Origin of the sequence: Bacillus sp. CCB-MMP212 (assembly GCF_022748145.1) — a bacterium.
GTDB classification, from domain to species: Bacteria; Bacillota; Bacilli; order Bacillales; family Bacillaceae_G; genus Bacillus_A; species Bacillus_A cereus.
Map to the genome: position 1 here is coordinate 1 of NZ_JALDQE010000003.1, position 56773 is coordinate 56773.

The window sequence follows — 56773 nt, forward strand, 5'->3', positions numbered from 1 at the left end:
TATGCGCCCGTAGCTCAATTGGATAGAGCGTTTGACTACGGATCAAGAGGTTAGGGGTTCGACTCCTCTCGGGCGCGCTTTTATTAACGGGAAGTGGCTCAGCTTGGTAGAGCACCTGGTTTGGGACCAGGGGGTCGCAGGTTCAAATCCTGTCTTCCCGATATTCCAAAAAACATGGGGCCTTAGCTCAGCTGGGAGAGCGCCTGCCTTGCACGCAGGAGGTCAGCGGTTCGATCCCGCTAGGCTCCACTTTATTTAATATATGTCTCGGAGGTATACCCAAGTTCGGCTGAAGGGATCGGTCTTGAAAACCGACAGGCGGTGAGAATCGCGCGGGGGTTCGAATCCCTCTACCTCCTCCATTTTTAAAAATGGTTTAGACATATAATAATAAAATATTTATTTTTTCCTTCATGGAGGTATACCCAAGTTCGGCTGAAGGGATCGGTCTTGAAAACCGACAGGCGGCGAGAGTCGCGCGGGGGTTCGAATCCCTCTACCTCCTCCATTTTTTAATTTAATATTGTCGCGGGGTGGAGCAGCACGGTAGCTCGTCGGGCTCATAACCCGAAGGTCGCAGGTTCAAATCCTGTCCCCGCAACCAAATGGTCCCGTGGTGTAGTGGTTAACATGCCTGCCTGTCACGCAGGAGATCGCCGGTTCGACCCCGGTCGGGACCGCCATTTATGTTGGCTCGGTAGCTCAGTCGGTAGAGCAGAGGACTGAAAATCCTCGTGTCGGCGGTTCGATTCCGTCCCGAGCCACCATTTTTTTATGCCGGCTTAGCTCAATTGGTAGAGCAACTGACTTGTAATCAGTAGGTTGGGGGTTCAAGTCCTCTAGCCGGCATCATTTAGGGGCATAGTTTAAAGGTAGAACTGAGGTCTCCAAAACCTCCAGTGTGGGTTCGATTCCTACTGCCCCTGTAAAGTATATGGGCCTATAGCTCAGCTGGTTAGAGCGCACGCCTGATAAGCGTGAGGTCGATGGTTCGAGTCCATTTAGGCCCACCATATATTATTCCGCAGTAGCTCAGTGGTAGAGCTATCGGCTGTTAACCGATCGGTCGTAGGTTCGAGTCCTACCTGCGGAGCCATGGCCCGTTGGTCAAGTGGTTAAGACACCGCCCTTTCACGGCGGTAACACGGGTTCGAATCCCGTACGGGTCATACAAAAAAGAGTCAGCATTATGCTGGCTCTTTTTTATTTTGTTGATCCTTTTTATCATTTTACTTTCCAGAAATAAATAAAGGAATTTTGGAAAAGCTATGGTATGTATAAAAAGGAGGAAATAAATAATGACACGAGTTAGAGACTTAATGAGTACCCATATTGTACATTGTACACCGCTAGACAATGTATATGAGGCAGCTGTAAAAATGAAGGAAGAATCGGTTGGGTTAATTCCTGTTGTTGAAAATGAGCAAGTTGTTGGGCTTGTTACTGATCGAGATTTAGTTGTTCGAGGGATTGCTGAAAAACATCCTGGATCTAATAAAATTACAAATGTAATGACAACAAATATTATCTCAGTTTCTCCAAATGATTCTATTGAAAAAGCTACAGAGCTAATGGCACAGTATCAAATTAGACGGTTACCAGTAGTTGATAGTGGTCAGCTTATTGGCATGTTAGCACTAGGAGATTTAGCTATAAGGGAATCGGCAGATGATCAAGCTGGATTTGCCTTGAGCGAAATCTCAGAGCGTACAGAGTAAATTGAAACTTTAATTAACCGAGATTTTAATGGTCACTCATAAAGAGCTAAATTATATATAAAGTTCAGATGCATTATTCTAGTATATATGGATTAAACTAATATGTTAGCGTGATGTATCTGAGACATTATATAATAAGGATATGGTTAATAATTTCCACAGTTTTTTTAAATTTGTTATTCTTCATTTTTAATAAGAGAAAAGATGATATACTGATAGATATAAGTATTATGAGAGATTTTGAATATAACAATATTAATTTTTAGTGGTACGATAATAAATTAATATTTCCTACATAGATGAAAAGGGAAGGGGAATTATATGAAGGCTGTACAGGGCGATCCAAATTGGAATTTGGTTACAGATACATATATAGAACCAAATAATTTTGCTGAATTATTTTCTTTGCTTGTACCTTGTCACCCAAAAGGTGAGGGGAAAGAACGAACTATATTAGTATGGAAAGAGAAAGAATTTTATAAAGAAGAAAATTTAGCGGCATTTATCGTATATGGCATGAATAAAGTAAAGAATTTACCGCAGTTTCATAAAGATGAAATTCCAACTTTAGTGCGTATTCTTCGCTTATGCCAAGAGATTGGTTGGTATGAAGAGGCAAATGCTTTTATGATAGCACAAGGATTAGCTGAGTTTGTTCATACTTCATTGGAATATGAAACATGGGATCTTTTGACGCAATCAGTTGCTTTAAACTATTTAATTATTAAATATCGTATAGGTGAATTGACAGATAGGGATATTGAAATTTGGGATAGAGTTAAATTTAATGAGAAATGTATAACCGATTGTAAACATTTATTATCTCATAAAGAAGTATTGGAATTTACATTCTTTTATATGTGCAAGAGAGCGAAATCATTATCAAAAGAGCAATTAAATAGTGATATGATGAGTTTAGCAATGTATTGTAATACTTTCGTATATGATTTATATACACATGATTTATTACGGAAATATCGTAAGTGTACAGATTTCCTATCATATTATGGACCTAGTCAGGCAGTTTTAGCATGTCAAAGAGCTGTATTATCTCAAATTTCCGATCGCTTAGACCCATTAAAGACAACACATGTAGATGATTATTTATATGTAATGAAAGAAATGATGGAGCATATGACGATAGGAGTAATGGATCGATACGGTCATTTTATTGGAAAGCTACTATCTTATGTGCCATTTTTCGAGATGATACAAGTTCCACAGCATGCATATTATTGTGAAGAATTACTGTATATTTGTAAGGGCATTGAATATAAAGAAGAAACACTACGCAATTATATATTTATACAATTACATGATTGTTTACCATCATTCTTTAGGCTATTTCTTAAAAATAAGCGTTACGCAACGATTCATGATATTCTTTTCTATTGGTGCGATGACGAACAACGAATGAGCTTAGAGAAAAAATATAATCTGAGCTTTATTTATGAAAAATATGCTTGTGGATAAACAATATTTTCGATATGAAAAATTAATATAAATTAAAAAGGATCTCCAGTTTATGTGAGATCCTTTTTTGTTAGTAAAACAAGGAGAAAGTGATTAAAACAAGAAACAACATTCCATATAGGAGAAGTTGTGCAGTATAACTTCCTTGTATACCAAAAAAAGTATTGGCTTTCTTATACAAATGCAATATGTATTTTATTGGAGCATCTTTGAAAGATAGGTACACAGTGTCTCCTCTTTCTAAGCTTCTTGTTCTTGTTTTTGGTTATAAGGGACATTAATATATCTAGCTACAAATAATAAAACAGCCATAAAGAATACTGGAAATACAGTAGATAAATAAAAGCCATTACTAATTATATTTGTTATGAGAGCACTCAAAAGAAATATAGCGTTATAAATATGGGCAATTTTTTGTTTTAGTTGCACTTGAAATGATTCCATCATAATTTCTAATGCAACAAAAGCAATAATAATAGATAAAAATACAATGTTTGTATTGTAAATGATTAAACAACAGATTAAACCTAAAAAGGCTGCGTATTCAATTATAAGAGGTATATTGCGTGGCATACAATTTACCTAACTAAATATGGCAGTGGATTTACTGCATTTGTTTTTTCAAAATTCCATTCTCCATTATGTAATTCAAAATGAAGATGTTGCCCGTATGAATGACCTGTGTTGCCCATATGACCTACTAATTGTCCAGCTTGTACTTGATCACCAGTTTGTACAGTGCGATCCTTCATATGAGCATAAACAGTTGTATATAATTTCCCATTGATTTGATGCACAATGAACACAACATTGCCATAGCTAGCTGAATAATAAGATTTCACAACTTTACCTGCAGCAGCAGCTTGGATAGAGACGTTCCCTGGAGCAGCAATATCTATACCATAATGCATTTGTTCCCAGCGTATATCAAAGGTTGAGCTAATTCTTCCTTGAGCAGGGAATTTGAAAGTAGCTGGAATAGATGAAGGCTGATCTGTTTTAGTCTGTGGTTGATTTTGTACTACATAGTGTTTTGCTACATATCCGTATCCTGTGCCAAAACGAATTTTATACCAAGTTCCTACAGTTTCTACTACTTGTACTTGTGTACCGTTTTGTAATGAACCGAGTAGAGCGCTACTTGTACTAGTGTTGCTACGTACATTCAGATTAGGTGTTGCAACAGTATATTTTGTATTATTTTGAACGGTGATTCCTTTTACTAAGGGTTGTGAACCATTAGAGATGAATGCTTTTTGTACGTAACCCGTTTGGCCATTATGTGATATTTTATACCATTCGCCTTGATCTTCTTGAACGGTAATAAACTTGCCATTTGGTAATACATCTAAAATGGAAGATTCTAAATTAGGTTCAGAGCGAACGTTTAATGCATTAGCATTGACGATGTATTGATCATTAGATTGAAGTTTGTTTTTTAGTAAAATAGCATCTTTTTGTACATAACCTACTTTATTATGAACAGATACTTTATACCAACCATTAGTTGTTTCAAGGATGTTCACTTTTGTATTAAAGCGAATTGTATCAATTGATGTGCTCTTTACGTTATCTTCTGTATGTAATGCTACTTGATCGACTTTGACATACCCAGTTTTAACATTAGATAATTGTTCAGCGTTTGCTTTTTGTACATTTGTTTCACCCATAGAAGGAAGTAAAGAAGCAATCGCTACAGTAGTTGCTGTTAAAGCAGTAGCTTTCATATTCATGGAATAGAGACCTCCTCTAGTTGTATAGTTGTAATTTTATTATAGTATAAAGATATAATATAGTGGGTGTATTCACATAAATGTAATATGAAATCAATATAAAAATAAATTTTTTGAGGATAATGATTCCTTTTTAAACAATTAATTGGAGTTTTATTTTCTAAAATAGAATGTATATATTGTATAACTTTAATTTTTGTTGATAATTAAGAAAATTAAAATAGTTGATGATGTCTTATTAGGGTGTTATACTGACAGTGATAATTTTATAGTTTGCTAGGAGAGCTGGTGTTGCCAGCTGAGAGTGGGCCGTAAGCCTTTGATCCTTTTTATTACCTGATCTAGATTATGCTAGCGTAGGGAAGCAATTCGGACACTAACAATGAGTCCCCGTTTCTTTGCGTATAGAAACGGGGCTTTTTTATTTGGAAATTTCATATTGAAACCACTAGGGGTGCTTGATTTGCTGAGAGAGGAATAATCCTTAACCCTTATAACACCTGATCTAGGTAATACTAGCGAAGGGAAGTGGAACATCGAATAAATGTATAATTTTATTTGCTGTAACCACTTCTTATATATAGAAGTGGTTTTTTATTTAGATACATATATTGAAAGGGGATAGAGAAATGAAATTTTGCGATAGATTATTAGAAACTGTGCAACCGGTTTGGGAGATGAGTCATAATCATCCGTTTGTAGTGGGTATGGGAGATGGCACGTTAGAAAAAGATAAATTTCAGTATTATATTATTCAAGATTATTTATATCTGCTAGATTATGCAAAATTATATGCGATTGGTGTTGTAAAAGCAACGAATCCACAAGTAATGGGAAAGTTCGCTGAACAAATTGATGGAATATTAAATGGCGAAATGACAATCCATAAACAATATGCAAAAAGACTTGGAATTTCTATAGAGGAGATAGAGTCTGCAAAACCATCTGCTAAAAATTTAGCTTATACAAATTACATGATGTCTGTATCTCAAAATGGCACACTTGCAGAATTAATAGCAGCGCTTCTTCCATGTATGTGGAGCTACTGGGAAATTGGAAAGCGTTTAAATGATATTCCTGGAGCAAGAAATCATGAGTTTTTTGGTGAGTGGATTCAAGGATATAGTTCGGAAGAATACGGTAATCTTTGTATTTGGTTAATAGATTTATTAAATGAAATGGCAGTTGGAAAGTCTGAGAAAGAACTAGATAGATTAGAGGAGATTTTCTTATATTCCAGTCGATTTGAATATTTATTCTGGGATATGTCCTATCGTAAGGAGATGTGGGGATTTGAGGAGCAAGAACATACTACAGTTTCATAATGTTTCTTTTCATTACGATGAGAAACCAATCATCCATGAATTAAATGCTTCTATACATGAGAAAGAGTTTGTCAGTATTATCGGACCGAGTGGATGTGGGAAAAGTACTTTATTTCGCCTTATTACAGGCCTAGAGAAGGTAAGTACTGGAAAGATAGAACTGACAGAAACAAAGCACCATCCTGTAGGATATATGCCGCAAAAAGATATGCTTTTGCCGTGGAGAACAATTATTGAGAATGCTGCTCTGCCGCTAGAGTGCCAAGGTGTACAGAAGAAAGAAGCACAAGTAAAGGCAAAGGAACTGTTATATAAATTTGGTTTACAAGGATATGAGACAAAACATCCGAAAGATTTATCTGGTGGTATGAGGCAACGCGTATCTTTTATCCGAACTTTGTTAACGGGCGGGGAGATATTGTTATTAGATGAACCGTTTAGCGCGTTAGATGCTTTAACGAAGGCCTCTTTGCAAGAATGGCTGTTTGAACAATGGCAAGAGTGGGAAAAAACAATTTTATTCATTACTCATGATGTTGAAGAAGCGTTATTTCTTTCGAACCGAGTTTTAGTAGTGGAACAGCAGCCGATAACGACTTTGACTGAGCGGATTGTACCACTTGATCATAACAGAACACGAAAAGATTTATATAAACCGGAAGTATTAGCGCTGAAAGATGAGCTTCTTAGTATGTTACAAAGGCAGGTACTTGTGTGATGAACCGATTGAAAGAATTAGTTCCTGCTATTACACTTTCTAGTATTTTACTAGCTGTGTGGGAAATAGGAGCAAGAATTGTAGATGAGATGTACATTTTACCGTCACCGTCTGCGATTGTAATGAAGATATGGAAACTAAAAGACATATTATTTACGGTTCATTTACCTGCAACGTTATACGTCGTTTTAATAGGTGTTGTTATTTCTATCGTATTAGGTGTAGGGCTAGCGATGTTAATGAATGCGAGTACATGGATGGAAAGAGCATTTTATCCATTATTAGTTGCTTCACAAACGATTCCGATTACTGCGCTTGCTCCGCTATTTGTTTTATGGTTTGGATACACAATTTGGAGTAAGGTTGTTGTCACAGTTTTAATTACGTTTTTCCCGATTGCGGTCAATACGTATGATGGACTGCGTAGTACAAAAAAAGAATGGGAGGAGCTCTTAGTTACATATGGAGCAACGAAAAGAGATATTTTTCTTAAATTAAAGTTGCCGTCTGCTCTTCCTTATTTTTTCTCAGCTTTAAAAATTGCAGTTCCGCTTAGTGTTATCGGAGCAGCAATTGGAGAATGGCTCGGTGCACAAGCTGGACTTGGATATTTCAGTAAGAGAATGATGACGCAGTTAGATGGAGCTGGCGTATTTGCACCCATTGTATTGTTATCATTATTAGCTATTTTCTTCGTCGTACTTATTTCCATATTAGAAAAGAAATTCATTAGTTGGAGGAAGCATTCATGAAATTTTTAAAGCGCATCTTTGTGTTTACATTATTAATTGCAATGATTACAGGATGTTCAAGTAATTCAGCATCAGAAAAAAGTAAAAAAGAGAAAGAAATAACAGTCATGTTAGATTGGTATCCAAATGCGGTACATAGCTTTATTTATGCAGCAATTGAAAAAGGATACTTTAAAGAAGAAGGTGTAAAGGTAAATATTAAATTCCCTTCTAATCCGACTGATCCATTAACATTGGCAGCAGCAGGGAAGGTGACAGTTGGCTTGTATTATCAGCCAGATGTTGTTATGGCAAGAGCAAATGAGCAAATTCCAGTGAAATCAATTGGGGCTGTCGTACGTTCACCATTAAATCATGTCGTATCGCTGAAATCAGCGGGTATTCAATCACCGAAAGATTTAGAAGGAAAAACAGTAGGATATTCTGGAACACCTTTAAGTGAGATGTATTTAAAAACGATGGTAAAAGAAGCTGGTGGTAATCCTGATACAGTGAAAGTAGTTGATGTTGGATTTGATTTAGTACCAGCCTTAATTACGAAAAAAGTGGATGCGGTAACAGGGGCATACATTAATCATGAAGTACCGGTTATGCGTCATGAAGGCCATGAACCAGCTTACTTTAATCCAGCTGATTACGGAGTACCGAACTATCATGAACTTGTGTTTGTAACAGGTGATAAAACGTTGAAAAAAGATAAAGAAGCGTTGCAAGCTTTCTTACGTGGTACGAAAAAAGGCTATGATTTCATGAAGAAAAACCCAGATGAAGCATTGAATATTTTATTAAATCATCAAGAAAAAGAAAACTTCCCACTTGTGCCAGAAGTTGAAAAGGAAAGTATGAAAATTTTATTAGAGAAGATGGAAACGAAAGATGAGCCATTTTTATCAGATTCAAAAGAATCTTGGGAGAAACAAAATAAATGGCTGAAGGACAAAGGAATGACGAAAGAAACCGTTCCAGCCGATGAACTATTCGAAAATATTTTAAAGTAGGCGAATGAATATGAAAAATGAGCTCCACGTAATCTCAAATGGCCATATGCCATTCGAAGAGTTAGTGAATGTAGCGATGCAAATTGAGAGTGAGATTGATTATTTGCATATTCGTGAGCGTGAGAAGAGTACGAAGGAGTTATATGAAGGTGTGGAAAGTCTTTTAATGGAAGGCTTTCCGGCTTCTAAAATTGTCATAAATGATCGAATTGATATTGCAATTTTATTAAATATTCCTCGTGTTCAACTAGGGTATCGAAGCACAGATGTAAAGTCAGTGAAAGAAAAGTTTTCGTATTTGCATGTCGGTTATTCTGTGCATTCGCTAGATGAAGCGATAGTAGCATTTAAAAATGGAGCGGATTCACTCGTTTATGGTCATGTATTTCCGACAGATTGTAAAAAAGGTGTGCCAGCGAGAGGGCTTGAAGAAATTTCTGACATTGCAAGGTGTTTATCTATACCGATTACAGCAATTGGAGGAATTACTCCAGAAAACGCAGTGGATGTCCTTACTAACGGTGTAAGCGGTATAGCAGTTATGTCCGGAATTGTAAGTAGTAGTGACCCGTATAGCAAAGTGAAATCTTATAAGGAATCAATAAGAAAGTGGGCGGAAAAACATGTGTGAGAAGTATGATGTAGCGATTATTGGTGGTGGTGTAATTGGTAGTTCAGTTGCACATTTTCTAGCAGAAAGAGGACATAAAGTAGCGATTGTAGAGAAGCAAAGAATTGCATCGGAAGCTTCAAAAGCAGCTGCTGGTCTACTTGGTGTTCAGGCAGAATGGGATGCGTATGATCCGCTATTTGAACTTGCTAGAGAAAGCCGAGCTATATTTCCACAACTTGCAGCAGTTTTACGTGAAAAGACGGGTATTGATATTGGATATGAAGAAAAAGGAATTTATCGTATTGCTCAAAATGAAGATGAGAAGGAAAGAATTCTTCACATTATGGATTGGCAGCAAAAAACAGGTGAAGATTCCTATTTTCTAACGGGAGACCATGTGCGGGAAAAAGAGCCGTATCTATCCGAATCTATTATAGGAGCAGTATATTATCCGAAAGACGGTCATGTTATTGCACCAGAGCTTACGAAAGCATTCGCACATTCTGCGGCAATGTCAGGTGCTGATATATATGAACAGACAGAAGTGTTTGATATTCGTATTGAAAATAATAAAGTGACTGGAGTTATTACAAGTGAAGGTATTGTCACATGTGAGAAAGTCGTTATTGCAGGAGGTTCATGGAGCACGAAGTTACTCAGTTATTTTCACCACGATTGGGGGACATATCCAGTTAAAGGAGAAGTGGTTGCGGTAAGAAGTAGAAAACAACTTTTAAAAGCACCTATTTTTCAAGAAAGATTTTACATTACTCCAAAGCGCGGTGGACGTTACGTAATTGGGGCAACAATGAAGCACCATACGTTCAATAAAACTGTGCAGCTAGAAAGTATAACTTCTATATTAGAGCGTGCTTATACAATATTGCCAGCTTTAAAAGAAGCAGAATGGGAAAGCACGTGGGCAGGATTAAGACCACAATCGAACCATGAAGCTCCTTATATGGGAGAGCATGAAGAAATAAAAGGTTTATATGCTTGCACGGGCCATTATCGAAACGGTATTTTATTAAGTCCTATTTCTGGCCAATATATGGCTGATTTAATAGAAGGAAAGCAAGAGAATTATTTGCTAGATTCATTGCTTTCTAGAAGAGTTTAGAAAGGGGATGGAAGTTTGGATTTAAAAATTAATGGTAACCAAATTGAAGTGCCAGCGAGTGTAAAAACAGTAGCTGAGCTACTTACACATTTAGAACTAGATAACAGAATTGTTGTAGTAGAGCGTAATAAAGATATTTTACAAAAAGATGATCATACAGATACATCTGTTTTTGATGGAGACCAAATTGAGATTGTAACTTTCGTAGGAGGCGGTTGATTATGTTAAACATTGGACCATTTTCATTTCATTCTAGACTGTTATTAGGAACAGGTAAATTCCCTGATTTTGACGTACAGCAAAAGGCAATTGATGTTTCTGAAGCTGAAATTTTAACGTTTGCAGTACGTCGTATGGATATCTTTGATGCAAAGCAACCTAATTTATTAGAGAAACTTGATGTGAAAAAATATACGTTATTACCAAATACAGCAGGGGCAAAAAACGCTGAAGAGGCTGTTCGTATTGCAAAATTAGCAAAAGCTTCTGGGCTTTGTGACATGATAAAGGTAGAAGTTATTGGTGATGATAGAACGTTATTACCGGATCCGGTAGAAACGTTAAAGGCATCTGAAATGTTACTGGAAGAAGGATTTATCGTACTTCCGTACACATCTGATGATGTTGTATTAGCACGTAAATTACAAGAGCTTGGCGTGCATGCGATTATGCCAGGAGCATCTCCAATCGGATCAGGACTTGGTATTGTAAATCCATTAAATTTGGGCTTCATTATTGAACAAGCGACAGTACCAGTTATCGTTGATGCTGGTATTGGTAGCCCAGCTGATGCGGCATTTGCAATGGAATTAGGAGCAGATGGCGTGTTATTAAATACAGCTGTATCAGGAGCAAAAGATCCTATTAAAATGGCGCAGGCAATGAAACTAAGTATTGAAGCAGGACGTTTAGGATTTGAAGCAGGTCGTATTGCACGTAAGCGCTGTGCAACTGCAAGTAGTCCTTTAGAAGGAATGAGCGTAGTTGAATAATCGATATTCTCGCCAAGAACTATTTTCTCCAATTGGAGCAGAAGGGCAGCAAAAGATAAGAGAAAAGCATGTACTTATTATCGGTGCAGGTGCATTAGGTAGTGCAAATGCAGAGATGTTTGTAAGAGCGGGTGTTGGCAAGATAACAATTGTTGACCGTGATTATGTAGATTGGAGTAATTTACAAAGACAACAATTGTATGCAGAGAGCGACGTAAAGAATAATCTCCCAAAAGCTATAGCGGCTAAAAAACGTTTAGAAGAGATTAATAGCGATGTAACAATAGAAGCTCTCGTTCAAGACGTAACAGCTGAAGAGCTAGAAGAACTTGTTACAAACGTTGATGTAATGATTGATGCGACTGATAATTTTGAAACACGCTTTATTGTGAATGATATAGCACAAAAATATTCTATTCCATGGATTTACGGTGCATGTGTAGGTAGTTACGGTCTTTCTTATACAATCATTCCTAGTAAAACACCATGTTTATCATGTTTATTGCAGTCGATTCCGCTTGGCGGGGCAACATGTGATACAGCGGGTATTATATCACCTGCTGTATCTCTTGTCGTTTCTCATCAAGTAACAGAAGCTCTTAAACTGTTAGTAGAAGATTACGAATCACTTCGAGATGGGCTTGTATCGTTTGATATGTGGAAGAATGAGTATTCATGTATGAATGTGCAAAAGCTTCGCCAGCATAATTGTTCTTCATGCGGAGAGAATGCATTATATCCGTATTTAAATAAAGAGAACACATCAAAAACAGCAGTTTTATGCGGGCGAAATACAGTTCAAATTAGACCACCTCATAAAGAAGAAATGAATTTTGAACAATATAAAGAGTTGCTGGAAGGTCGCGTGAATGATTTAAATGTAAATCCATATTTACTATCATTTTCTGTTGAAGACAAGAGGTTAGTCGCCTTTAAAGATGGCCGTGTGCTCGTACATGGAACGAAAGATATAAGCGAAGCAAAAACGATTTATCATCGCTATTTTGGATAGAAAAGGATGAGTGGGATGAAAGTGAATAAAGCTTTAACAATTGCAGGGTCTGATAGCGGCGGCGGTGCTGGAATTCAGGCAGATTTAAAAACATTCCAAGAGCTTGGTGTATACGGAATGACGGCTATTACGGCAATTACTGCTCAAAACACGCTTGGCGTTCAAGGGGTATATCCTGTTCCGTTAGAAGGTATTACAGAACAGCTGAATTCAATTGGTACGGATTTAACACCAGATGCAGTGAAACTAGGAATGTTATTTAGTAGTGAAATAATTCAAATTGTTGCAGAACAAATTGAAAAATTTGGCTGGAATAATATTGTGCTAGATCCCGTTATGATCGCAAAAGGCGGTGCATCATTATTACAGCAAGAAGCAGTTCATGCATTAAAAGAATATTTATTACCAGTAGCAACCGTTATAACACCGAATGTTCCAGAAGCAGAAGTGTTAACTGGGATGGAGATTCATAACGTTGAAGATAGTAAGGAAGCTGCAAAAGTATTGCACGAATTAGGTGCTAAATATGTGCTTATGAAGGGCGGACATGCAGAATATCAAGGTAATGAAGTAATTGATTTCCTCTTTGATGGAGAAGAATTTATTGAGTTTAGAAGCGAGCGAATTCCTTCAAAGCAAACGCACGGAAGTGGGTGCACATTTGCTTCAGCGGTTACAGCAGGACTTGCGAAAGGATACTCAATTGAAGATGCTGTTCAAGAAGCAAAACGATTTATTAGTATAGCAATTGAAGAGCCATTGAATATTGGTAGTGGTCATGGACCAACGAATCATTTTGCGTATAAAGTGAATAGAACGCGTGTATAGATAAGTGAAAAGCCAGTTTTATAACTGGCTTTTTTCTGTTTACTTTTTCAAAATACAGGAGTAATATATCAGCCAGAATATATTTTTTTGTAAACGCTGAGTCCAATTATATGGAGCGGAGGAACCAATTTGTGCAGTGTCACTAGGGGTGAATCTTTCAAATTTGAAAGTAGGGCTACTCTCAAAGCCCGAATCCGACAGCTAACTTCGTAAGCGTCTTGAGAGAGGACGGTGCCATGATGGATACATCACTTCATCGATCTGATTAGTATAGGGGAATATCAATCTATGTTTGATTTCTTTTATACTAAGGAGGATGAGGTACATGGAACTAACACTTATTTGTGTTGGAGAAGAAAGTAAGGTAAATAGTTTAAGAGATCTAGTTGCATTTCAACATGAGTTAGTTATTTTTACAGCAAATGAAGAGGTAGCGGCTGAAGTTAGGAATTGTGGGTTTGATTGGACTTATAGTTGTAGTAAGGAGCAGGATTTTACTAGTATTTGTGAGTGTATTAAGAAGGTCATTTTACTAGGGGATGAGCTTCCAATCGTTAGTTTCTTCACAGAACACATTCGTTTTTCTTTTCAAGCACCTATTACTGTTGTTACAAGGAATAAACGATATCCAGCGAGGCTCTATAAAACAATTGGAGCTAAGTTTGTCGTGTTTACAAATTGTGATAATATTTCTTTTTTATTTTTTGAATAGGGCGGGGGAAGAAATGATGAAGGTACTATTACTTGGAGATATAGCAAATCGTTGGGCAGTATCGGTAGAGCGAGTTCAAGAATTGGTCCAGATTGATCCCCTTTTTCCAGGGCCATATATTATATTACCATCAAAAGATGCTTTGTATTTAGAGATGGATATTACCGAGTATGAGCAGCTACATGCAGAATTGACACAAGTTTATATTCGTGGGAGAAATTTACGTGCATTTTTACGAGGAGAATAAAGGGTGAATAAAAAAGAGCGAATGCTGAGTGCAACAAGCTATGCACTTCATGTCATTCGCTCATTTTATTTCATATTTAAAAGGTCATTTTTAAGAAAAGAAAAGAGAAATAAAGAAAATAGATGAAATAATAGTAATAATCTTCAATGTAAGCGTTTAAATGAATGTAAATATTATTATTTTCAGCAATTTCCCCCTTTACAAGTGAAATATAGAGGAGTATATTTACTCTCATAAATCATTCATAAAATTTCCAAAAAAACCTAAAATCGCTGAGTTCCAGAAATGGAGCGGGGGAACCAATTTTGTGCATCGTCACTTGGGGTGAATCTTTCAGTTTTGAAAGTAGGGCTACTCTTTAGGCCCGAATCCGACAGCTAACCTCGTAAGCGTTTAGAGAGGAGGTTTACTTTTTGTTGTTCATTTTTTGAACACTGAGTAGAGCTCAGTGTTCTTTTTTAATATTTAAATGGTAAATTTTAACAAAAAGAGAGGGATAGTTATGTTAGATGTTGTAATGGTCGGGATTTTTATTTTATTAGTTGCATCGATGGCAAGTCTTGCAAGTTGGTCAGATAAAGTTGTGAAAGAAGGAAAGCAATCATGATGATTGTCTTATCGGTTATTGTCGCAGCAATTACAGTGTATTTAGTGTATGCATTATTAAATCCAGAGAAGTTTTAATTAGGGGGAATTATTCATTATGATTTGGGTTGCAGTCATTATTACAATGCTCTTGTTTATTTTAGTAGCAAAGCCAACGGGGATTTATTTAGAAAAAGCTTTTCAAGGTAGCAAAACGTTAGATAAAGTATTCGGGCCTTTTGAAAAACTTATTTTTAAAATTACGGGTGTAAAAGCATACAATCAAACGTGGAAACAGTACGCATTATCATTAGTTTTATTAAATGGATTTATGATCGTTGTCGTATACTTCATTTTCAGATTACAAGGTGTGCTGCCACTAAATCCAGCGCATATTGAAGGGATGGAGCCTACGCTCGCTTTTAATACAGCAATTAGTTTTATGGCTGATACAAACTTACAGCATTATAGCGGTGAAAATGGTTTATCTTATTTATCACAATTAATCGGAATTACATTTTTAATGTTTGCGGCACCAGCAACGACATTAGCGCTCGTTATGGCTTTTATAAGAGGACTTGCTGGAAAAGAACTTGGTAACTTTTTCGTTGATTTTACGAGAGCGTTAACGAGAGTGTTTCTTCCTATCGCATTTATTGTGGCACTAGTTTTTGTCGCACTTGGCGTACCACAAACGTTAGATGGGGCGGTTACAGCACAAACGATTGAAGGTGCAAAGCAAAGTATTTTACGTGGACCTGTTGCATCATTCGTTTCCATTAAGGAACTTGGAAATAACGGCGGTGGATTTTTCGGAGCAAACTCTACGCATCCTTTCGAAAATCCAGGACAAATGAGTAATATTTTGCAAATGATGCTTATGATGTTATTACCAACAGCACTTCCATTTACGTACGGACGAATGGTCGGAAATAAAAAACAAGGCCGCATTCTTTTCGTGTCACTATTTATGGTATTTTTACTAGGGTTTATAACGATTACGACATCTGAACTAAACGGGAACCCGGCATTAAATGGAATGGGTATCGAACATGTACAAGGAAGTACAGAAGGGAAAGAAGTACGATTTGGAACAGTATTTTCTTCACTATACGCAACAGTAACGACAGCTGCTGAAACAGGCGCTGTTAATACGATGCATGATACGTTAACACCAATTGGTGGTCTAGTTCCCCTCGTAAATATGATGTTAAATACAGTGTATGGCGGAGTTGGAGCAGGCTTTGTAAACATTATTATGTATGCAATTATCGCGGTGTTTATATCTGGGTTAATGGTTGGACGGACACCAGAGTTTTTAGGTAAAAAGATTGAAGGTAAGGAAATGAAATTAATCGCAGTCACGATTTTATTTCATCCATTGCTCATTTTAGGATTTTCGGCATTAGCTCTTTCAACAAATTTAGGAACGGATGCTATTTCTCATTCCGGTTTCCACGGTTTAACACAAGTTGTATATGAATATACATCGTCAGCTGCGAATAACGGATCTGGATTTGAAGGATTAGGAGATAATACACCGTTTTGGAATATTACGACTGGTTTAGTTATGTTTTTAGGACGCTACTTCAGTTTAATTACGATGCTAGCTGTGGCAGCTTCGTTGAAAGAAAAAACGGTAGTGCCAGAAACAGTCGGAACGTTCCGCACAGATAATAGTTTATTTGGTGGTATCTTCATCGGAACAATTGTAATTGTCGGTGCATTAACATTTTTCCCGATGTTAGTACTCGGACCAATTGCAGAATTTCTTACATTGAAGTAATGGAGGGTAAATGATGAGACCGGTAGTAGTAAAAGAAAAACAATTAAATAAGTCACAAATACATGCTGTAGAAGATGAAGTTAGACAAGCGAAAACGATGGATCGTGATATCGTAACACATGCGATGAAACAATCCGTTGCGAAATTGAATCCGAAAGTCATGATAAAGAATCCGATTATGTTCGTTGTGGAAATTGGATTTATCATTACGTTCATTTTATCTTTTCTTCCAAGCAGTTCTAGTAGTATACCAGGATGGTTTAATATAACAGTTTCTCTCATTCTATTATTTACAGTTTTATTTGCGAATTTTGCAGAAGCATTAGCAGAAGGCCGTGGTAAAGCACAAGCCGATTCTTTAAAGCAGTCGAAGAAAGATGTGTTTGCAAATGTTGTAAAAGAAAATGGAGACATTGTCCAAGTTTCAGCAACTGATCTTAGAAAAGGTGATGTTGTTATCGTAAAACAAGGAGAAATGATTCCGAATGATGGTGAAGTAATCAAAGGATTAGCGTCTGTAGATGAATCTGCAATTACAGGAGAATCAGCTCCTGTAATAAAAGAAGCGGGTGGTGATTTTTGTTCCGTAACGGGTGGAACGATGGTGGTAAGTGATGAAATTACAATTGTTATTACGAGTAATCCTGGTGAATCATTTATCGACAAAATGATTTCTTTAGTAGAAGGAGCTGCTCGTCAAAAAACGCCGAATGAGATTGCTTTAAATACAGTATTAACGAGCTTAACTCTTATCTTCTTGATTGTCGTTGTGACGTTGCCGATTTTTACAAATTATTTAGGTTTTCAAATTGATACAGCTGTACTCGTAGCATTGTTAGTATGTTTAATTCCAACGACAATTGGTGGTTTGCTATCAGCGATTGGTATTGCTGGGATGGACCGGGTGACAAAATTTAACGTGTTAGCGATGTCAGGGAAAGCAGTAGAAGCTGCGGGCGATATTAATACAATTATTTTAGATAAAACAGGTACAATTACTTTTGGAAACCGGATGGCTCATACATTATTGCCTGTAGGAAATGAAACGATTGAGCAAGTTGGAAAGTGGGCTGCTATTAGTTCTGTTTTAGATGAAACGCCAGAAGGTCGATCTGTTATTGAGTATGTGCAGGGAAAATCTATATCATATAATAGAGAACTTGCAGAACAAGGGGAGTTTGTTCCGTTTAAAGCAGAAACGAGAATGAGCGGTGTTGATTTACAAGACGGAACGAAAGTGAGAAAAGGTGCTGTCGGTGCTGTTATTGAATGGGTTGGGTCACAAGGTGGAACAATTCCGAAAGATGTAAATCAAAAAGCAGACTTAATTTCAAAAGAGGGCGGAACACCACTTGTAGTTGCAGTAGATAATCGTATTTACGGTTTAATTTATTTAAAGGATACAGTAAAACCGGGTATGCGTGAGCGTTTTGAACAGTTGCGTCAAATGGGGATTAAAACGGTTATGTGTACAGGTGATAATCCGTTAACAGCAGCAACGATTGCAAAAGAAGCAGGGGTAGATGAATTCGTTGCCGAGTGTAAACCAGAAGATAAAATTGCGGTTATTAAAGCAGAGCAAGATAAAGGGAAACTTGTAGCGATGACAGGTGATGGTACAAATGATGCTCCGGCATTAGCACAGGCTGACGTTGGATTAGCGATGAATAGTGGTACGACAGCTGCGAAAGAAGCAGCGAATATGATTGATTTAGACTCGAATCCAACGAAAATTATTGAGGTTGTAGGAATTGGTAAGCAATTGTTAATGACACGTGGTGCGTTAACGACGTTTAGTATTGCAAATGATATAGCGAAATATTTTGCGATTATTCCAGCGATGTTTACACTTGCGATTCCGCAAATGGAAGCACTAAACATAATGAAGTTAACATCACCACTGTCAGCGATTTTATCAGCATTAATATTTAACGCTGTTATTATTCCATTACTCATTCCGTTAGCGATGAAAGGTATTGCATATAAACCGATGAGTTCTAATGCATTGCTTAGCCGAAACTTACTTATTTATGGGCTTGGCGGAGTTATCGTTCCGTTCATTGGAATTAAAGTAATTGATATAATTGTCGGCTTGTTCATATAAGGAAGAGGGGAAAAAGATGGAAAAGAAACAAAGTATACTATCACCAATTATCCGTATTACTTTTACATTTCTAGTGTTGTGTGGACTTGTATATCCACTTATTGTTACTGGTATTGCACAAGCCGTGATGAAGGATAATGCGGATGGAAGTCTAATATATAATGATAAAAATGAAGTGATTGGTTCTAAATTAATCGGGCAAAACTTCACGGATCCACGTTATTTTCAAGGGCGTGTTTCTAGTATTGAATATAAGGCTGAAGCATCTGGTTCAAATAACTATGCACCATCTAATCCAGATTTAGAGAAACGAGTAGAGAAAAGTATTGAAGAGTGGAAGAAACAAAATCCGAGCGTTCCAGTAACAGAAGTACCGATAGATTTAGTGACAAATTCAGGTTCAGGGCTTGATCCTGATATTAGTCCAAAGGCGGCCTCGGTGCAGGTGGATCGCATTTCAAAATTAACGAATATTTCGAAAGAAAAACTTAATCAATTGATTAAAGATCAAACAGAAGGTGCTGCACTTGGTTTATTTGGAGAAGATCGAGTGAATGTCTTAAAGCTAAATTTAGCATTACAAAAATTAATGAAATAGTAACAGTGCTACCTCAATCTAACGGATTGAGGTAGCGTTGTTTCGAATGAAAGGTAGTGTTTATTTTGTATGCAGATGATTATGAACCGAAGTTTCAAAGGCGAACGCCAGAGGAATATTTAGAATATATTCGTCAGCAAAATCGCGGAAAGTTAAAGTTATATGTAGGAGCAGCTCCAGGCGTAGGAAAAAGTTATAAAATGCTCTTTGATGCAAGGGAAATGAAAAAAGATGGAATTGATATTGTAATTGGTTTAATTGAAACGCATGGAAGAAAAGAGACGGAAGAAGCAATTGCTGATTTAGAAAAAGTTCCTTTGAAAGAAATACAGTATAAAGGAAAGGTATTTTATGAGCTTGATGTGGAAGGAATAAAAAAACGCGCGCCGCAAGTAGTCGTAGTGGATGAACTTGCGCATAGTAATGTTCCTGGTTCTAAGCATAAAAAACGTTATATGGATGTGCAGGAATTGTTAGAGGCTGGTATATCGGTATTATCAGCTTTTAATATTCAACATTTAGAAAGTGTTCATGATATTGTAGCTCAAATTACGAATGTAAAAGTAAGAGAACGAGTTCCAGATTTTATTTTACAAAAAGCAAATGAAATTCAGCTCGTTGATGCAACACCGGAAGTACTTCGGAAGAGGTTAATAGACGGAAAGATATATAAAGAAGAAAAAATTCAGCAAAGTTTACAAAATTTCTTTACGCTTAATAATTTAGGGGCACTTAGGGAATTATCACTTCGCGAGGTTGCCGATGATATGGACGAGAAAATTAGCCAAACAGTAATAGAACCAATTGGCGTAAAAGAAAAAATTCTTGTTTGTGTACAATACAGTTCAACAGCGGAGAAATTAATAAGACGGGGATGGCGCATGGCTGATCGGTTAAACGCTGAATTGTACGTATTAAACGTTGAGAGGGAAAATATAGATTCTATTTCAGCTGGAAAAAAGCAGACGATTGAAGAGTGGAAGTTGCTAACGAATCAATTTGATGCAAGTTTTGTATTAGAAGAAGCAAAGGGAAGAAAGCCAGCAGATGTTATTATTGAAGTGGCAAAAAGATTACAGGTGACGCAAATTTTACTTGGACAATCGGCTAGAACAAGGTGGGAAGAAATACGAAAAGGCTCTATTGTAAATGAAATTATGAGACAAACAAAGTATATTGATATTCATATTGTTGCGGATCAAAGAGGATAAATAGAGCCGACCTTTTTGGGGGCTCTATTTTGCTTTTTGTACAGAATGAAAACTTAGCATTTTCATTGCATATAAGATTACAAGTAAAAACATAATTGCGCCTAGGAAGAAAATCCAAAAGTAATTTTGGTTAAATAAAAGAAATCCACCTACAAGTGGCCCTGTGCTCATACCAAGATAGCGGATGAAGTTGTACATACCGATAGCTGTTGCACGTTCTTGCACGAATTCTTCTGTTAATAAAGTAGTGTGAGTTGGCATAGAAAGTCCCATACTAAAACCGTACAAAGATGTAACGATAATGATGAATGGGATATTGATGCTATATGTGAAAGAGAATAAAACGACACATATAATATTGAAGAAACTCGTAATAAATAAAGCTTGCTTTGTTGTGAGGCGTTTTTGCAAAAACTTGTAGCAAAAACTTCCTAGCATTATAGAAAGAGACATTGGTACAAACATAAGACCAATTTCATTTGCAGCTTGATGAAATGAATTTGCTAAAATGCTTGGTAAAAAAACGAGAAAGCAAAAGTAAATACAAAATTGAATGAAGCCAATAAGAGTAATAGAAAATCCAGTTTTATTTTTTAAGATAAGAGAGTAATTCTTTTGTGCTTTAGACTGCTTAATTACATTTGGCTTTGTTTCTGGAAGTAGTGAAATGTTTATAATTAATAAGATAATGCCAAGTGTAGATAAAAAGAGAAATACAGATAAGTGACCATTTATACTGCCAAGAAATCCACCTATGAGAGGAGCCATTGCAGGTGCGAGGGCAAGTAACATTTGGTATAGGCTCATCGCTTCTCCGCGTTCTTTTCCTTCAAATAAATCGCCGATAATCGTTGCTGAAACTACAGGTATAGCCGCTATTCCTATAGCTTGAACAGCTCTAAAAAAGAGAAATAAATAAATGTTTGCCGAAAAGGCACATCCGATTGAACCAATTGTACTAATGACTAAACTAGGGATAAGGACAGATTTTCTCCCTTTTGTATCAATTAAAGGTCCATATACGAGCTGCATAATTGCAAGAACGAATGTGAAAAGTGAAACTGTTACATTTACAAGATAAAGAGAAGTGTGAAAAGAATTTTGAATCATCGGTAAGATAGGTGTGTAAATATTTTGAGCGAAGGAACCGAGTAAGGCACTAATACAGACAACATATAAAATGAAAGTTAGTTTAGATTTTTTCATCTTGTTAACCTCCTTGTATTTTAGTTTCCTTGGAAACTAAAATTATTTTAACATGATTTTCTCACTTGTAAAGATGAAAAAATAATTTTAAAATGGTATATAGTTAAATTGTTTCTTTGGAAACTTAGGAGGCGAACGGATTGAAGCATACAACGAAGCAAATGGAAATACTGTCGGACATTCGTACACTTTTGCATAAAAAAGAAGAACATTTAAAACGACAAAACGAGAAGTTTCTTTATGAGACAGGTGTAAGTAGTATGTCTTTATCTGAGTTACATGTAATCGAATGTATCGGAAAAAATGGTTTGATGAATGTAACGGCAATTACGACAGAAATGGGCATGACGAAGGGAGCAATCTCTAAAATTTGTACGAAGTTGTTTCAAAAGCAATTCGTTGAGAAGATGCAAATGTTAGATAATCAAAAAGAAATCTTCTTCAGCTTAACGGAAAGCGGAAATGAAATATATAAAGCTCATGAAAAATTGCATAAGCAAGCTGAAGAAAAGTGGTTGTTACTTTTAGATGGATATAGGAAAGAAGAGCAAGACTTTATTCAAAGGTTTATAAAGGATGTCTCCGATCATTTGGAAATATAATCGGAAGAAAAAACTCCTTTTTCTCAAGTCTTTTAAATATAATTTCTGAAAGAACTCATATATAATAGAAAAAGATACTTAACATGGTGAATAATTAAAGAGTCAATATATATAGAGGAGAGAGTAACATGCTTGAAAATACGGGGTTAGTATTAGAAGGCGGCGGTATGCGTGGTGTATATACAGGTGGGATATTAGAATACTTTATGGAACAAGATTTATATTTTCCATATGTAATCGGTGTATCAGCTGGTGCTTGTCATGCAGCGTCGTATCTTTCCAGACAAAGAAATAGAAATAAAACGGTCAATATTGATTATGCATCACATCCGAAATATTTGTCGTATAAAAACTTATGGAGAAAACGTCAGCTATTTGATATGGATTTCATTTTTCATGAAATTCCAGAAAAGCATGTTCCGTTTGATTTTGAAACATACTTTAATAGCCCAGAACGTTTCCTTGTAGGAACGACGGATTGTGAAACTGGACAATCTGTTTATTTTGAGAAAGAAGGAACGAATGATGATGCACTAAATTTATTACAAGCGTCTAGTTCATTGCCTTTCATTGCACCAGTAGTAAATTATCGTGGTAAGCAGTTATTAGATGGCGGGATTTCTGATCCAATTCCAGTTCGTAAAGCACAGGAAGATGGATTTAAAAAATCAGTCGTTATTTTAACGAGAAATCATGGTTACGCGAAGAAAAAATCAAAATTCGGATGGATTGCAGGAAAAGCTTATAAAAAATATCCGAATCTTGTTAACACGATGTTGAATCGTTATGAAGTGTATAATGAAACACTTCACTATATTGAAAAAGAAGAGCAAGCTGGTAATTTATTTGTTATTCGCCCAGAAGTGCCGCTTCAAGTAGATCGTATGGAAAAAGATACAGCAAAACTACAAAATTTATACGAGCAAGGCTATGAAGATGCAAAGAGACAGTTTGCAGATTTGCAGGCGTTTTTGCAAAAATAAATATTAGGCTGTGGAGAAGAATTTCTCTGCAGCCTTTTTATATTGCTACTTATACGTTACTTTTTAAAAATGTATGAATGTTTAAGTGTTTAAAGAGTTTGTAAAACATTGGGGTGTCTTATTGAGGAGAATTTACTTGAGAGGTATTATGACGATGTAGCGCTACAAAACTATTTAATTTACGAGGTGATTGTTAATGAAGGGAAAGTTTTTTTCGATTGCGACTTTAATATTATTAGCAACATCAATCTCAACAAGTGCATTCTATCCAACTCTAAGCGGTCACAAAAGCGGTAACCTACTATCTTACAGAGCTCAAACTACTACGAATCAAAATGCATCTCATTGTTCAGTAGCAATTTCTTTTATTAAATCAAATGGAAATAATTCATATATTGAAAGCGCTTCAGACAAATTAGGGTCCCATGAATCTGGAAGAGCATTAAACGCAACTGTGAGTAATGGTACATATAACGCCTTTGGTGCAAAAGGACTATACTCGGAGCATTATGCAAATGAGAATAATGACTATCAAGAAGATACACACAAAGGTACTTTTGATAGTAACGGTAACTTACGATTACAGTGGTAAAAAGCATTAAACAGTTGTCTTTATAAATATTTGGATAAGGAGAAGGGGATGTTCATCATCTCCTTCTTATTTAAAAGGAGCACAGACATGTACCTAGCTTTTAAAAATATAAAAAGCAATAAACTGTTTTCAGTCATTCTTCTTATGTCATTTTTTATTTCTTTTCTTTCTATATCAATAGCCGCACTTTTAACAGAGTCCAAACGAAACTTTATATCTGCTTTTCAAATCGGTTTTCCAGAGAAGAATCAAATTTTAACTGTTCCGATAGCGAATGCAACTGAATTGGAAGAGATAATTCCTTTCATACAAGATACTTTTGTTAAAAGTGATATTTATGTAGAGCATTTAAAAGCATTAAATAGTTCAGGGGCAACAAAAATCATAGCTGTGAACTTAAAAGATGATTATTATTGGAAGCCATATATTTCTGAAGGACAATATTTTCATCGTGAAAATGTAAACGATATGGTTGTTGGCGATCAAACGAATGTAGAGGATTTATATGAATTTGATGATACATATAAAAAAATAGGAACTATATCAAGAAAAGACAGTGACGTCGGTGTAGCAGGTATATACGTTCCACTTCAAAACTTACCTACTATATCTAAAAAAGGTATTATCGCGAGTAAACAATTACAATTAACAGTTGTTAATCCTACATCATCTATTCATAACGAAATAAAAAAGTTTATGGATAGGAGTAAAGAAGTGCTTTCGGGAGATGTTCAAATACTGAATGAACGAGATCTTCAGGAACTACATGTGACACATATAGATCCAGCAAATACGTATTATTATAAATTTATTCTTGTTGCAATTGTTTCTGGCATTTCTGCGGTTTTATTTTGGATTTATAAAAAAGAAAGAGAGATTTCATTAAAAAAAGCAGTAGGTGCTTCTAATCTATCTATTTACTGTGAGCTATATGTTCAAATCTTGTTTATTTCTCTAGCAGCGATGTTCTTAGTTTTTATTACGTTAGAAATATTTTCGGGAACAATTCATACTTACTTTCAGACATACTTAGTAAAACCGTTAACACTATATGTATTGATATACAATGTTGTTTTTATAATTTTTCTTACAATTTTTGTTACTGTAATTCCAATCAAGCATATTATAAATATATATCCCGGAAAACATTTAAGAACGTAGGAGGTCTTCATGTTTTTTATATTTGATTCTATACGGTCTGTGAAAAAACGGTTGTTACCAAGTTTGATTATAGTAATTTCTTTAATTATTGCATTTTCTTCAGCAATAGAATTTGTTAGTAATCTTTCGGGATATCGAAAAATGATGACGGTAGCAAATAATTTATCGACTCATAAAAATTTCTATGAACTTTATGCGACGCAGGATATAACATTGTTTAGCGAAGAAAAAGCAAAAAGTGATTATCAACATTTCATGCAAGGGTTATCTAATACGATACCAATAACAAATAAAACAAATTATTTGTTCCGTAACTATTCACTTAGTTTTAAAAAAGAAAATGGAACGATAAAGGCTCTTATTGTTGATAAAAATATTAATAAATACTTTCATATGCGAATTTCACAAGGAAGATATTTTGATGAATCGGAATTTCATAAATCAGTATTTGATATTAGACCTGTTATATTAGGGGCTAATTATATAGAAAAGGTATCTATTGGTGATGTTATACGATCTGGAAAAATGAAGCTAAAAGTAATTGGCTTTTTAGAAAAAAATTCACCATTTACATATCCTCGAAGTGGTGAAATATCGGATAATCGTATTACATTATTAGATGACATGGCGATTTTACCAATTGGAACAGAAGAAATAGAGTTCTATAGTGTAGAACTTTTATACAATGGGTTAATTATAGAAACAAATGAGAAGATAAATATAAATGAATTTCAAAAGAAAGTATTAAAGGTAACAGAAGGTAAGGGTTATTCGTATTATGTTACAAATCCGAATAAATTGTTAGAAAATGAAAAACAAGGTATTGATAATATGTCATACCCCTTATTATTAAGCGGTACAGTCTTATTTTTTTCATTTCTATCTATTGTATTAACATCAATGGCAGCACTTTATATGGAGCGTAAAAATATTTCTATTAAATCAGCGTTAGGTGCAAGTACTTTTCAAATATGTCTTCCATTTATTATTGAGTATATGTTGTTATTCATTTTATCGATATGTATAGGAATTACGTATTTCCAATGGGAGAATAGCGGAGCGATTGAAATTCAAAAAGAGCTAGAAAATAGTACCGTATCTTTTTTTGGAACGTTAAAAGTCTCTATAGAATCATTGATTGTTATAGGTGCTTTATCACTTGTAATGATCCTCGTTATATATGCAATCATTTATTTCAATGTACTAAAAATAAAAAATACATATATGAAAGAGGTGTTATAAATGATTCAGCTCGCAAATGTGGCTAAGGGATACGGAAAGACCAATTTTAGTGCTTTAAAAGATATTAATCTTACAATAGAAAAAGGCGAAATGATAGCCATTATGGGCCCCTCTGGTTCGGGGAAGTCTACTCTCCTTAACATTATTGGCTTAATCGATAGCCCCTCTGCTGGAAAGTATTTTTTAGATGGAATGGATACGAGTACATTCAAGTCAAACTATCATAAGTATAGAAACACGGAAGTTGGATTTGTATTTCAGAACTTTTCGCTATTAGATGATTATACAGTTGTTGAAAATGTAATGCTTCCGCTTGTATATAGAAAAATTTCTCATAAGAAACGTATACAAATATCAAAAGAAATGCTGGAAATGGTAGGACTGGAGAGGCATATTAACAAATATCCTTACGAGTTATCAGGAGGAGAACAGCAAAGAACAGCAATAGCAAGGGCTTTAGCACAAGATACAAAAATTATACTTGCTGATGAACCGACTGGTGCTCTTGATCAAGAAAACGGGAAGAAAATTATGAGTATTTTACAAGAGATTAATAAAGAAGGAAAAACAGTGCTAGTTGTTACACATGATCAAAAGGTAGCTGCATATTGTCAGAGGACGATACGGTTACTTGATGGTTTTATGGTATAATATGGATAATGTTATGTGAAGAGGTGATACATATGGAAAATGTATATAAAGGATTTAGGCATACCGGATTTACTGCAATGCTTATTTTTGGAGGGGTATTTCTACTTCGCTGGCTCATACATGATGAGATGCTACTGGATCAGTTTATTGGATTTAGTGTAGGAATGGTAATGGTTGTTTCGTCAGTTTCCATTCAAAAGTATAGTAAAGAATTACAGATGAACGAGAAATATTAATAATTTTTAACTGCTGCTATCTTTTTCATAGTTTAGGAATAGTGGAGGCTTTCGTGTGATTGTTGCAAAGGGAAAATAGAGCATCGAATTTCGATGCTCTATTTTTTATTTACGCTTCTTTTTAATAAATGAAAAGGCTAAAGCTGTAATTAAAATGCTGCCTTTAATAATATCTTGTGCATAATAAGGAACGTTCATCATTGTGAGTCCATTTAATATAATTCCGATTAATACCGATCCGAGGAATGTTCCGACTATATTTGGTTTCTTGGCACCGAACATTGCGTAACCGATATAGGCAGCTGCGACTGCATCCATTAATAATGGAGCACCAGCTGAAACTTGTCCTGTTCCAACGCGGCTGCATAGAATAATGCCGCCAATAGAAGCTAGTAAACCACTAATCATATAAGCATATACACGGTAACGATCAGTAGGAATACCGGCTAATCTAGCAGCTTCTCGATTCCCACCAGTCATATAAAAGAAACGACCGTACGTTGTTTTTTCTAAAAATAGATGTGCAATTAAAACGACAGTAAGCATGATAATGACAGGGACTGGAATTCCTAAGACGGAACCTTGACCGATAAATAAAAAGGATGGAATAAAATGTCCTGTTGCACCGGACATTCCTTCATAAATTGAGGATCCTTTTGAAAATGTTAAGTGTAGTCCATTGACGATATACATGATACTTAATGTAGCTAGTAAATCGGGTAGTTTAATTCGGATAACGAGTAGTGCATTTAATAATCCAACTAATAACCCGCAAAGAATAGGAACAAGGAGTGTGACTAATAGTTCTTGTCGATATAAAACGAGACAAGAAGCAGCTGCAATTGTTGCTAAACTAGCGGTAGAGCCGACTGATAAATCAAATCCATCTACAATCAATGTAAAGGTAACGCCGATTGCAAGTAACGTTACGATGGAAATAGAACGTAAAATATCACTAATATTGTTATATGTTAAAAAAGAATCATTGACGATAGAGAAAAAAATTGTAACACCTATAATAATAGCAATTGTACTAAATTGATAAAAAAGATGAGTAGGTAAATATAGTTTCTTAGTTTTCGTTTTATGAACGAGATTCAATGGAATAGCTCCCTTCAGATAAATGTAAAAGCTGTTCAGGAGATAGTTCGCTTGGTGAGTATTCACCTACAAATTCTCCGTTTGCCAGTATAAGAATGCGATCAGCGATATGCAACGCTTCATCTTGTTCTCCTGTGAAATAAATTACGGAACTTCCGTTTTCTGTAATGTTGCGAATGAATTGAAAAATGTCTTGTTTCGCAGCGATGTCTACACCTTTAGTTGGCTCGTCTAAAAGAAATAGATTAGGTTTGAATCCACTCCACTTTGCAATTGAGACTTTTTGTTGGTTTCCACCGCTAAGTGAATGAATAAGTGCCTTTGGGTCATTTGGTGAAATACCGAAAGAAGAAATTGCTGTAGTAGCATCATTTAATTCGGTTTGTTTTCGTTTCCAACCTGATTGATGTAAATTTGTGTGACTTATAATATCTTCCGAAAGAAATACGCCTTGTTTTCTTCTTTCTTCTGGTACAAGTGCGATTTTCGCTTTAATCGCATCTCGTGGTGTTTTAATCGTTAGTTTTTGACCGTCTATTTCTGCGTGATAAGTATGACGAGCACCAAATAACGTTTCAGCAAGTGTTGTTTTTCCACTTCCAATTAATCCGTATATCACAATAGTTTCTCCTTTTCGTATTGTAAGAGAAAGGGGAGAATGACCTTCGTGTAATAGAAGCTCTTGTACTTTAAATAGTTCCTCGCTCCCGGTTTTTGGTGCTGTATTAATAGGAAGTGTAAGTTGTTTTCCAGTCATTGCTTCCACAATTTGTTGATCTGTAATCGTTGTAATGGTTTCAGAAAGGGCAACTTGACCGTTATGTAATACAGTTACATCATCCGCGAAATTTCGAATCTCTGATAAACGATGAGAAACTAAAAGGATGCCAATTCCTTTTGATTTTAAATCTTTTAATAGTTTCCCAAAGGTTTCAACTTCTTTTGGTCCAAGAGAAGAAGTAGGTTCATCTAATAAAAGGTAATTTGTATTGTTAGATAAAGCTCTTGCGATAAGAAGTAATTGTTTTTCATGTAATGAACAGTTTGAAACATCTTCCGAAACATTTAAATTTACCTGTACAGTTTGCAAATGTTGTTTAGCAAGTGCGACTAATTTGGACTTTGAAAATAGTACTTTATTTTGCATTGCTAAATGATCAATTAGTACATTTTCTAATACAGATAATCCGGGAATAAGTCCGTGATCTACTTCTTGTGTTACGAAAGAAATGCCATGCTTTTTTGCATCGCGCGGTGAAGTAAAGGAAACGGACTGAGTATCAATTTTTATATCGCCAACAACTGGTTGAATTTCACCAGTTGCTATTTTTAGTAAAGTACTTTTTCCCGCACCATTCATGCCTAGTAAAGCGTGTACTTTTCCTTTTTGAATATGAATAGAAACATCTTCTAGAACAGGTGTAGCGACATGATAAGAATGTGTAATGTTTTGAAGAGAGAACGTCATCATTTTTTCTCCTTCTCTAATTTTTTCATCCAAGGGGAATATGCATCTTTTGAGTCTCCCCAACCGTTTATATATTTTGATAACTGATCCATTGTTATATTTTCTTTCGGTAAACTATTTTTCTTTACTAAATAAGGTTCTAGTGAATAAATATCTGGCGTTTGTTCACCAGCAATTTTTTTGTATAAAAATCGTACTTGAACCTTACCTACTTCAGCTGGATCAGTTGCAGCTGTAGCAGTCCAAGGTGAGTTTTCTTTTTGCATGAGTTGTAAATCTTCATTGCTTAAGTCAATGCCATATACTTTTATATCTGTACGACCAGCTTGTTCAAGTGCTTTAACAGCCCCTTTAGCAAACTCATCCCACGAAGCGAAAATAGCTTGTAAATCGCCTTTTTTCGGATATTTCTTTAGTAAAGCTTCTACTTGTGTTTGTGTATCGAGCGGTGTGTTATTACTAGCAGTACCGAATCTTGCAACTTCTTTTATATTTGGATACCGTTTATAAAAAGCATCAATGATAACATTGCGACGTTCCATTGGAGCAAATCCGCCCACCCATACAACTGCGATATTTCCTTGTCCATTCAAATCTTCCGCTAACGTTTTTAATGATTTCCATGCAAGACTATAGTCATCTTGATCAATAATTGTCACACCTGGCAAGCGTAGATCGTTATCGAACGCAACTACGGGAATGTTCGATTGTAACGCTTTTTCTACTCCAGGTTTTAGTGCTTCAGAACGGCCATGATCAATTAAAATACCATCCACTTTTGAATTAATAGCAGTATCTAAATTTGCAGCCATTTTTGCTAAATCGTTATCAGAATTGTAGACTTGTACACTGCCGCCAAATAGCTCAACTTGTTTTTTGACACCCTCAATATATTGAGAGGAAAAAGTTCCGATGGACATTTGCATAATTAATGCGATTTTTAATGGCTTCTTCATTTGGCTTGGAATTTCTGTTTGTAATTGATTTTCTACCGTTGTAGTCGCCTTTCTCACAGTTTGTTGCTTTTGTGAAGAGATAGCATCTTGTTCATTTGTACAAGCCGCTAATGTAAATAAGAGAAAAATAAGTACGATGGAACATAATTTTTTCATAAAAAAATCCCTCCTAAACTAAAAAGAGAGAGGAGGGAGTGAAAATAAAAAACGCCTTTTCATATAGAAAAGACGCCTTATCATATTACTCTTATCTTTCAACACAATGTGTTGTAAGAATTAGCACCGTGCCCATAAATGGGTCGGTTGCCGGGCTTCGTAGGGCTCATCCCTCCACCTGCTCTTGATAAGACATCGAATATTTAACTATTTTGAATTATTCCACAAACGAATGGTATTGTCAAACAGTATTTATAAAAAAATCCCTCAGGAAGAGGGATTTTAATGTGGTAAGAATATCAATTGATAAGCAAACAAAATTCCAAATACATACACAAGTGGGTGAACAGCACGGAATTTACCTTTTGCCACTTTCATAAGTGGATATGAAATAAATCCAAGTGCGATACCTGTTGCGATACTTGATGTAAGTGGCATGCTTAAGATTACTAAAAATGCTGGGAATGCTTCATCAAATGCATCCCAATCGATGTGGCGAACTGAACCCATCATAAGACTACCAACGATAATTAATGATGGTGCAGTAATAGCTGATACACCAGAAACAGCACTTACTAATGGGCCGAAGAATGCTGCTAGTGCGAATAGAACAGCTACTGTAACAGTTGTTAAACCAGTACGACCACCAGCTGCAACACCAGCAGATGATTCAATGTAAGCTGTTGATGGTGTTGTTCCGAACATAGAACCGATTGTTGCTGAGAATGAGTCAGATAGAAGAGCTCGTCCAGCTTTTGGAAGCTTTCCGTCTTTCATAAATCCACCTTGTTGTGCAACGCCAAGTAATGTACCTGTTGTATCGAATAGTGTAACAAGGAAGAATGAGAATACAACGCCATATAATCCGTAGTTAATTACGTCAGATACAGCAGTAATTGGATTTGAAACGATAATTCCTTCTGGTAATCCAGGCATTGATGTAACACCGTTTGAGAATGTTAACTGTCCTGTGAAGAAAGCGATAATACCAGTTAATAGCATACCAATAAATAGTGCGCCATTTACATTTAAAGACATAAGAACAATAGTAATTCCAAGCCCAGCCAATGCTAGTAGAACTGGAGCAGAGTGAAGATCACCAAGTCCAACTAAGTTTGCATCATTTTTTGTAACGATACCTGTTAAACGTAAACCGATAAAGGCGATGAAAAGACCGATACCAGCAGTAATTGCATGTTTTAAGTTTTCAGGAATTGCTTCCATTAATTTTGTACGGAAAGATGTGAATGATAACAAAATTAAAATCATACCTGCTACGAATACAGCAGAGAATGCAATTGCGAAAGTCATGCCTTCATGAGCTTTTACAACAGAGTAAGAGAAGTAAGCATTTAATCCCATACCTGGCGCGATTGCGATTGGTAAGTTTGTAAAGATTGCCATAAATAATGTTCCGACAACAGCAGCGATAATTGTTGCTGTAAATGCTTGTTCAAATGGAACACCTGCATCCCCAAGGATGACTGGGTTTACGACAATGATATATGCCATTGTTAAGAAGGTAATAATACCTGCCATAATTTCAGTTTTAATAGAAGTTTTATGTTTTGAAAGGTTAAACATATAAACATCCTTTCTGTTTACGAATAATTTTCACAACAGTTATATATAATATTCGTTTTTTAACTATTTTGCAATAGTTTTGTATAAAAAGTTTACAACAATTCATATTTTGTGTCTTAAATTCGAATATTAATCGTAACTTGATGTGTGAATTTCAGTTTTTATTATGCACATTATAAGGAAAAGGAGTTGAAAGAAGCTATGCCACAGCAAAAAAACTTTGTAACAATGCCAGCGCAACATCAAAATAAACAGCCTGGTATTGAATCATTAATGAATCCACTTCCGCAGTTTGAAGATTCAAATTATAAAGGTAGCGAAAAGTTAAAAGGAAAGAATGTATTAATTACAGGGGGAGATAGTGGGATTGGACGAGCTGTTTCCATCGCTTTTGCGAAAGAGGGAGCAAATGTTGCGATTGCTTATTTAGATGAGGAAGAAGATGCAAATGAGACGAAACAACGTGTTGAAAAAGAAGGTGTAAAGTGTGTATTGTTGCCGGGGGATTTGAGTAATGAACAGCATTGTAAAGATATTGTGGAAGAGACCGCTCGGCAGTTAGGTAGTTTAAATATTTTAGTAAATAACGTTGCACAGCAATATCCGCAGCAAGGGCTAGAGTATATTACAGCAGAACAGCTAGAAAAGACTTTTCGTATTAATATTTTTTCTTATTTTCACGTTGCGAAAGCCGCACTTTCTCATTTAAAGCAAGGGGATGTCATTATAAATACCGCGTCTATCGTTGCATACGAAGGAAATGAAACGTTAATTGATTATTCCGCAACGAAAGGAGCAATTGTAGCGTTTACAAGATCACTTTCTCAATCATTAGTGCAAAAAGGGATTCGTGTAAATGGTGTTGCACCGGGACCGATTTGGACACCGCTTATTCCAGCGAGCTTTGATGAGAAGAAAGTCTCTCAGTTTGGAAGCAATGTCCCGATGCAACGGCCTGGTCAACCATATGAGTTAGCGCCGGCATACGTATATTTAGCGTCTGGTGATTCTTCTTATGTTACCGGACAAATGATACATGTAAATGGGGGCGTTATTGTAAATGGATAGTTTTCATTTATAAGAGCAAAGTAAAGCTAATTACAATTATTATGGTGAGCGCTAGGGGGGGATATAGGTGAAAAGGGTATGTTTCGTCTTACTATTATTTTTCTTCCTACCGGTTAGTGCTTTTGCTGATACAGATCATTTAATACTAGTTAATCTTACGACAAACCAGTTGTCTTTTTTTGAGAATGGAAATTACACAAAAACATTTCCAGTAACGACTGGAAGAGATCGTACACCTACGCCTGAAGGTAATTTTTGTATTATAACGAAATTTAAAAATAAAGAATACCATCGAAAAAAAATAGCCGGGGGTGCACCGAATAACCCTCTTGGTACGAGATGGCTTGGGCTAGATAAGAATGAATATGCGATTCATGGGACAAACCGGGAATGGACGATTGGAAGTAGGGAATCAAATGGCTGTATTCGCATGCATGACAGGGATATACAATGGTTATATGACCGAGTACAATTACAAACAAAAGTAATCATTTCTCGTTTTCATACGAGCCCTGAATATGAAGCGAATAAGCTTGGTTATCGCGTTGTGAGCTGGAATGGTCGAAAAATAGAAAAAGAACAAATTGGAGTACTTACGTTAGTAGACCGCGCGGATATATATTGGCAAGAACCAAATGGACAGTTAACGAAGGTAAAAACTGTATTGCCAAATGAAAGATATCCGGTGTACTCAAAACGAAAAGATGGAATATATTATATAGGAAACAATTCGTATATTATAGATGAAACAGGAGAGAAAATTCGTTACGAGCAAATTCCTTCTTCGATTTTAAGTAATATATATAAACGGAAATACAATGTTCCGTAATGGCTACCGTATTATAGACGGTAGCTTATTTATACTTGGAGTTTAACTGCAACTATTGTATTTTGCTGAATATAATACAGTACAGATAGGGGGCGGTTATATTATGAAAAGTGAATTTGCGTTTAAAGTTTTCTTAGTAACGACCTGTTTATTTATCGTGTATTTATATGCGTTTCTCGTCTTTTCTTTTTATGTTCCATATGTTGATTTAATATTATTCTTCGGATTTATTTGGGCGTTTGTGAAAGCGAGGGAAGGAGAGAAGAGTATATATCGGCGCATTACCCTATGCGGGACGGCCGTTCTCGTTATTTTGTACTTTTTTATTATGCATGATTTTTGGAGAGGGATGTAAAAAAGCATACGATGAATCGTATGCTTTTTATGTTTAATATTTAGGCTTAAATGTATGACAACAAGTCTCTACACTCGTTGCTACAGAACTTTCTAGCGTCTCATTTGTTAAAACAGCAGCTGTATATGAATCATTTTCAGTTTGACCAGTTTCATCTGCATCAGGCTGAACGATGATCGCACTTGCTTGACAAAAGTTACCTTGTCCCCAAAAAGAACAGTTGGAAACAGAACATCTTACTTCTGGCATAAAACCCCCTCCTTATACATTAGTGTGGGATTTTACGCCCATTTCATGTGTAGAAGGAGTTTCCTTTTCTCGTTACTTTTTCGTTTGCTCAAGCCATTCTTTTAATTTGTCTTTCGGCTGTTCACCACTAATACGGCTCACTTCTTTGCCATCTTTAAAATGAATGATTGTTGGTGTACCTTGAATTTTATATTCATCCCAAGGAGCATCTAATTTTTCAATATCCATAACTTTCATATCAACGTTCAAGTCTTTAGCCATTGGCACTACGACAGGAGATAATTTTTGGCAATGAACGCAAGATGTTTGATAAAAGTATACTGTTTCTTCTTTTTTCTCTTTTAAATTCTTTTGAAGATCTGAAAGAGAGATTTTATTTGTGTAGTAGTCAGGACCATCTGTTTGACTACCAGTAGCATTATCAATTTTTTGGCTAGTTGAAGCTTTTTTTTCTTCCATTTGTGTTACAGCGAAAATTGCCGCAAACAAGGCGATAATAATACCACCAAATATAAGCATTTTTTTCATTCTTTCATCTCCTTATTTGTTTTTGATGACAATAAAGCTACAAACAGCGATTGTAATAAAGCCGATAAGTGCTAAAAACGGGATTGTCACAAAGCCGAACCAGTTTATGTATTCTCCCGTACATGGTACACGTCCACAAGCTGCCCCAGCAGCTGAAAATGCTGCGACTTTTTGAATTGCATAGTGATATAAAGAAATACAAGCACCAATAGTTGCGATTGGTAAAGAATAATTTGCGATGCGATAGTCTTTCTTTGCCACAGCGATACCGAGCCATAAAACGAATGGATACATAAAAATACGTTGATACCAACAAAGAACACAAGGCTCAAATTTCATGATTTCGGAAAAGTACAGACTTCCTAGTGTAGCGATAAAAGAAGCTCCCCATGCGGTAAGTAAAGCATATTCTTGCTTTTTTTCTCGTCCCATATTTTATACCTCTCTTATAATAGTTACATACTAAATTATAGTATGAAGTGGTATGGAAAAGAAAGAAAAAATATGTTTATCAATAAAAGTTTTATAAGGAGAAACTTTTATTGATATAAATATTTTAAAAAAGCGCCATTCTCCGGAAGAGAATAGCGCTATAGTTTACATTTGAATTTGTTCTACTTCTTCTACATGCGACTTTTGGGATGCGTGGTCAATATATTGAAATAGGAGCTGCAATTGTTTATCAACTTCTGGGAGTTCTTTACTGTATTGATAAGCGTGTAAAAAATGCTCAATACGCTTAGAAAATAATTGATCGTTCGTTTGAACCATGAGAACGAGTAATTTATCCCAATTACAGCAATACGTGTAATAGAGAGCTTTATCATAGTCGTTATATGTTTGCACTGTGTACCCTCCTTACCGAGAGTTATATATAGTGTGTGATAAGTAAGGAGAAATACACTTGAAAGAATTTGTTAAGAAAAAAAGTGAATGAAAAGAAAAAACGAGGAGTTTCCTCGTTTTTTAAGCTTTTGGCATTGGCGTAGGTGTTGGTTTGCCATAGCCTTCTTTGTATTTATTATCGATATAGTTACGAATTTCAAGCGTTGATTTTCCTTTTTGTTTCATGGAAGCAGATTCAACTGCGATTTCTAGGCAATTGACGCAAGTCGTTGCATGGGAGTCCCAAACAACTTCACCATTCTTTTTAATTTCACGAATAAAGCAGTTTTTATTATTTTTATGTCCTACACTTTCACCGCAACCACAATAGCATGGAATCCAATCTAATAGCTCTGCATTTTGTCCAGCGACGGTGTAGATATCTTTCATTTGTGGATCAAGCTTATCTAGGAAGGTCGGAAGTGTGTCGACTCCTTTTGTTTTCTCTTGAATGTCAGCTTGCTGAGTGTGCGATGCGTGGTCATGTTCTTCTTTTTTTGATTCAGAAGATTTTTGGTCATTTGTACCAGTACTTCCGCATCCAGCAAGAATTAAGCTTAGTACTGCAAGTAAAGAAAATACATACTTTTTCATTCGCTTGTCCCCTTTACAAATGTATTAATCAAATTGTATCAGAGATTACGGTGTATCGGTTGAAGATTTTTTCGACTGATTTTTGAAGCGCCATCTTAGCGAATGGAATAGAAATAAAAGTGGGATATAAGCGTATACAATATATAAACCCGCTTGAGATAGTACGGTATTTAATGTGTTGATACTTTCACGGTTTGTGAAAAATAAGGATGAAATAAAAATAGCTGCGATAAAAAATGGAAGTGTGATTTTAAACGGTATGTGAAAAGATCTTTTACTAATGCAACAAGAAGACCAAATGGTTAAACAAAGATTAGGTAAAATAATAAGATACCATATGAAAATAATGATGTACTCAAACCTTTGGATGAAAGGAACCTTTATAATTTTTAGCATCGTTAATGTTGGCCAAATTGTATGATGTAGTTGCCCTTGGCTATAGTACATGAGGGAAACGATGGCAAGTATTACGTATAGAATCGTTGTAAAGGCAATACCACCATGCGCCCATTTATTTAATGATTTTCCTTTTTTAATAAATGGATAAAAAACAAGAATTGCTTCAAATCCAAGAAATTCTAATGCAGATGCTTTCGCTGCAGTTAGAATATCTAAAGGTGAATGAGTGAGAATTGGGAAAATGTTACGGACATGTGCATATTTCATTGGGAAAACTAAGAAAAATAGGACGAAAATCGGTATGATAACGCCCCAAAAACATATTCCTGTTACAGAACGAAAACCGCCTCTAATTATGTAATAAGCTACAAGTAAAAATAGTAAAGTCAATTTCCACGGTTTAATTGTAGGAAAGACCCAAACTTGAATAACTTCAATATATGTACGAAGAACAGTAAGGCAAAATAATAAAAGGTATGCGGCAAAGCATACTGAAAAAAATGTTCCAATCCACTTTCCGAAGCATGTCGTATGGATATTCATTAAATCATTATCCTTTTCTAACATTTTCAGCATGCAAAATAACACGATATGAGTTGCAATACCAGCGATAATAAGAGAAATCCAAGCATCATAACCGGCAAATTGCGCAATAATCCTTTGGTATCCTAGTACACCGACTCCAATTTGAAGAGAGTGTAATAGAAGGAATGTGAAATAGGGGGAAACTGTATGTGTTTTATCTTGTCCAGTCATGATAGCACCTCACTATTCTCCAATACCAGATTGTACGACATTAATCTTTACGTTGACAGCAACGTCTACGTTAGGATACATGTCCTGAATTTGTTTCATGCTCCATTTTCTTGAGTGACTACGAATTTCTTCACGTATCCCAATTGGATCGATTTTTTTTTCTTGGAATGTTTGTATTAATTCGTTTAAATCCTTCTCAAGTTTTTTTTCTACATGTCTTTTTACGTAAGTTACATTTTCGCTCTTTGATAAATCAAGCCAACTGGGAGCATTTTTTATTAGTCCATTTAAATTCAGGTGAATGTAAACTTTCGGAATGTCACCGGCGTCGGAAAGGGAACAAACACTATTTCCAGATAAGTTTTGGGTCGCGATTAAGCCTTTATGTTTACCTTGACGTATCGGAACTTCGTAACGCCCATTTTTAGTTGGATTAATGAGTAATTTAAATAAAAAAGACCTTTTCTTATCTGTATACATAATCACTTTATCCTTTTTTAAAAATGCGAGCCCTTTAATGGAAGCAGATTTGTCTTCTGATAATTGAATGTAAGGCAGAAATGGATCGTATCCAGATGAATAGAAGTTATATAAAAAAATATTTAAAGCTGTCCGAGGGATTGTCTCGTTTTTTATGTTTTGTTCCAGTAATTCAGATAGATATAGCGATCCGTTTGTTTTGACATGTTTAAGTAATTCTTCTGCCGAACCATCCACAAGTGCTAGTTGCACATCTCGGCCAATGTTAGGATCACGTTGTAAGTTGTTAATAACATCTCCAATTCCACGTTCACCAAATGCCTTTCCAAATAGAACCACACGCATTTGACCTACAGCGATTGTATGTGGCGATTTGGCGTTTAGAAGGGAAGATATTGTTTCAATTGTACCTGCATGAGTTGATTGAGTTTCTGGTTTAGATTGTACTCCTTTTGTGTAATCTGGATATAAAATTGTCCCGCGAAATTTTTTATCTTTCATTATATCGAATCCACCTACGTGAATTATTCGCTGTGTATCGACTATATTTGCTTCTGTACAACCAGATTGGAAAATTAAAATGATAATGAAAAAGCATAATAAAATATTTTTCATTTTTCTTCACCGTCGCGTTTTTCTTTCGCCTTGTTTGGATCATAGCGCCATTTCTTTTTCGGTCTTAGAAAAGAAGCTCGTCCTGCAGTTTGACTAAATGGAAGGCGAAGAAGTCCTTCAGCTGTACCTAATCCGCGAAATGGGTATAAAGGTAATAAATAAGGTGATCCAAGTGATTTTAAGCGAATTAAATGAGCCAATATGAATACAAATCCGACGATAAGACCTACACCACCAAATGCTCCAGCTAAAATGATGAGAGGGAATCGTAATATCCGGATAGTAGAAGACATTTTTACTGTTGGTGTTGTAAAAGAAGCTAGTGCTGATAAAGCAACTGCAATTAATAAAATGTTACTCGTTAAAGCAGCTTGAACAGATGCTTGGCCAATTACAATCCCGCCAACGATGCCGATTGTTTGTCCAACTTTTGTAGGTAATCGTGCTCCAGCTTCACGGAGCAATTCGATTGTGATTTCTAAAAAAAGTGCTTCTAAAATGGGCGGAAAGGGTACATTAGCTCTTGAAAAAATAATCGGACCTAGTAAATCCACAGGAATCATTTGATAGTGATACGTTAATACAGCTGTATAAATAGCTGATGAAAATAGCGAGAATGCTGCTCCGAAAAAGCGAACTAATCTAAGAAATGAGCCAGCTATCCATGGTAAATAATAATCTTCTGGAGAGACGAAGAAATCGAGTAATGTTGCTGGTCCAGCTAATGCATATGGTGAACCGTCGGTTAAAATGACAACCCCTCCATTAAGTAATGCATAAACGGAGCGATCTAAACGCTCTGTAGGGAGTAAAACAGGGAAGGGAGAGTTACTATTATCACTAATAAACTGTTCAATCATAGTTGCATCGAAAGGGTAATCAAAATCAATATCTTGTAGCCGTTGCATTGCGGTGTTAATATGCTGTTCATTTGTAATTCCTTCGATGTAAGCAACTACGATTTTGGTTTTTGACATAGAACCAACGCTAACTTCTTTGAAGATTAATTGCTCGGTTACGATATTTCGGCGTAATAAATGTATATTTATATCAACATTTTCAACAAAACCAACTTTAGGGCCAATAACACTATATTCATTTTCCGTGTCATTTACTAAACGAGTTCCTAAAACGGTACTTTCAGCGCGTAGAAGTGCATAAGCTTCTTGCTCTGAACCTTTTTTTAGCTGTAATAATACGTATCCACCTAATAATTTTTCACGAATATCATCAATGGAAGGAGAGATGATGATGTCTTCAATAGATACAATATTTAAGATATCATCAATATGTTGGATCTCGTCCAATTTATCTTTTATAGGTGCTAAAATGAATCGTTTAATAATAAGTGATTCTACTGTCGATTTATAATAAAACAAACATAATGTCCCATCTTCTATAACGTTAGAAGAAGAAAAGTCGCTGGATTCTTTCATAGCATGAATAAACTCTGGGACAGAACAGACGGTTTGTTTTTTCTTTTTTGATGTTAAACGAAACATTTTTGCACCCCCTAATATATCATTTACTTGTGTTAGTTTTTGGGAAAGACGGGAATTTATACTTAAAAATTAAAAGTTTATAAAGAAAAGGAAGAGTAGTGAATACCTCTTCCTTTTTGGCGTGTTAATTTGTTTTCGTCTCTTTAATAGACTTCACTAATTTCATCATTTCCGCTCGTATATCTTCTCTTTTTACATTTAATTTTTCGGCAATTTGTTTAATGTCCATTCCGTCTTTTTTCATTTTTAATACATCATCAAGAGGGGTATTGCTTTTTTGAGAGATGATTGTTAACACAGTAAGATGACGCAATTTGATGTTATATTCTTTCATTTTTTGCTTTAACTGATCCGGTGTGGATTTTTGCATAGTTGCCAACTGTTGTAGTAGTGCTTGTTTTGTTTCTTTATTCATATGATGTTTTTTCAGCTTACTTGGATCTACACCGAAATGCTCGGCTGTTTTCTCCCAAGATTTATTTTGCTTATAGTAAGCTAAAACGTCTTTTATTTCTTTATTACTAATTCTTGCAATATGAGCAGCTTTCCAAATTTCATGTTTGTTATAACCGAGCTTTTCTAGCGACTGCATTTCTTCTTCTAAAATTGGTTTATGGTGATGCATTGTTACTTCTTTCGGTGTGGCAGCAGAAGCGGGGAAGATAATTGCTCCGCATAATAATGCTGCCATAGTCATACTTACCGCGATTTTTTTGTACATGTAAACTCCTCCTAGATGGATAGTGTGGAAAACTGTACACATATCATTTCCATAAAATGTGAAATACTTGTGAACAAGTTAAGTTTTTTTATTCACAGCATGGAATGATGTTTTTAGAAGTTTTCCAACATAAAACATTGATTAATAGTAAAAAACTAAGGTATAATCGAAATTGAAAATCAATATCAATACTGAAGATAAACTTATACATATAGATAAAAATAAGGGAGAGATAAATATGACTACATATACTTCCATCGCTAATGTGATTAAAGAAAGGCGCTCTGTTCGTACATTTACAGACAAAGCAGTAGAAAAAGATTTATTAATTGAACTATTAAACGATGCAACATGGGCACCAAATCATAAGCACCGTGAACCATGGAATTGTAAACTATACATCGGAGAAGGCCGCAAGAAATTAGTAGATGCAGTATTAAACTCTTTCACAGAAGAAGAAAGAGCGAAACGCGGTAAAATTTTATCAGATCGTTTCTTAAGCACGCCTGCACAAATCGTTGTATATATAAATGAAGATCCGCGTCAAATTCAACGTGATGAAGATTACGCTGCAACATGTGCATTTATGCAAAACTTCCAACTTCTTGCTTGGGAACGCGGATTAGGTTGCGTTTGGAAATCAGGTGGATTAAACTACAATCCATTATTTATAGAAGGAATCGGTTTAACAAGAGGACAACGTATCGTTGGAATTCTTCATATCGGCTATTTCGATAAAGCGCCAGAAGGAAAAGCTCGTACTCCGATTACGGAGAAGATGGAGATTATTGAAGGTTAATAGATGAGACATTCTCGTTTTTGCGGGGGTGTCTTTTTATTATGCAATCAATCCTCATGAAAGCTTGTTCTTCATCATACACTTTCTTAAGGGAAAGTGTAAGGAGGGAAAATAATGAGAGCAAGTGACGATAAAGCACTGCAATATGCGATTGCGGAAATTACGGAAATTGCGACTGGATTTGGGCTTGATTTTTATCCGATGCGTTATGAAATATGTCCAGCGGAAATTATTTATACATTTGGTGCATATGGGATGCCGACAAGGTTTTCACATTGGAGTTTTGGAAAACAATTTTTCAGAATGAAATTACAATACGATTTGGGACTTAGTAAAATATACGAACTCGTTATTAACTCTGATCCATGTTACGCCTTTTTATTAGATACGAACTCTTTAATTCAAAACAAATTAATTGTCGCGCACGTTTTAGCACACTGTGATTTCTTCAAAAATAATATTCGTTTTTCAAATACGAAGCGAGATATGGTAGAGAGTATGGCCGCAACAGCGGACCGTGTGAAAGCGTATGAGCATAAGTACGGAAAAGCAGAGGTAGAAACATTTTTAGATGCCGTACTTGCCATTCAAGAGCATATTGATCCGTCGCTTATGCGTCCGAAGCTCGCATGGAGTATTGATGATTTAGAAGAGGACGAAGTAGAAAAGAAAAAGGTTTCGCAATACGATGATTTATGGAATTTAGATAATCGCAATAAAAAGCAGGAACGTTCTAATGTGCGTAAAAAGAAGAAAATCCCACCACAACCGGAGAAAGATTTACTTCTCTTTATTGAAGAATATAGCCGTGAGTTAGAAGATTGGCAGCGTGATATATTAACGATGATGCGCGAAGAAATGTTATATTTTTGGCCGCAGCTTGAAACGAAAATCATGAACGAAGGCTGGGCGTCCTACTGGCATCAACGCATACTTCGTGAAATGGACTTAACATCTGATGAAGCAATTGAATTTGCGAAATTAAATGCAGGTGTTGTACAGCCATCAAAAACAAGTATTAATCCATACTACCTCGGTATTAAAATGTTTGAAGATATTGAAGAACGGTACAACAATCCGACTGAAGAAATGAAGCGACGAGGCGTAAAACCAGGATCTGGCCGTGATAAAATGTTTGAAGTACGCGAAATTGAATGGGACGTATCGTTCCTAAGAAACTACTTAAATAAAGATCTTGTTATGCGAGAAGATATGTACTTATTCCAGCGCCAAGGAAAAGAATATAAAGTAATAGATAAAGAATGGGAAAATGTGCGTGATCAACTCGTAAATATGCGGACAAATGGTGGGTTCCCGTACTTAGTAGTAGAAGATGGAGACTACTTAAAGAACGGAGAATTATACATTAAACATAGTTATGAAGGAATCGAGCTCGATTTAAAATACTTAGAAAAAGTATTACCATATCTTCATCAGCTATGGGGAAGAACGGTGCATATGGAGTCCATCGTGGAGAGTAAGGGCGTTGTGTTTTCTTATGATGGGAAGATGGTGCATCGGAAGTATGTGTGAGGAGAAGAACGGACATAGGATACTGTGTCCGTTCTTTTTTATTTAAAATAGGAAAAATATGCTATTCTTGAAAAAAGGGAGTTACATAGAGAAATGGAGTGATCCAAATGAGCAAAATAGGGGTATGTAAGGTTGATATTACGCCGCCTGTAGGTATTGATTTTGTCGGATATCATAGAGAGACAGGCATAAATAATGTTGAAGAACGTATTTACGGGACAGTTTTTGTATTTGAAAAAGATGAAATGAAGACTGTGTTTATAAGTATTGATAATATTGGGATGCTAGTAGAAGATACGAATATGATTCGTGAGCGAGTAGCAAGTAGGCTTCATGTGCCATTTGAGCGAATAACTGTTGTTTATACACATACACACTCTGGGCCGGAAACAGTCGGTAATCATCCTTTAGTAAAGTCGTATAAAACGATTTTAGTAAATAATGTAGTGCAAGGTGCTGTTACTGCTAATAAAAACTTGAAGCGATGTGAAGTTGGCTGGAGTGTTACGACAGGTGATATTGGGGTCAATCGAAGAGAGAGCACATCTGATGGAAAAGCGAAGATGGGAACAAATATAGATGGTGTTGTAGATAAACGAATTGGTATGTTAGCAATAAGAGATGCTGAAACGAAGGAGTTATCTGGGGTTTTAGTATTTTGTACTGCGCATCCGAATGTTTTAAAAGGTGATAGTGATGAATTATCAGCGGATTATCCTGGAATGACGAGAGAGATTCTAGAGCAGATAGTGAACTGCCCTGTTATTATCGTTCAAGGTGCCGCTGGAAATGTGAATGCGAAATATCGCGGTTCAAGGGAAGCGTTAAAACAAATGGCTTACATACTTAGTGGACATATATTAATGATGTTGCCAGCAGTTACATATAGCCCAATTTTAAATTTAAGGACAGTTTCAAGTATGATGCAAATGAAGTTGAATGATATTCCTGAAATTGATGAGATACGAAGCATGGCTCGATTAGCCGAGAAGCAGTGGGGCGTGAATACGGACGAATGGCTTACTATCGTATTAGAGAAATATAGGCAAGGTATTCGGCGGTTAAGTATTGATTTAGAAGTGCAACTGTTTCAAGTTAATGATGGGATTTTCTCTGGCATACCGATGGAACCATTTTCAGAAACTGCCCTAGAAATGAAAGAAATCCTTCAAAATGAATTAGTTTTCTTTGGTGGATATATGAACGGATATCTTGGTTATTTACCCACAAAAGACGAATATGCATATGGCGGATATGAAGTAGAATTAAGTCCTATTGTGTATGGAACAGTTACAAATTTGTTAATGCCACCGGGAGAGAATACTGCGGAGTTGATTGTGAAGAAGGTTATGGATTTATGTAATAAGGTGAAACTTTAATGAGACAGAATTTTGAACGCAGAGTAAAGAATGTGACTAATTGTGTGATTTTGTTAAGTCAACGTAATTAATAATGATTATCATTATTAATTACGTTGACTTTTAAAAAAAGAAAAACTAGAATTTATAAAGGGATCTTCAATTGTTCGCTATCATTTGTATAGGAGGTAAGTTATGGTGTATAGCTTTATTTCTATAAGATGTAGGTTGGCTCTTTATAGTTTTGGTGTTCTTTTTATCTTTTTTTGTATAGTATTTTTGGTGAATCAAAAGGTGTATGCAGAAGATGTACCGTGGACATCAGTTTCAAATGAGGGAGAACGTGTACTTTTTCAAGAACAATCTTTGTATAGTAATGATCGAAGGGAAGAAGATCTTGTTTCGCCTTCATTTGAAGGGCGTAAACATGGTAGGGAAGATTGGGGAGCCTTCTTAGAAAATACGAAGTTAAATTATTCACCTAACATTCTTACCTATTCTGTTATAGGAATAGATGATCGAATACGGGTTAATGATACAACTTCATATCCGTATAGTGCCGTAGTCCATATAGCAACTCAGTATAATAGTGGAGAAATTTATGGATGTACAGGAGCACTAATTAGTAAAGATACAGTGCTGACAGCTGGACATTGTATTTACAATAAAGAAATTGGTGGATGGGCAACAAATGTTATTGTAACTCCAGGACGTAATGGAGGACAAGCACCGTATTTACCTTATAAAGGAACAAAACTTTACTCGGTAAGTGGATGGACTGATAACGAAAATTCAAATTATGATTATGGAACGATTAAATTAAATGGGTCTCCAGGAGATTATACAGGTTGGTTTGGATATAGAACTACCTATGTAGAATCACCAAAAGGTTTACTTGCGGTGATTCCTGGATATCCAGCTGATAAAATAGGAAATGAACGTTACACAATGTGGAGAGATTATGGTCCAATTGAAGGTGTTAATCCTAGCAGACTAACATACAAGATTGATACTTATGAAGGGCAAAGTGGATCACCTGTATATCATTATTTTGATACAGGTATCAAAATAATAGCCATTCATACAAGAGGGAATAAAAATATGAATTTTGGAAATCGGATAACAGACAATGTGTTTAATAATATTAAAAGATGGTCTGAATAAATATAGTAAATCCATTTGGATTCATTTTTTTAGACTTTGGTATTTAAGAATTTTAAGCGAAATATATTTAACTTCAAGTGAAACTATTGAGTTTGGAAATTTAAATATAGGTGTAGTTCAGTTATCTAAAACAAGTATGCCCTCATACTACACCATTTTTAGGTATTGATGTAATAGTAAAGAAAGTTATAGAACAGAGCTATATGAAAAAGAACTTGGAAATATCTAAGTTCTTTTTTTGTTTCAAATTTGTGAAAGAAAGACATATTGATTGAAATTAAATTTTTTATACTCTATCATATACCCATACAGGTATATGTTTTGTGGTACATGAGAAAATTAAATAATATGGAGGTTTAAAATATGTCCAGAAAAATAGTTGTAGTAGGCGGAGTTGCCGGCGGCGCATCAGTAGCTGCAAGGCTTCGTCGTTTAAGTGAAGAAGATGAAATTATTATGGTTGAGCGCGGTGAATATATTTCATTTGCAAACTGTGGATTGCCATATTATATTGGCGGTGTCATTACAGAAAGACAAAAATTATTAGTACAAACTGTTGAAAGGATGTCAAAGCGTTTTAATTTAGATATACGTGTATTGAGTGAAGTGGTAAAGATTAATAAAGAAGAGAAAACAATTACTATAAAGAATGTAACTACAGGTAAAACATATAACGAGGAATATGATGTGTTAATTCTTTCACCAGGGGCGAAACCAATTGTTCCATCTATCCCGGGTATTGAAGAAGCGAAGTCGTTGTTTACGTTACGGAATGTACCTGATACAGATCGTATTAAAGCGTACATTGATGAGAAGAAACCACGTCACGCGACGGTTATTGGTGGCGGATTTATTGGAGTGGAAATGGTTGAGAATTTAAGAGAACGCGGGATTGAGGTTACTCTTGTAGAGATGGCAAATCAAGTAATGCCACCAATCGATTATGAAATGGCAGCATATGTGCATGAGCATATGAAGGTGCACAATGTTGAGCTTGTTTTTGAAGATGGTGTAGATGCATTAGAAAAGGGCGGGACTGTTGTACGTTTAAAAAGTGGTTCAATTATAGAGACAGATATGATTATTTTAGCAATTGGTGTACAACCAGAGAGTAGTTTAGCGAAGGATGCAGGATTAGCATTAGGAGTTAGAGGGACGATAAAAGTAAATGAGAAATTTCAAACATCGGATCCACATGTATATGCAATTGGTGATGCGATTGAAGTGAAAGATTTTGTTACAGAAACAGAAACGATGATTCCTTTAGCGTGGCCAGCTAATCGTCAAGGTCGCATGTTAGCGGATATTATTCATGGTCATACGGAGTCTTTATATAAAGGTACGATGGGAACTTCTGTGGCTAAAGTTTTTGATTTAACAGTTGCTTCGACTGGAGTAAATGAGAAAATATTAAAACGATTAAATATACCCTATGAGGTAGTACATGTACAGGCAAATTCTCATGCGGGATACTATCCGAATGCTACGCCAGTGCTAATAAAATTAATCTTTAATAAAGAAAGTGGAAAGATTTATGGAGCACAGGCTTTAGGACGTGACGGGGTAGATAAGCGTATAGATGTTATTGCGACGGCAATGAAGGCAAACTTAACTGTAATCGATTTACCGGATTTAGAATTATCATATGCCCCGCCGTATTCTTCTGCAAAAGATCCAGTAAACATGGTGGGGTATGCTGCAAGTAATATAGTAGATGGTTTTGTGGACACAGTGCAATGGCATGAAATAGATCACATTGTTGAAAATGGTGGGTACCTTATTGATGTTCGAGAACCTAATGAACTAAAACAGGGAATGATTAAAGGCTCTATTAATATTCCGTTAGATGAATTACGTGATCGATTGGATGAAGTACCAATGGACAAAGAAATATATATCACTTGCCAACTTGGTATGAGAGGGTATGTTGCAGCGCGTATGTTAATGGAAAAGGGATATAAGGTGAAGAATGTAGATGGTGGTTTTAAGTTGTATGGGACAGTATTGCCAGAACGTGTTGTATATTGATATTTTTCATCTTCTACTTCAAGATTTAGTGGAAGATGAAAATCTATAGATTAAGGTTTTATTTTTTGATTTGCGAACATATAAGACAAAAATTAAAAATAGGGGTTTACAAAATACCCTGTAGGGTATAATATATTGTCATAGGTTAGAAATGGTGACATAATGGTAATGAGGTGATTATAGAATGGAATATAATCAAGATATGAAAAATAGATTGAAACGTATTGAAGGTCAAGTTCGTGGTGTGCTTCGTATGATGGAAGAAGGAAAAGATTGCCGAGAAGTTATTACACAGTTAACAGCATCTCGTTCTGCACTTGATCGTACAATTGGACTCGTTGTTGGAACGAATTTAGAGCAATGTTTGCGTGAACAGTTTGAAAGTGGTAATGGTTCAAATGAAGAGTTAATTAAAGAAGCTGTTCAATTACTTGTAAAAAGCCGATAATCTGTCAAACATAAGTGTTGACAGATTTTCAAAAACGTTTTAATATACCCCTACAGGTATATGTATATGAATTGTGGAGGAATCGATTATGAGTATAAAAGTGGATATGAGTTTAGATTGTAAAGGTTTGGCTTGTCCGATGCCTATTGTGAAAACGAAGAAGGCGATAGAAGGATTAGCACCTGGGCAGGTGATTGAAGTTAAGGCAACAGATAAAGGTTCTACGGTAGATATAAAAAGTTGGGCGAGTAAAGTAGGACATCAATATATCGGGACAAAACAAGAGGGTGATGTATTGGTGCATTATGTTAGGAAAGCAAACGAGCATGAAGTGAATGAAATTGTGAAATATCCACATACAATTACGAATGCAGAATTACAGTCTATATTGTCTCATGGAGAAGAGAGCATTGTATTAGATGTTCGCGAAGCAGCGGAATTTGCTTTTGGCCATATTCCATTCGCCATTTCGGTACCATTAGGTAAATTAGACAGCGCAGTATTAGATAAGACGAAGCAAATTTATGTTATTTGCCGAACTGGTAATCGCAGTGATATAGCTTGCCAAATGTTGAATGAGAAAGGTTATTTAAATGTGAAAAATGTCATTCCAGGTATGGTAGAGTGGCAAGGGAATATAGAGAAGTAAATTTTTTTGAACGAAAATATACCTATGGGGGTAATTAAATGAATGTTAAACCGTTACAAGCAAAAGATGTTGCAGAGAAAGTTTTATTCGGAGAGTTATTCATTTTAGATGTTCGTAATGAGACGGATTATGAAGATTGGAAAATTGAAGGGAAGCAAGTTTCTTCTATTAATAAACCTTATTTTGATTTGTTAGATGGTGTAGATCATATTGTAAGTGAATTACCTAAAGATAAAGATGTTTTAGTAGTATGTGCAAAAGAAGGGTCTTCTATATTTGTGGCAGAGCAATTAACAGAGGTTGGATTACAAAATATTTATTATTTAGCTGGTGGCATGAAAGCTTGGAGTGAATATGTGAAGCCGTTAAAAGTAGGGGATGTACAGGGGGAAGGAAGTATATATCAATTTAATCGTCTTGGAAAAGGCTGTTTATCTTATATGGTTGTTTCTAATGGTGAAGCAGCAGTTATTGATGCAGTAAGAACGGTTGAAGCATATGAGGAGTTTGCGAAAGAGCATGGCGTTACGATTACGAATGTAATGGATACACATTTACATGCAGACCATATTTCCGGAGGACGTAAGTTAGCGGAAAAGGTAGGTGGTACGTATTGGTTACCACCAAAAGATGCAGAGGAAGTTGTTTTCTCATACGAACCGCTTGTTGAAGGATCTGTTATTACGGTGGGGGGTACTAAAATTGTAATTGACGCATTATACTCACCAGGGCATACGATTGGAAGTACGTCATTCATTGTAGATGATTCTTATTTATTATCAGGCGATATTTTATTTGTAGATTCAATTGGGCGTCCTGATCTTGCTGGTAAGGCTGAAGATTGGGTGAGTGATTTAAGAAATACGTTATATACACTTTATAAGGAACTGTCTCAAGATTTAATTGTTTTACCAGCTCATTATTCAAAAATAAGTGAAATGGATGAAAGAGGCATTGTGAGTGCGAGCTTACAAGATCTATTTAAAGAGAACGTAGGGTTAAATATTGCTGATGAAGTAGAGTTTCGTAAAACTGTAACAGAAAACTTACCGCCACAACCAAATGCATATGAAGAAATTCGTCAAACGAATATGGGGAAAATTCATCCGAGTGTGGAAGAAGAGCGTGAAATGGAGATTGGCCCAAATCGTTGTGCAGTGCATGAGTCATTATAAAAATAACAAATTGGAGGAATTGATGATGAATATAAAACAAGTATTAGATGCGAAGGGTTTAGCATGTCCAATGCCGATTGTAAGAACGAAGAAAGCGATGGATACTTTGCAAACTGGAGAAGTGTTAGAAGTACATGTAACGGATAAAGGATCAGTTAAGGATATTCCAGCGTGGGCAAATAAAGGTGGTCATAACATCGTAAAGCATGTAGAAGAAGCTGATGTGCTGAAATTTTGGATTAAGAAGGCGTAGGAAAAAATGTTGTTATAAATGCAGAGAGGGTGGTTATATGAACACAATAGTAAGTACGCTTTTCATTGTACTTGCTGCATGGTTTGTTATTTCACGATTTTTACCAGTGAAAGGTGTGCAAAATATCAGTGGAAAAGAATTAAAGAATATAGTGGAAAAAAAGGGGAAACAACTTATCGATGTTCGTACAGTAGGTGAATATAGAGGAAATCATATGAAAGGATTTCAGAATATCCCGTTAAATGAGTTAGCTAGTAGAGCAGGTCAGTTAGATAAAAATATGGAAGTAATCGTTATTTGCCAAAGTGGAATGAGAAGTAAGCAAGCTGCAAAGATGTTGAAAAAACTAGGGTTTCAGCAAGTAATAAACGTTTCAGGTGGTATGAATGCTTTGTGAGGAGGGACTTTAAAATGAAAGAAATGACAGCAAAAGAATTAGAAGAAAAATTGTTACGTAAAGAAGTAGTAAATATCGTAGATGTCCGTGAAGTAGAAGAAGTAGCAGAAGGAAGAATTCCAGAAGCATGTAATATTCCGCTAAGGCTATTAGAGTTTCGAATGCATGAGTTGGATAAAAAGAAAGAGTATATTATCGTTTGTCGCTCTGGCGGAAGAAGTGGAAGAGCAGTTCAGTTTCTAGAGAGCTACGGTTTTCAAGCAATCAATATGGTAGGTGGTATGTTAGCGTGGGAAGGTAAAGTCATATAGTGAAGTAAGTGATTTGGGCCTTTTTATAAACAAGTAAATACCCCTATAGGTAATTGGAGGGAGAACAATATGGAACAACAGAAGAAAACGACAATCGTGTTATTTAGCGGAGATTACGATAAAGCGATGGCTGCTTATATTATTGCAAATGGCGCAGCGGCGTATGATCAAGAGGTAACTATTTTTCATACTTTCTGGGGATTAAATGCTTTAAGGAAAGATGAACATGTGAATGTAAAGAAAACATTTATAGAAAAATTATTTGGAAAAATGATGCCACGCGGTGCTGATAAGATGGGATTATCCAAAATGAATTTTGCTGGCATGGGGCCGAAGATGATTAAAGGCATTATGAAAAAACATAACGCAATGCCTTTGCCAGATTTAATTGATTTGGCGAAAGAACAAGGAATTAAACTTGTAGCTTGTCAAATGACAGTAGATTTATTAGGGTTAAAAGAGGAAGAGATTATGGAAGGGGTAGAGTTTGCAGGTGTAGGGGCATATTTAGCAGATGCTTCGGATGGGAATGTAAACTTATTCATTTAAATCACCTTCTTTTTAGAAGGCGGGGGATGTAAGATGAGCTTAGTCGTATTACTTTTTATAATTGGGTTTATAGGATCATTTATATCAGGAATGGTTGGGATTGGTGGCGCGATTATTAATTATCCGATGATCTTATACATTCCAGTATTGCTAGGATTTACTGGCTATACGTCACATGAAGTGAGCGGTATTACAGCGGTACAAGTATTCTTTGCAACTTTTGCAGGCGCGTGGGCATACCGGAAAAGTAATGACATGAATAAAACGTTAGTTATGTATATGGGAGCTAGTATATTAATAGGAAGCTTCATAGGGAGTTTCGGTGCTAACATATTAGAGGAACATACAGTCAATGTTGTTTATGCAGCATTAGCTACAATTGCAGCTATTATGATGTTTGTACCGAAACAAAATAATAGTGGAGATGTGAAGTATAATAAATGGTTAGCAAGCTTGTTAGCGTTCGTTGTAGGGGGAGCTTCAGGCATTATAGGAGCTGGAGGTTCGTTCCTTTTAGTTCCCATTATGCTAGTTATTTTAAAATTACCACTGCGCATGACGATCGCGACATCTATCGCTATTACGTTTATTTCCTCAATAGGGATTACTACAGGAAAAGTGATTACTGGGCAAGTAGTTATCATTCCAGCTCTAATTATTGCGGTTGCCAGTATATTTGCTGCGCCACTTGGAGCACGAGTCGGGAAGTGGCTAAATCAAAAAGTACTGCAATATGTATTGTCCACTTTAATTGTAGGCACTGCTGTTAAAATGTGGATCGATATGATATCAAAATAAAAGGATGGTGCTGCTTACAGCCCATCCTTTTATTTATTGCCCGTAAACCTAACGGATTATAGTTTTACTTTATGCCCAAATAACTTTCATTAAGTTTTTATATTCGTCATTTGCTAATTTATATAGCATTCTCGTATGTTCAAAGACAAGTGCTGGATTAAAGTTTGGTTCTGAGAATGCAAGAGATGCTGAAATATCAATTGCATTTTGCTTGTTTAATGTGAATTTTGCAAAGCGATAAGATGTGTTTAATTCATTAATAACATGTAAAATATCATTTGTTGATGTTGCATCAGGCACGTGAGCAACATTGAAGCAGTATATATCTACCGTAGGATGTTCGTTTTGGAAAGCAGCGATAAGTTGAATTTTTGCGCCAGCTTCTGTCTCTAATCCTACTGAAAAATGAACAGATCCATCATTTTCATCTATATTTTCTTCCATGTATATATCGTTGGATTTTAAGTAGTCTTTAAAATCTGAGATGTTATGTTTTACTGCAGCTTTCATATGTATGAGCCCCCTGATAATTGGAATAGATTGCTACTATTTATTATAATTTAAAAATATTAAAAAAGATAGTTAGAAAGTTCTGATTTTTGATTCTGAAGAAATAAAAAGAAGCAGTACTCTACCTCCATAGAGTACTGCTTCTTTATTATTCATTGTCGTTAGATGATGTTTCTGTATCTTCACTGCTATTTTTGTTCTTATTTTTCACTTCATTGTTACTTGATTCGCGTTCACTTGAATTTTCAGACTTAGATTCTTTTGTCTTTTTCGAATCAGAGTCTGAGTCAGACTTTGTATATGCAGGTAGCCCAAGATGAGTACGAAGTTCATTTGTAACATTAGCTAATTCTTTTTTATCTGGATTGTAGTAGTAAGTTCGACCACCACCAGCAGATTTGCTACATGTATCGTCACCTTTTGCCATATAGCAATCATCACCTTGGATTTGTAATTTCTCAATTTCCGAATCCGATCCATATTTATAGAATGAAAGCATATCATCAAATGTTAAGTTTGTAACGAATTGTCCGTTAATATCATCAATGATGTTGCCAACTTTTGTTACGGAACCAACACTTGTTAGTTTCTTTAAAATAGCCTCGATAACGAGTTGTTGACGTTGTCCACGCATTGCATCGCTATCGATGTGTCTTGTTCTAGCAAGAGCAAGAGCTTCTTCGCCATTTAACTTTTGAACACCTTTTTCTAGATGAATTGCCTCAGCATTATCATTGCTATCTTGCTCAGTAAATTCAACTGGTACATCAACTTCAACACCGCCCAAGTCATCGACGATTTTTATAAATGATTTAAAGTTAAATTTCACAAAATAATCGACAGGAACATTCATTAATTTTTCAACTGCATCAATGCTTGCTTGTGGTCCACCATTTTTTCCGTTTTTAGCAGAACCGAATGCATGAGCGTGTGTAATTTTATCTTTTTTCTTTTCTATTGGGATATAAGTATATGTGTCACGTGGGATACTTAATAGTTTAACAGTTTTGCTATCTTTATTAAATGTTGCAAGTAAAAGCGCATCTGTTCTTATAGCTTCACCATATTCTTTTCCTCGGACATCGCTTTCATCAACACCCATTATTAAAACAGAGACGTTATTTGTAATAGGTTTTACAGCTTTATCTCGTAAATCAGATTTATCACCGCGTGCTAAATCGTGTGCGGCATTTCGAACAGCAGAAGATGCTTTATTTACTAAAAACCAAGTATAACCGCCGCCTATTAATAAAACGAATAGTATAGCGCTTATAATAATTTTTATTTTTTTCTTATTTTTTTTCGGTTTACTGCGTGTATTTTCTTGCAAAGATGGGTTTTGCTCCATTTCTTGTACTCCTTCATTTGGATTGAAATACGACACTCATATCCACTTATTATAATGAAATTTAGCGAAAAAAAACATTACAAATCATTTACATTTCGTAAAAATTCAATTTATTTATAAAAAGTCAGATTTTCTATATATTATTTTGTAGATGTAGAATAAGTATAAGGGCTATTAGTAGAAATGAAAATATATATTATGAGAAAGCGATAGGGAAGTAAGATTTGTTGAAATATATCCAAGAAGAAATGAGTAAGCTTACCTATTTCTTCTATATAATAAAGAAGAATTTGACGGATAAAGGAGAGAGCATAATGAATCATACATCATTCCGAGCAATCGTTGTGAACGAAACGGAAAATCATCAGTTTGTAAGAAAAGTTGTTGAGAGAGAAGTAAGTAGTTTACCTGAGGGAGACGTACTCATACAAGTTCATTATTCTTCATTAAATTATAAAGATGCCCTTTCAGCTACTGGTAATAAAGGTGTTACGAGAACGTATCCTCATACGCCAGGAATTGATGCCGCAGGAGAAGTTGTGAGTAGTGAAGATAACTCCTTTAAGGTAGGAGATCAAGTTATTGTAACGGGATATGACTTAGGTATGAATACCTCTGGTGGTTTCGGAGAATATATTCGCGTCCCATCATCTTGGGTCGTGCCTTTACCAGAAGGAATGTCATTAAAGGAAAGTATGATGTATGGGACAGCGGGTTTTACTGCTGCTTTGTCGGTATATAAGCTTATTGGAGCAGGAATCAAGCCTAGTATGGGAGATGTTTTAGTAACGGGTGCTACAGGCGGCGTAGGGAGTGTAGCTGTTAGTATATTAAGTAAGTTAGGGTTTAACGTAGTAGGAGCGACAGGGAAAATGGAAGAGGAAGAAATGCTACTACGTCTAGGAGCGAAAAAAGTGATTCATCGCGCGGAATTGAATGATGAATCAGGAAGACCGATGTTAAAAGGGATATACGCGGGAATTATCGATACTGTAGGTGGACATATGTTAGAAACAGCTTTAAAAACAGTAAAGTATGGTGGTTGTGTAACGACATGCGGTAATGTGGCAGGCCAGGAACTACAAACCACGGTATATCCGTTTATTTTACGAGGTATAAGCCTTTTAGGGATAGATTCTGTGCAATGCCCAGTAGATGTGAGAAGAGATGTTTGGACGCTTTTAGCGAAAGAATGGGGAAATAAAGAATTACTATCTTATACAGAAGAATGTACATTAGAAGAATTAGAGAAGAAGTTTGCACTTATATTGCAAGGAAAGTTAAAAGGAAGAACAGTTGTTAAAATATAATGAAAAAAGAGACGCTTAAGTTAGCGTCTCTTTCTTATTATAATGATTGTTTTAAATTGATTTTACCTTGTTCACCTAAAACACCGTCAGCGATATTTACAGCGTGATCGCCAATGCGCTCTAAGTTACTTACCATATCGACGAAGATGATACTTGCATCACCTGAACAGCTGCGTTCGTTTAGACGTAATACGTGACGTTTACGAAGAACACGTTCCATTTGGTCGATTTTGCGTTCTTTTGCAATAACAGTTTGAGCTAGTTCAGTATCGAAGTTTGTTAAAGCTTCAACTGAGTCATGCAGTGTTGAAATCGTTAATTCTAGCATTTCGTTTAACTCAGCTAATGCTTCGTCTGATAGTGAAACACGGTTTGAAATTTGGAAATCTACAAGTTCTACAAGGTTTTCTACATGATCACCGACACGTTCAATATCTCCAACAACACCTGCTAAAACAGAATGTTTTTCAGAATCCGTAGGTGAAAGTGGCTTTTCTGATAGTAAAACTAAATACTCGGTAATTTTTTTATCTAAATTGTTAATAGCTCCTTCTAATTGAGTAGCCATGTCAGCGTGTTTTTTATCTTGTGTGTTTAAAAATTGGTTTGCTTCTTTTAATCCGTGTAATGAGAACTCAGCCATACGGATAATCTCTTTTTGAGCTTCTGTTAAAGCAATGGCTGGAGATTGTTCAATAA

At 35.7% G+C, this 56773-nt stretch carries 64 protein-coding genes, 13 tRNA genes and 5 riboswitches (1 of these 82 cut by a window edge); of the genes, 58 read left to right on the plus strand and 19 right to left on the minus strand.

The window, feature by feature from the left end; all coding sequences use genetic code 11:
- Nucleotides 1-3 precede the first annotated feature (3 nt).
- The 15 genes from MRP26_RS08320 (at nt 4) to MRP26_RS08390 (ending at nt 3191) form a co-directional block, all read left to right on the plus strand.
- Nucleotides 4-77, plus strand: a tRNA-Arg gene (locus MRP26_RS08320).
- A 10-nt stretch (nt 78-87) separates the two neighbouring features.
- Nucleotides 88-161: transfer RNA gene (locus MRP26_RS08325), tRNA-Pro, on the plus strand.
- A gap of 15 nt (nt 162-176) precedes the next feature.
- Nucleotides 177-249, plus strand: a tRNA-Ala gene (locus MRP26_RS08330).
- A 20-nt stretch (nt 250-269) separates the two neighbouring features.
- Nucleotides 270-362 (plus strand) — tRNA-Ser (locus MRP26_RS08335).
- Nucleotides 363-415: 53 nt separating this feature from the next.
- Nucleotides 416-508 (plus strand) — tRNA-Ser (locus MRP26_RS08340).
- 19 nt (nt 509-527) lie between these two features.
- Nucleotides 528-604: transfer RNA gene (locus MRP26_RS08345), tRNA-Met, on the plus strand.
- Between the two features lie 3 nt (nt 605-607).
- A tRNA-Asp gene (locus MRP26_RS08350) sits at nt 608-683 on the plus strand.
- Nucleotides 684-691: 8 nt separating this feature from the next.
- Nucleotides 692-767 (plus strand) — tRNA-Phe (locus MRP26_RS08355).
- 9 nt (nt 768-776) lie between these two features.
- Nucleotides 777-849 (plus strand) — tRNA-Thr (locus tag MRP26_RS08360).
- A 6-nt stretch (nt 850-855) separates the two neighbouring features.
- Nucleotides 856-926 (plus strand) — tRNA-Trp (locus tag MRP26_RS08365).
- 10 nt (nt 927-936) lie between these two features.
- Nucleotides 937-1013 (plus strand) — tRNA-Ile (locus MRP26_RS08370).
- A gap of 8 nt (nt 1014-1021) precedes the next feature.
- A tRNA-Asn gene (locus MRP26_RS08375) sits at nt 1022-1096 on the plus strand.
- A 1-nt stretch (nt 1097) separates the two neighbouring features.
- Nucleotides 1098-1169: transfer RNA gene (locus MRP26_RS08380), tRNA-Glu, on the plus strand.
- 129 nt (nt 1170-1298) lie between these two features.
- On the plus strand, nt 1299-1718 hold the full coding sequence (locus MRP26_RS08385; protein WP_000199012.1) for a CBS domain-containing protein: 420 nt from the start codon (nt 1299-1301) through the stop codon (nt 1716-1718).
- 321 nt (nt 1719-2039) lie between these two features.
- Entirely contained in the window at nt 2040-3191 is a 1152-nt protein-coding gene (locus MRP26_RS08390) for a DUF3965 domain-containing protein (RefSeq protein ID WP_000648915.1), read from the plus strand.
- 240 nt (nt 3192-3431) lie between these two features.
- Here MRP26_RS08390 and MRP26_RS08395 read toward each other — a convergent pair whose 3' ends face one another.
- Both MRP26_RS08395 and MRP26_RS08400 read right to left on the minus strand, forming a co-directional pair.
- Nucleotides 3432-3764 (minus strand): hypothetical protein, encoded by a 333-nt coding sequence (locus tag MRP26_RS08395; protein WP_098447571.1) that lies wholly within the window; start codon nt 3762-3764, stop codon nt 3432-3434.
- A gap of 5 nt (nt 3765-3769) precedes the next feature.
- The gene (locus MRP26_RS08400) at nt 3770-4924 is read right to left on the minus strand and encodes an SH3 domain-containing protein (protein WP_242806104.1); all 1155 of its coding nucleotides are present in this window, start codon (nt 4922-4924) and stop codon (nt 3770-3772) included.
- Nucleotides 4925-5192: 268 nt separating this feature from the next.
- Nucleotides 5193-5304, plus strand: a riboswitch (TPP riboswitch).
- A 60-nt stretch (nt 5305-5364) separates the two neighbouring features.
- Nucleotides 5365-5468, plus strand: a riboswitch (TPP riboswitch).
- A gap of 85 nt (nt 5469-5553) precedes the next feature.
- Between MRP26_RS08400 and tenA the strand changes: the two genes are divergently transcribed.
- The 19 genes from tenA to kdpDN all read left to right on the plus strand — a co-directional run bounded on the left by tenA (nt 5554) and on the right by kdpDN (nt 20525).
- On the plus strand, nt 5554-6249 hold the full coding sequence (gene tenA / locus MRP26_RS08405) for a thiaminase II (protein ID WP_001991944.1): 696 nt from the start codon (nt 5554-5556) through the stop codon (nt 6247-6249).
- Nucleotides 6218-6967: an ABC transporter ATP-binding protein gene (locus tag MRP26_RS08410; RefSeq protein ID WP_001256790.1), complete on the plus strand. Its 750-nt coding sequence runs from the start codon at nt 6218-6220 to the stop codon at nt 6965-6967. The genes tenA and MRP26_RS08410 overlap by 32 nt, the downstream gene beginning before the upstream one ends.
- Nucleotides 6967-7719, plus strand: coding sequence for an ABC transporter permease (locus MRP26_RS08415; protein ID WP_001080857.1), 753 nt, complete (start codon nt 6967-6969; stop codon nt 7717-7719). Before MRP26_RS08410 ends, MRP26_RS08415 begins: the two co-directional genes overlap by 1 nt.
- Nucleotides 7716-8717 carry an ABC transporter substrate-binding protein gene (locus MRP26_RS08420; protein ID WP_000670422.1) on the plus strand — a complete coding sequence of 334 codons (1002 nt, stop codon included), beginning with the start codon at nt 7716-7718 and terminating at the stop codon, nt 8715-8717. Before MRP26_RS08415 ends, MRP26_RS08420 begins: the two co-directional genes overlap by 4 nt.
- Nucleotides 8718-8727: 10 nt before the next feature.
- Nucleotides 8728-9348 (plus strand): thiazole tautomerase TenI, encoded by a 621-nt coding sequence (tenI, locus tag MRP26_RS08425; protein WP_098679311.1) that lies wholly within the window; start codon nt 8728-8730, stop codon nt 9346-9348.
- Nucleotides 9341-10450, plus strand: coding sequence for a glycine oxidase ThiO (gene thiO, locus MRP26_RS08430; protein ID WP_064532539.1), 1110 nt, complete (start codon nt 9341-9343; stop codon nt 10448-10450). The genes tenI and thiO overlap by 8 nt, the downstream gene beginning before the upstream one ends.
- 15 nt (nt 10451-10465) lie before the next feature.
- Complete coding sequence (gene thiS, locus MRP26_RS08435; RefSeq protein WP_064532541.1) at nt 10466-10669, plus strand: sulfur carrier protein ThiS; 204 nt, start codon at nt 10466-10468, stop codon at nt 10667-10669.
- A gap of 2 nt (nt 10670-10671) precedes the next feature.
- Nucleotides 10672-11442, plus strand: coding sequence for a thiazole synthase (thiG, locus tag MRP26_RS08440; RefSeq protein WP_000931980.1), 771 nt, complete (start codon nt 10672-10674; stop codon nt 11440-11442).
- Entirely contained in the window at nt 11435-12454 is a 1020-nt protein-coding gene (thiF, locus tag MRP26_RS08445) for a thiazole biosynthesis adenylyltransferase ThiF (RefSeq protein WP_098251182.1), read from the plus strand. The genes thiG and thiF overlap by 8 nt, the downstream gene beginning before the upstream one ends.
- Nucleotides 12455-12469: 15 nt before the next feature.
- A complete protein-coding gene (gene thiD / locus MRP26_RS08450; protein WP_064532548.1) occupies nt 12470-13282 on the plus strand; it encodes a bifunctional hydroxymethylpyrimidine kinase/phosphomethylpyrimidine kinase in 813 nt (270 codons plus the stop codon).
- A gap of 84 nt (nt 13283-13366) precedes the next feature.
- A riboswitch (cyclic di-AMP (ydaO/yuaA leader) is annotated at nt 13367-13514 on the plus strand.
- Between the two features lie 93 nt (nt 13515-13607).
- The gene (locus MRP26_RS08455) at nt 13608-13994 is read left to right on the plus strand and encodes a hypothetical protein (RefSeq protein ID WP_142245191.1); all 387 of its coding nucleotides are present in this window, start codon (nt 13608-13610) and stop codon (nt 13992-13994) included.
- 13 nt (nt 13995-14007) lie between these two features.
- Nucleotides 14008-14241 (plus strand): hypothetical protein, encoded by a 234-nt coding sequence (locus MRP26_RS08460; RefSeq protein WP_002025339.1) that lies wholly within the window; start codon nt 14008-14010, stop codon nt 14239-14241.
- 3 nt (nt 14242-14244) lie between these two features.
- Nucleotides 14245-14367, plus strand: coding sequence for a hypothetical protein (locus MRP26_RS30760; protein ID WP_001034421.1), 123 nt, complete (start codon nt 14245-14247; stop codon nt 14365-14367).
- 134 nt (nt 14368-14501) lie between these two features.
- A riboswitch (cyclic di-AMP (ydaO/yuaA leader) is annotated at nt 14502-14647 on the plus strand.
- 96 nt (nt 14648-14743) lie between these two features.
- Entirely contained in the window at nt 14744-14848 is a 105-nt protein-coding gene (locus MRP26_RS08465) for a SipW-dependent-type signal peptide-containing protein (RefSeq protein ID WP_000887894.1), read from the plus strand.
- A complete protein-coding gene (gene kdpF / locus MRP26_RS08470; RefSeq protein ID WP_223153441.1) occupies nt 14848-14925 on the plus strand; it encodes a K(+)-transporting ATPase subunit F in 78 nt (25 codons plus the stop codon). Before MRP26_RS08465 ends, kdpF begins: the two co-directional genes overlap by 1 nt.
- Nucleotides 14926-14944: 19 nt before the next feature.
- Entirely contained in the window at nt 14945-16612 is a 1668-nt protein-coding gene (kdpA, locus tag MRP26_RS08475) for a potassium-transporting ATPase subunit KdpA (protein ID WP_242806105.1), read from the plus strand.
- Nucleotides 16613-16625: 13 nt separating this feature from the next.
- Entirely contained in the window at nt 16626-18716 is a 2091-nt protein-coding gene (kdpB, locus tag MRP26_RS08480) for a potassium-transporting ATPase subunit KdpB (protein WP_029441657.1), read from the plus strand.
- A gap of 16 nt (nt 18717-18732) precedes the next feature.
- Nucleotides 18733-19314, plus strand: coding sequence for a K(+)-transporting ATPase subunit C (gene kdpC / locus MRP26_RS08485; RefSeq protein WP_075719630.1), 582 nt, complete (start codon nt 18733-18735; stop codon nt 19312-19314).
- A 56-nt stretch (nt 19315-19370) separates the two neighbouring features.
- Nucleotides 19371-20525: a KdpD-like non-kinase potassium sensor gene (kdpDN, locus tag MRP26_RS08490; RefSeq protein ID WP_074047467.1), complete on the plus strand. Its 1155-nt coding sequence runs from the start codon at nt 19371-19373 to the stop codon at nt 20523-20525.
- Between the two features lie 24 nt (nt 20526-20549).
- Here kdpDN and MRP26_RS08495 read toward each other — a convergent pair whose 3' ends face one another.
- The gene (locus MRP26_RS08495; RefSeq protein WP_064532553.1) at nt 20550-21731 is read right to left on the minus strand and encodes an MFS transporter; all 1182 of its coding nucleotides are present in this window, start codon (nt 21729-21731) and stop codon (nt 20550-20552) included.
- Nucleotides 21732-21871: 140 nt separating this feature from the next.
- Here MRP26_RS08495 and MRP26_RS08500 point away from each other — a divergent pair, with 140 nt between their 5' ends.
- From MRP26_RS08500 to MRP26_RS08530, 7 genes are all read left to right on the plus strand, one after another.
- A complete protein-coding gene (locus MRP26_RS08500; protein WP_144465731.1) occupies nt 21872-22333 on the plus strand; it encodes a MarR family transcriptional regulator in 462 nt (153 codons plus the stop codon).
- Nucleotides 22334-22461: 128 nt separating this feature from the next.
- Complete coding sequence (locus MRP26_RS08505; RefSeq protein ID WP_000892676.1) at nt 22462-23316, plus strand: patatin-like phospholipase family protein; 855 nt, start codon at nt 22462-22464, stop codon at nt 23314-23316.
- A gap of 196 nt (nt 23317-23512) precedes the next feature.
- Nucleotides 23513-23908, plus strand: a complete 396-nt coding sequence (locus MRP26_RS08510; protein WP_197241358.1) for a hypothetical protein — start codon at nt 23513-23515, stop codon at nt 23906-23908.
- Nucleotides 23909-23995: 87 nt separating this feature from the next.
- Nucleotides 23996-25069: an ABC transporter permease gene (locus tag MRP26_RS08515; RefSeq protein WP_197241357.1), complete on the plus strand. Its 1074-nt coding sequence runs from the start codon at nt 23996-23998 to the stop codon at nt 25067-25069.
- A 9-nt stretch (nt 25070-25078) separates the two neighbouring features.
- Entirely contained in the window at nt 25079-26311 is a 1233-nt protein-coding gene (locus MRP26_RS08520; protein WP_098842238.1) for an ABC transporter permease, read from the plus strand.
- Nucleotides 26312-26962, plus strand: a complete 651-nt coding sequence (locus MRP26_RS08525) for an ABC transporter ATP-binding protein (RefSeq protein WP_197241356.1) — start codon at nt 26312-26314, stop codon at nt 26960-26962.
- A gap of 8 nt (nt 26963-26970) precedes the next feature.
- A complete protein-coding gene (locus MRP26_RS08530; RefSeq protein WP_140155573.1) occupies nt 26971-27198 on the plus strand; it encodes a hypothetical protein in 228 nt (75 codons plus the stop codon).
- A gap of 105 nt (nt 27199-27303) precedes the next feature.
- On the opposite strand, the gene MRP26_RS08535 is transcribed toward MRP26_RS08530, so the two are convergent.
- From MRP26_RS08535 to MRP26_RS08550, 4 genes are all read right to left on the minus strand, one after another.
- Nucleotides 27304-28299, minus strand: coding sequence for an ABC transporter permease (locus tag MRP26_RS08535; protein WP_001054980.1), 996 nt, complete (start codon nt 28297-28299; stop codon nt 27304-27306).
- Nucleotides 28283-29770, minus strand: coding sequence for a sugar ABC transporter ATP-binding protein (locus tag MRP26_RS08540; protein WP_197241355.1), 1488 nt, complete (start codon nt 29768-29770; stop codon nt 28283-28285). Before MRP26_RS08540 ends, MRP26_RS08535 begins: the two co-directional genes overlap by 17 nt.
- Nucleotides 29767-30879 (minus strand): sugar ABC transporter substrate-binding protein, encoded by a 1113-nt coding sequence (locus MRP26_RS08545; RefSeq protein WP_197241354.1) that lies wholly within the window; start codon nt 30877-30879, stop codon nt 29767-29769. Before MRP26_RS08545 ends, MRP26_RS08540 begins: the two co-directional genes overlap by 4 nt.
- 88 nt (nt 30880-30967) lie before the next feature.
- Nucleotides 30968-31073: riboswitch (SAM riboswitch) on the minus strand.
- 88 nt (nt 31074-31161) lie between these two features.
- Entirely contained in the window at nt 31162-32463 is a 1302-nt protein-coding gene (locus tag MRP26_RS08550; RefSeq protein WP_000482715.1) for an NCS2 family permease, read from the minus strand.
- A 201-nt stretch (nt 32464-32664) separates the two neighbouring features.
- Between MRP26_RS08550 and MRP26_RS08555 the strand changes: the two genes are divergently transcribed.
- From MRP26_RS08555 to MRP26_RS08565, 3 genes are all read left to right on the plus strand, one after another.
- Entirely contained in the window at nt 32665-33531 is an 867-nt protein-coding gene (locus MRP26_RS08555; RefSeq protein WP_098679558.1) for an SDR family oxidoreductase, read from the plus strand.
- 67 nt (nt 33532-33598) lie between these two features.
- A complete protein-coding gene (locus tag MRP26_RS08560; protein ID WP_088022326.1) occupies nt 33599-34360 on the plus strand; it encodes a L,D-transpeptidase in 762 nt (253 codons plus the stop codon).
- A gap of 103 nt (nt 34361-34463) precedes the next feature.
- Nucleotides 34464-34715: a hypothetical protein gene (locus MRP26_RS08565; protein WP_000834195.1), complete on the plus strand. Its 252-nt coding sequence runs from the start codon at nt 34464-34466 to the stop codon at nt 34713-34715.
- A gap of 33 nt (nt 34716-34748) precedes the next feature.
- Here MRP26_RS08565 and MRP26_RS08570 read toward each other — a convergent pair whose 3' ends face one another.
- The 9 genes from MRP26_RS08570 to MRP26_RS08610 form a co-directional block, all read right to left on the minus strand.
- A complete protein-coding gene (locus MRP26_RS08570) occupies nt 34749-34964 on the minus strand; it encodes a DUF1540 domain-containing protein (protein ID WP_001115481.1) in 216 nt (71 codons plus the stop codon).
- A gap of 72 nt (nt 34965-35036) precedes the next feature.
- A complete protein-coding gene (locus MRP26_RS08575; RefSeq protein WP_016082775.1) occupies nt 35037-35492 on the minus strand; it encodes a thioredoxin family protein in 456 nt (151 codons plus the stop codon).
- A 12-nt stretch (nt 35493-35504) separates the two neighbouring features.
- On the minus strand, nt 35505-35924 hold the full coding sequence (locus tag MRP26_RS08580; protein WP_000532261.1) for a disulfide formation protein C: 420 nt from the start codon (nt 35922-35924) through the stop codon (nt 35505-35507).
- Between the two features lie 165 nt (nt 35925-36089).
- A complete protein-coding gene (locus tag MRP26_RS08585) occupies nt 36090-36338 on the minus strand; it encodes a YhdB family protein (protein WP_001195459.1) in 249 nt (82 codons plus the stop codon).
- A 120-nt stretch (nt 36339-36458) separates the two neighbouring features.
- The gene (locus MRP26_RS08590; RefSeq protein WP_000761026.1) at nt 36459-36971 is read right to left on the minus strand and encodes a PCYCGC domain-containing protein; all 513 of its coding nucleotides are present in this window, start codon (nt 36969-36971) and stop codon (nt 36459-36461) included.
- A 45-nt stretch (nt 36972-37016) separates the two neighbouring features.
- Complete coding sequence (locus tag MRP26_RS08595; RefSeq protein WP_029441669.1) at nt 37017-38126, minus strand: GerAB/ArcD/ProY family transporter; 1110 nt, start codon at nt 38124-38126, stop codon at nt 37017-37019.
- A 12-nt stretch (nt 38127-38138) separates the two neighbouring features.
- Nucleotides 38139-39221: a spore germination protein GerYC gene (gene gerYC / locus MRP26_RS08600; RefSeq protein ID WP_029441670.1), complete on the minus strand. Its 1083-nt coding sequence runs from the start codon at nt 39219-39221 to the stop codon at nt 38139-38141.
- A complete protein-coding gene (gerYA, locus tag MRP26_RS08605; RefSeq protein WP_029441671.1) occupies nt 39218-40723 on the minus strand; it encodes a spore germination protein GerYA in 1506 nt (501 codons plus the stop codon). The genes gerYC and gerYA overlap by 4 nt, the downstream gene beginning before the upstream one ends.
- Nucleotides 40724-40847: 124 nt before the next feature.
- Nucleotides 40848-41444: a hypothetical protein gene (locus MRP26_RS08610; protein ID WP_029441672.1), complete on the minus strand. Its 597-nt coding sequence runs from the start codon at nt 41442-41444 to the stop codon at nt 40848-40850.
- 238 nt (nt 41445-41682) lie between these two features.
- Here MRP26_RS08610 and MRP26_RS08615 point away from each other — a divergent pair, with 238 nt between their 5' ends.
- The 13 genes from MRP26_RS08615 to MRP26_RS08675 all read left to right on the plus strand — a co-directional run bounded on the left by MRP26_RS08615 (nt 41683) and on the right by MRP26_RS08675 (nt 52906).
- Nucleotides 41683-42243 (plus strand): nitroreductase family protein, encoded by a 561-nt coding sequence (locus MRP26_RS08615; RefSeq protein ID WP_000214819.1) that lies wholly within the window; start codon nt 41683-41685, stop codon nt 42241-42243.
- Between the two features lie 114 nt (nt 42244-42357).
- A complete protein-coding gene (gene spoVR, locus MRP26_RS08620; RefSeq protein WP_048564410.1) occupies nt 42358-43776 on the plus strand; it encodes a stage V sporulation protein SpoVR in 1419 nt (472 codons plus the stop codon).
- A 107-nt stretch (nt 43777-43883) separates the two neighbouring features.
- Nucleotides 43884-45155, plus strand: a complete 1272-nt coding sequence (locus tag MRP26_RS08625) for a neutral/alkaline non-lysosomal ceramidase N-terminal domain-containing protein (protein ID WP_197241353.1) — start codon at nt 43884-43886, stop codon at nt 45153-45155.
- A gap of 174 nt (nt 45156-45329) precedes the next feature.
- Nucleotides 45330-46298, plus strand: coding sequence for a trypsin-like serine peptidase (locus tag MRP26_RS08630; RefSeq protein ID WP_053565197.1), 969 nt, complete (start codon nt 45330-45332; stop codon nt 46296-46298).
- Between the two features lie 363 nt (nt 46299-46661).
- Entirely contained in the window at nt 46662-48326 is a 1665-nt protein-coding gene (gene cdr, locus MRP26_RS08635; protein ID WP_197241351.1) for a CoA-disulfide reductase, read from the plus strand.
- A gap of 184 nt (nt 48327-48510) precedes the next feature.
- Complete coding sequence (locus MRP26_RS08640) at nt 48511-48774, plus strand: metal-sensitive transcriptional regulator (RefSeq protein WP_000456206.1); 264 nt, start codon at nt 48511-48513, stop codon at nt 48772-48774.
- An 88-nt stretch (nt 48775-48862) separates the two neighbouring features.
- The gene (locus MRP26_RS08645; protein ID WP_197241350.1) at nt 48863-49423 is read left to right on the plus strand and encodes a sulfurtransferase TusA family protein; all 561 of its coding nucleotides are present in this window, start codon (nt 48863-48865) and stop codon (nt 49421-49423) included.
- Nucleotides 49424-49461: 38 nt separating this feature from the next.
- Complete coding sequence (locus MRP26_RS08650) at nt 49462-50598, plus strand: MBL fold metallo-hydrolase (RefSeq protein ID WP_053565194.1); 1137 nt, start codon at nt 49462-49464, stop codon at nt 50596-50598.
- A gap of 22 nt (nt 50599-50620) precedes the next feature.
- On the plus strand, nt 50621-50851 hold the full coding sequence (locus MRP26_RS08655; protein ID WP_053565193.1) for a sulfurtransferase TusA family protein: 231 nt from the start codon (nt 50621-50623) through the stop codon (nt 50849-50851).
- Nucleotides 50852-50888: 37 nt separating this feature from the next.
- Complete coding sequence (locus MRP26_RS08660; protein WP_064532576.1) at nt 50889-51248, plus strand: rhodanese-like domain-containing protein; 360 nt, start codon at nt 50889-50891, stop codon at nt 51246-51248.
- A gap of 14 nt (nt 51249-51262) precedes the next feature.
- Complete coding sequence (locus tag MRP26_RS08665; protein WP_161114504.1) at nt 51263-51559, plus strand: rhodanese-like domain-containing protein; 297 nt, start codon at nt 51263-51265, stop codon at nt 51557-51559.
- A 69-nt stretch (nt 51560-51628) separates the two neighbouring features.
- Nucleotides 51629-52108, plus strand: coding sequence for a DsrE/DsrF/DrsH-like family protein (locus MRP26_RS08670; RefSeq protein ID WP_044783307.1), 480 nt, complete (start codon nt 51629-51631; stop codon nt 52106-52108).
- Between the two features lie 33 nt (nt 52109-52141).
- Nucleotides 52142-52906, plus strand: coding sequence for a sulfite exporter TauE/SafE family protein (locus tag MRP26_RS08675; protein ID WP_197241349.1), 765 nt, complete (start codon nt 52142-52144; stop codon nt 52904-52906).
- 69 nt (nt 52907-52975) lie between these two features.
- On the opposite strand, the gene MRP26_RS08680 is transcribed toward MRP26_RS08675, so the two are convergent.
- Together MRP26_RS08680 and MRP26_RS08685 are read right to left on the minus strand one after the other, a co-directional pair.
- Nucleotides 52976-53416, minus strand: a complete 441-nt coding sequence (locus MRP26_RS08680) for a hypothetical protein (RefSeq protein WP_000642361.1) — start codon at nt 53414-53416, stop codon at nt 52976-52978.
- Between the two features lie 148 nt (nt 53417-53564).
- On the minus strand, nt 53565-54764 hold the full coding sequence (locus tag MRP26_RS08685; protein WP_000437406.1) for an LCP family protein: 1200 nt from the start codon (nt 54762-54764) through the stop codon (nt 53565-53567).
- 314 nt (nt 54765-55078) lie between these two features.
- Between MRP26_RS08685 and MRP26_RS08690 the strand changes: the two genes are divergently transcribed.
- Nucleotides 55079-56074: a YhdH/YhfP family quinone oxidoreductase gene (locus MRP26_RS08690; protein WP_197241348.1), complete on the plus strand. Its 996-nt coding sequence runs from the start codon at nt 55079-55081 to the stop codon at nt 56072-56074.
- Between the two features lie 37 nt (nt 56075-56111).
- On the opposite strand, the gene MRP26_RS08695 is transcribed toward MRP26_RS08690, so the two are convergent.
- A protein-coding gene (locus tag MRP26_RS08695) for a Na/Pi cotransporter family protein (RefSeq protein ID WP_197241347.1) crosses the window boundary here: on the minus strand, nt 56112-56773 show its 3' portion. 994 nt of this gene lie beyond the right edge of the window; 662 of the gene's 1656 nt are visible here — the last part of the coding sequence; its start codon lies beyond the right edge, outside the window — the gene reads right to left on this strand; it ends in the stop codon at nt 56112-56114.

Coding starts and splice junctions, on each gene's coding strand:
- MRP26_RS08690 (WP_197241348.1), top strand. CDS start 55,079: ATGAATCATACATCATTCCGAGCAATCGTTGTGAACGAAACGGAAAAT.
- MRP26_RS08460 (WP_002025339.1), top strand. CDS start 14,008: ATGATGAAGGTACTATTACTTGGAGATATAGCAAATCGTTGGGCAGTA.
- MRP26_RS08660 (WP_064532576.1), top strand. CDS start 50,889: ATGAACACAATAGTAAGTACGCTTTTCATTGTACTTGCTGCATGGTTT.
- thiO (WP_064532539.1), top strand. CDS start 9,341: ATGTGTGAGAAGTATGATGTAGCGATTATTGGTGGTGGTGTAATTGGT.
- MRP26_RS08400 (WP_242806104.1), bottom strand. CDS start 4,924: ATGAATATGAAAGCTACTGCTTTAACAGCAACTACTGTAGCGATTGCT.
- MRP26_RS08390 (WP_000648915.1), top strand. CDS start 2,040: ATGAAGGCTGTACAGGGCGATCCAAATTGGAATTTGGTTACAGATACA.
- cdr (WP_197241351.1), top strand. CDS start 46,662: ATGTCCAGAAAAATAGTTGTAGTAGGCGGAGTTGCCGGCGGCGCATCA.
- MRP26_RS08665 (WP_161114504.1), top strand. CDS start 51,263: ATGAAAGAAATGACAGCAAAAGAATTAGAAGAAAAATTGTTACGTAAA.
- thiG (WP_000931980.1), top strand. CDS start 10,672: ATGTTAAACATTGGACCATTTTCATTTCATTCTAGACTGTTATTAGGA.
- MRP26_RS08530 (WP_140155573.1), top strand. CDS start 26,971: ATGTTATGTGAAGAGGTGATACATATGGAAAATGTATATAAAGGATTT.
- MRP26_RS08495 (WP_064532553.1), bottom strand. CDS start 21,731: ATGAAAAAATCTAAACTAACTTTCATTTTATATGTTGTCTGTATTAGT.
- MRP26_RS08385 (WP_000199012.1), top strand. CDS start 1,299: ATGACACGAGTTAGAGACTTAATGAGTACCCATATTGTACATTGTACA.
- MRP26_RS08505 (WP_000892676.1), top strand. CDS start 22,462: ATGCTTGAAAATACGGGGTTAGTATTAGAAGGCGGCGGTATGCGTGGT.
- tenI (WP_098679311.1), top strand. CDS start 8,728: ATGAAAAATGAGCTCCACGTAATCTCAAATGGCCATATGCCATTCGAA.
- MRP26_RS08525 (WP_197241356.1), top strand. CDS start 26,312: ATGATTCAGCTCGCAAATGTGGCTAAGGGATACGGAAAGACCAATTTT.
- MRP26_RS08545 (WP_197241354.1), bottom strand. CDS start 30,879: ATGAAAAAATTATGTTCCATCGTACTTATTTTTCTCTTATTTACATTA.
- kdpA (WP_242806105.1), top strand. CDS start 14,945: ATGATTTGGGTTGCAGTCATTATTACAATGCTCTTGTTTATTTTAGTA.
- MRP26_RS08680 (WP_000642361.1), bottom strand. CDS start 53,416: ATGAAAGCTGCAGTAAAACATAACATCTCAGATTTTAAAGACTACTTA.
- MRP26_RS08550 (WP_000482715.1), bottom strand. CDS start 32,463: ATGTTTAACCTTTCAAAACATAAAACTTCTATTAAAACTGAAATTATG.
- gerYA (WP_029441671.1), bottom strand. CDS start 40,723: ATGTTTCGTTTAACATCAAAAAAGAAAAAACAAACCGTCTGTTCTGTC.
- MRP26_RS08455 (WP_142245191.1), top strand. CDS start 13,608: ATGGAACTAACACTTATTTGTGTTGGAGAAGAAAGTAAGGTAAATAGT.
- MRP26_RS08395 (WP_098447571.1), bottom strand. CDS start 3,764: ATGCCACGCAATATACCTCTTATAATTGAATACGCAGCCTTTTTAGGT.
- kdpB (WP_029441657.1), top strand. CDS start 16,626: ATGAGACCGGTAGTAGTAAAAGAAAAACAATTAAATAAGTCACAAATA.
- gerYC (WP_029441670.1), bottom strand. CDS start 39,221: ATGAAAAATATTTTATTATGCTTTTTCATTATCATTTTAATTTTCCAA.
- MRP26_RS08595 (WP_029441669.1), bottom strand. CDS start 38,126: ATGACTGGACAAGATAAAACACATACAGTTTCCCCCTATTTCACATTC.
- MRP26_RS08515 (WP_197241357.1), top strand. CDS start 23,996: ATGTACCTAGCTTTTAAAAATATAAAAAGCAATAAACTGTTTTCAGTC.
- MRP26_RS08580 (WP_000532261.1), bottom strand. CDS start 35,924: ATGGGACGAGAAAAAAAGCAAGAATATGCTTTACTTACCGCATGGGGA.
- MRP26_RS08520 (WP_098842238.1), top strand. CDS start 25,079: ATGTTTTTTATATTTGATTCTATACGGTCTGTGAAAAAACGGTTGTTA.
- MRP26_RS08645 (WP_197241350.1), top strand. CDS start 48,863: ATGAGTATAAAAGTGGATATGAGTTTAGATTGTAAAGGTTTGGCTTGT.
- MRP26_RS08540 (WP_197241355.1), bottom strand. CDS start 29,770: ATGATGACGTTCTCTCTTCAAAACATTACACATTCTTATCATGTCGCT.
- spoVR (WP_048564410.1), top strand. CDS start 42,358: ATGAGAGCAAGTGACGATAAAGCACTGCAATATGCGATTGCGGAAATT.
- MRP26_RS08565 (WP_000834195.1), top strand. CDS start 34,464: ATGAAAAGTGAATTTGCGTTTAAAGTTTTCTTAGTAACGACCTGTTTA.
- MRP26_RS08590 (WP_000761026.1), bottom strand. CDS start 36,971: ATGAAAAAGTATGTATTTTCTTTACTTGCAGTACTAAGCTTAATTCTT.
- MRP26_RS08615 (WP_000214819.1), top strand. CDS start 41,683: ATGACTACATATACTTCCATCGCTAATGTGATTAAAGAAAGGCGCTCT.
- MRP26_RS08610 (WP_029441672.1), bottom strand. CDS start 41,444: ATGTACAAAAAAATCGCGGTAAGTATGACTATGGCAGCATTATTATGC.
- MRP26_RS08675 (WP_197241349.1), top strand. CDS start 52,142: ATGAGCTTAGTCGTATTACTTTTTATAATTGGGTTTATAGGATCATTT.
- thiD (WP_064532548.1), top strand. CDS start 12,470: ATGAAAGTGAATAAAGCTTTAACAATTGCAGGGTCTGATAGCGGCGGC.
- MRP26_RS08650 (WP_053565194.1), top strand. CDS start 49,462: ATGAATGTTAAACCGTTACAAGCAAAAGATGTTGCAGAGAAAGTTTTA.
- MRP26_RS08555 (WP_098679558.1), top strand. CDS start 32,665: ATGCCACAGCAAAAAAACTTTGTAACAATGCCAGCGCAACATCAAAAT.
- MRP26_RS08670 (WP_044783307.1), top strand. CDS start 51,629: ATGGAACAACAGAAGAAAACGACAATCGTGTTATTTAGCGGAGATTAC.
- MRP26_RS08415 (WP_001080857.1), top strand. CDS start 6,967: ATGAACCGATTGAAAGAATTAGTTCCTGCTATTACACTTTCTAGTATT.
- MRP26_RS08420 (WP_000670422.1), top strand. CDS start 7,716: ATGAAATTTTTAAAGCGCATCTTTGTGTTTACATTATTAATTGCAATG.
- kdpC (WP_075719630.1), top strand. CDS start 18,733: ATGGAAAAGAAACAAAGTATACTATCACCAATTATCCGTATTACTTTT.
- MRP26_RS08575 (WP_016082775.1), bottom strand. CDS start 35,492: ATGAAAAAAATGCTTATATTTGGTGGTATTATTATCGCCTTGTTTGCG.
- MRP26_RS08625 (WP_197241353.1), top strand. CDS start 43,884: ATGAGCAAAATAGGGGTATGTAAGGTTGATATTACGCCGCCTGTAGGT.
- MRP26_RS08630 (WP_053565197.1), top strand. CDS start 45,330: ATGGTGTATAGCTTTATTTCTATAAGATGTAGGTTGGCTCTTTATAGT.
- kdpF (WP_223153441.1), top strand. CDS start 14,848: ATGATTGTCTTATCGGTTATTGTCGCAGCAATTACAGTGTATTTAGTG.
- MRP26_RS08640 (WP_000456206.1), top strand. CDS start 48,511: ATGGAATATAATCAAGATATGAAAAATAGATTGAAACGTATTGAAGGT.
- tenA (WP_001991944.1), top strand. CDS start 5,554: ATGAAATTTTGCGATAGATTATTAGAAACTGTGCAACCGGTTTGGGAG.
- MRP26_RS08685 (WP_000437406.1), bottom strand. CDS start 54,764: ATGGAGCAAAACCCATCTTTGCAAGAAAATACACGCAGTAAACCGAAA.
- MRP26_RS08655 (WP_053565193.1), top strand. CDS start 50,621: ATGATGAATATAAAACAAGTATTAGATGCGAAGGGTTTAGCATGTCCA.
- MRP26_RS08465 (WP_000887894.1), top strand. CDS start 14,744: ATGTTAGATGTTGTAATGGTCGGGATTTTTATTTTATTAGTTGCATCG.
- MRP26_RS08510 (WP_197241358.1), top strand. CDS start 23,513: ATGAAGGGAAAGTTTTTTTCGATTGCGACTTTAATATTATTAGCAACA.
- MRP26_RS08570 (WP_001115481.1), bottom strand. CDS start 34,964: ATGCCAGAAGTAAGATGTTCTGTTTCCAACTGTTCTTTTTGGGGACAA.